The 53,807-nt window shown below is 69.7% G+C and carries 57 protein-coding genes (1 of these 57 running past the window's edge); 27 read left to right on the top strand and 30 right to left on the bottom strand.

Annotated features, from left to right (window positions below):
- Positions 1-232 carry the 3' end of a hypothetical protein gene (locus GTO19_RS04105; protein WP_291017374.1) on the top strand. The gene continues 281 nt to the left of window position 1, outside the view, so 232 of the gene's 513 nt are visible here — the last part of the coding sequence; the start codon falls outside the window, past its left edge; it ends in the stop codon at positions 230-232.
- 86 nt (positions 233-318) lie between these two features.
- Entirely contained in the window at positions 319-948 is a 630-nt protein-coding gene (locus GTO19_RS04100) for a LysE family transporter (RefSeq protein ID WP_291017372.1), read from the top strand.
- A 3-nt stretch (positions 949-951) separates the two neighbouring features.
- Here the strand turns inward: GTO19_RS04100 and GTO19_RS04095 are convergent, their stop codons facing one another.
- Positions 952-2,250 carry an NAD(P)/FAD-dependent oxidoreductase gene (locus tag GTO19_RS04095; protein ID WP_291017370.1) on the bottom strand — a complete coding sequence of 433 codons (1,299 nt, stop codon included), beginning with the start codon at positions 2,248-2,250 and terminating at the stop codon, positions 952-954.
- Positions 2,251-2,433: 183 nt separating this feature from the next.
- On the opposite strand from GTO19_RS04095, the gene GTO19_RS04090 reads away from it, so the two are divergent.
- The 3 genes from GTO19_RS04090 (at position 2,434) to GTO19_RS04080 (ending at position 5,950) form a co-directional block, all read left to right on the top strand.
- Positions 2,434-4,875 carry a hypothetical protein gene (locus tag GTO19_RS04090; RefSeq protein ID WP_291017368.1) on the top strand — a complete coding sequence of 814 codons (2,442 nt, stop codon included), beginning with the start codon at positions 2,434-2,436 and terminating at the stop codon, positions 4,873-4,875.
- A gap of 159 nt (positions 4,876-5,034) precedes the next feature.
- Positions 5,035-5,466, top strand: a complete 432-nt coding sequence (gene cadR, locus GTO19_RS04085; RefSeq protein WP_291017366.1) for a Cd(II)/Pb(II)-responsive transcriptional regulator — start codon at positions 5,035-5,037, stop codon at positions 5,464-5,466.
- 28 nt (positions 5,467-5,494) lie between these two features.
- On the top strand, positions 5,495-5,950 hold the full coding sequence (locus GTO19_RS04080; RefSeq protein WP_291017364.1) for an AAC(3)-I family aminoglycoside N-acetyltransferase: 456 nt from the start codon (positions 5,495-5,497) through the stop codon (positions 5,948-5,950).
- Positions 5,951-5,969: 19 nt separating this feature from the next.
- Here GTO19_RS04080 and GTO19_RS04075 read toward each other — a convergent pair whose 3' ends face one another.
- From GTO19_RS04075 to mbhE, 17 genes are all read right to left on the bottom strand, one after another.
- On the bottom strand, positions 5,970-6,614 hold the full coding sequence (locus GTO19_RS04075) for a hypothetical protein (RefSeq protein ID WP_291017362.1): 645 nt from the start codon (positions 6,612-6,614) through the stop codon (positions 5,970-5,972).
- A 323-nt stretch (positions 6,615-6,937) separates the two neighbouring features.
- Positions 6,938-7,498 (bottom strand): hypothetical protein, encoded by a 561-nt coding sequence (locus GTO19_RS04070; protein WP_291017360.1) that lies wholly within the window; start codon positions 7,496-7,498, stop codon positions 6,938-6,940.
- Between the two features lie 36 nt (positions 7,499-7,534).
- Positions 7,535-7,882, bottom strand: coding sequence for a Na+/H+ antiporter subunit G (locus GTO19_RS04065; protein ID WP_291017358.1), 348 nt, complete (start codon positions 7,880-7,882; stop codon positions 7,535-7,537).
- A complete protein-coding gene (locus tag GTO19_RS04060; RefSeq protein WP_291017356.1) occupies positions 7,879-8,157 on the bottom strand; it encodes a K+/H+ antiporter subunit F in 279 nt (92 codons plus the stop codon). Before GTO19_RS04060 ends, GTO19_RS04065 begins: the two co-directional genes overlap by 4 nt.
- A complete protein-coding gene (locus GTO19_RS04055) occupies positions 8,154-8,702 on the bottom strand; it encodes a Na+/H+ antiporter subunit E (RefSeq protein WP_291017355.1) in 549 nt (182 codons plus the stop codon). The genes GTO19_RS04060 and GTO19_RS04055 overlap by 4 nt, the downstream gene beginning before the upstream one ends.
- Positions 8,699-10,360, bottom strand: a complete 1,662-nt coding sequence (locus GTO19_RS04050; protein WP_291017353.1) for a monovalent cation/H+ antiporter subunit D — start codon at positions 10,358-10,360, stop codon at positions 8,699-8,701. Before GTO19_RS04050 ends, GTO19_RS04055 begins: the two co-directional genes overlap by 4 nt.
- Entirely contained in the window at positions 10,357-10,701 is a 345-nt protein-coding gene (locus GTO19_RS04045; RefSeq protein ID WP_288252372.1) for a Na+/H+ antiporter subunit C, read from the bottom strand. Before GTO19_RS04045 ends, GTO19_RS04050 begins: the two co-directional genes overlap by 4 nt.
- The gene (locus GTO19_RS04040; RefSeq protein ID WP_291017350.1) at positions 10,701-13,631 is read right to left on the bottom strand and encodes a monovalent cation/H+ antiporter subunit A; all 2,931 of its coding nucleotides are present in this window, start codon (positions 13,629-13,631) and stop codon (positions 10,701-10,703) included. Before GTO19_RS04040 ends, GTO19_RS04045 begins: the two co-directional genes overlap by 1 nt.
- A 59-nt stretch (positions 13,632-13,690) precedes the next feature.
- Positions 13,691-15,019: a sigma-54 dependent transcriptional regulator gene (locus GTO19_RS04035; RefSeq protein ID WP_291017348.1), complete on the bottom strand. Its 1,329-nt coding sequence runs from the start codon at positions 15,017-15,019 to the stop codon at positions 13,691-13,693.
- On the bottom strand, positions 15,016-16,479 hold the full coding sequence (locus tag GTO19_RS04030; RefSeq protein ID WP_291017346.1) for a HAMP domain-containing sensor histidine kinase: 1,464 nt from the start codon (positions 16,477-16,479) through the stop codon (positions 15,016-15,018). The genes GTO19_RS04035 and GTO19_RS04030 overlap by 4 nt, the downstream gene beginning before the upstream one ends.
- Positions 16,480-16,509: 30 nt before the next feature.
- On the bottom strand, positions 16,510-17,322 hold the full coding sequence (gene mnhG, locus GTO19_RS04025; protein ID WP_291017344.1) for a monovalent cation/H(+) antiporter subunit G: 813 nt from the start codon (positions 17,320-17,322) through the stop codon (positions 16,510-16,512).
- The gene (locus GTO19_RS04020; protein ID WP_291017342.1) at positions 17,319-17,615 is read right to left on the bottom strand and encodes a monovalent cation/H+ antiporter complex subunit F; all 297 of its coding nucleotides are present in this window, start codon (positions 17,613-17,615) and stop codon (positions 17,319-17,321) included. The genes mnhG and GTO19_RS04020 overlap by 4 nt, the downstream gene beginning before the upstream one ends.
- Entirely contained in the window at positions 17,612-17,944 is a 333-nt protein-coding gene (locus GTO19_RS04015) for a Na+/H+ antiporter subunit E (RefSeq protein WP_291017340.1), read from the bottom strand. Before GTO19_RS04015 ends, GTO19_RS04020 begins: the two co-directional genes overlap by 4 nt.
- On the bottom strand, positions 17,941-19,494 hold the full coding sequence (locus GTO19_RS04010; RefSeq protein WP_291017338.1) for a proton-conducting transporter membrane subunit: 1,554 nt from the start codon (positions 19,492-19,494) through the stop codon (positions 17,941-17,943). Before GTO19_RS04010 ends, GTO19_RS04015 begins: the two co-directional genes overlap by 4 nt.
- Positions 19,491-19,853: an NADH-quinone oxidoreductase subunit K gene (locus tag GTO19_RS04005; RefSeq protein ID WP_291017336.1), complete on the bottom strand. Its 363-nt coding sequence runs from the start codon at positions 19,851-19,853 to the stop codon at positions 19,491-19,493. Before GTO19_RS04005 ends, GTO19_RS04010 begins: the two co-directional genes overlap by 4 nt.
- Positions 19,853-20,266 carry an MnhB domain-containing protein gene (locus tag GTO19_RS04000; protein ID WP_291017334.1) on the bottom strand — a complete coding sequence of 138 codons (414 nt, stop codon included), beginning with the start codon at positions 20,264-20,266 and terminating at the stop codon, positions 19,853-19,855. Before GTO19_RS04000 ends, GTO19_RS04005 begins: the two co-directional genes overlap by 1 nt.
- On the bottom strand, positions 20,263-22,584 hold the full coding sequence (mbhE, locus tag GTO19_RS03995; RefSeq protein ID WP_291017332.1) for a hydrogen gas-evolving membrane-bound hydrogenase subunit E: 2,322 nt from the start codon (positions 22,582-22,584) through the stop codon (positions 20,263-20,265). Before mbhE ends, GTO19_RS04000 begins: the two co-directional genes overlap by 4 nt.
- 209 nt (positions 22,585-22,793) lie before the next feature.
- On the opposite strand from mbhE, the gene modA reads away from it, so the two are divergent.
- From modA to GTO19_RS03975, 4 genes are read left to right on the top strand one after another with little or no spacing between them, the layout of a single operon-like run.
- Positions 22,794-23,549 carry a molybdate ABC transporter substrate-binding protein gene (gene modA / locus GTO19_RS03990; protein ID WP_291017330.1) on the top strand — a complete coding sequence of 252 codons (756 nt, stop codon included), beginning with the start codon at positions 22,794-22,796 and terminating at the stop codon, positions 23,547-23,549.
- Positions 23,550-23,570: 21 nt separating this feature from the next.
- A complete protein-coding gene (gene modB, locus GTO19_RS03985) occupies positions 23,571-24,242 on the top strand; it encodes a molybdate ABC transporter permease subunit (protein ID WP_291017328.1) in 672 nt (223 codons plus the stop codon).
- A 13-nt stretch (positions 24,243-24,255) separates the two neighbouring features.
- Entirely contained in the window at positions 24,256-24,945 is a 690-nt protein-coding gene (locus tag GTO19_RS03980) for an ATP-binding cassette domain-containing protein (protein ID WP_291017325.1), read from the top strand.
- Positions 24,946-24,985: 40 nt separating this feature from the next.
- Positions 24,986-25,810: a TOBE domain-containing protein gene (locus tag GTO19_RS03975; RefSeq protein ID WP_291017323.1), complete on the top strand. Its 825-nt coding sequence runs from the start codon at positions 24,986-24,988 to the stop codon at positions 25,808-25,810.
- Between the two features lie 57 nt (positions 25,811-25,867).
- Here the strand turns inward: GTO19_RS03975 and GTO19_RS03970 are convergent, their stop codons facing one another.
- The 3 genes from GTO19_RS03970 to GTO19_RS03960 form a co-directional block, all read right to left on the bottom strand.
- The gene (locus GTO19_RS03970; RefSeq protein WP_291017321.1) at positions 25,868-27,214 is read right to left on the bottom strand and encodes a type II toxin-antitoxin system HipA family toxin; all 1,347 of its coding nucleotides are present in this window, start codon (positions 27,212-27,214) and stop codon (positions 25,868-25,870) included.
- Positions 27,211-27,522 carry a helix-turn-helix transcriptional regulator gene (locus tag GTO19_RS03965; protein ID WP_291017319.1) on the bottom strand — a complete coding sequence of 104 codons (312 nt, stop codon included), beginning with the start codon at positions 27,520-27,522 and terminating at the stop codon, positions 27,211-27,213. The genes GTO19_RS03970 and GTO19_RS03965 overlap by 4 nt, the downstream gene beginning before the upstream one ends.
- 91 nt (positions 27,523-27,613) lie before the next feature.
- Positions 27,614-29,056, bottom strand: a complete 1,443-nt coding sequence (locus tag GTO19_RS03960; protein WP_291017317.1) for an NAD-dependent succinate-semialdehyde dehydrogenase — start codon at positions 29,054-29,056, stop codon at positions 27,614-27,616.
- Between the two features lie 136 nt (positions 29,057-29,192).
- On the opposite strand from GTO19_RS03960, the gene GTO19_RS03955 reads away from it, so the two are divergent.
- On the top strand, positions 29,193-29,501 hold the full coding sequence (locus GTO19_RS03955; protein ID WP_291017315.1) for a helix-turn-helix transcriptional regulator: 309 nt from the start codon (positions 29,193-29,195) through the stop codon (positions 29,499-29,501).
- Positions 29,491-30,810 (top strand): type II toxin-antitoxin system HipA family toxin, encoded by a 1,320-nt coding sequence (locus GTO19_RS03950; protein WP_291017313.1) that lies wholly within the window; start codon positions 29,491-29,493, stop codon positions 30,808-30,810. Before GTO19_RS03955 ends, GTO19_RS03950 begins: the two co-directional genes overlap by 11 nt.
- Here the strand turns inward: GTO19_RS03950 and GTO19_RS03945 are convergent.
- A complete protein-coding gene (locus tag GTO19_RS03945) occupies positions 30,807-31,997 on the bottom strand; it encodes an HPP family protein (RefSeq protein WP_291017311.1) in 1,191 nt (396 codons plus the stop codon). The genes GTO19_RS03950 and GTO19_RS03945 overlap by 4 nt on opposite strands.
- 153 nt (positions 31,998-32,150) lie before the next feature.
- On the opposite strand from GTO19_RS03945, the gene GTO19_RS03940 reads away from it, so the two are divergent.
- From GTO19_RS03940 to GTO19_RS03915, 6 genes are all read left to right on the top strand, one after another.
- Entirely contained in the window at positions 32,151-32,573 is a 423-nt protein-coding gene (locus GTO19_RS03940) for a VOC family protein (protein ID WP_291017309.1), read from the top strand.
- A 28-nt stretch (positions 32,574-32,601) separates the two neighbouring features.
- Positions 32,602-33,801: a nicotinate phosphoribosyltransferase gene (gene pncB / locus GTO19_RS03935; RefSeq protein WP_291017307.1), complete on the top strand. Its 1,200-nt coding sequence runs from the start codon at positions 32,602-32,604 to the stop codon at positions 33,799-33,801.
- 65 nt (positions 33,802-33,866) lie between these two features.
- Entirely contained in the window at positions 33,867-34,457 is a 591-nt protein-coding gene (locus GTO19_RS03930) for a TetR/AcrR family transcriptional regulator (protein ID WP_291017305.1), read from the top strand.
- 18 nt (positions 34,458-34,475) lie between these two features.
- Positions 34,476-34,763, top strand: a complete 288-nt coding sequence (locus GTO19_RS03925) for a hypothetical protein (RefSeq protein WP_291017304.1) — start codon at positions 34,476-34,478, stop codon at positions 34,761-34,763.
- Positions 34,764-34,772: 9 nt separating this feature from the next.
- Positions 34,773-35,384 carry a DNA-3-methyladenine glycosylase I gene (locus tag GTO19_RS03920; protein WP_291017302.1) on the top strand — a complete coding sequence of 204 codons (612 nt, stop codon included), beginning with the start codon at positions 34,773-34,775 and terminating at the stop codon, positions 35,382-35,384.
- Between the two features lie 113 nt (positions 35,385-35,497).
- Positions 35,498-37,192, top strand: a complete 1,695-nt coding sequence (locus GTO19_RS03915) for an AMP-binding protein (RefSeq protein ID WP_291017300.1) — start codon at positions 35,498-35,500, stop codon at positions 37,190-37,192.
- Here the strand turns inward: GTO19_RS03915 and GTO19_RS03910 are convergent, their stop codons facing one another.
- Positions 37,193-38,065, bottom strand: coding sequence for a LysR family transcriptional regulator (locus GTO19_RS03910; protein WP_291017298.1), 873 nt, complete (start codon positions 38,063-38,065; stop codon positions 37,193-37,195).
- 133 nt (positions 38,066-38,198) lie between these two features.
- On the opposite strand from GTO19_RS03910, the gene GTO19_RS03905 reads away from it, so the two are divergent.
- The 7 genes from GTO19_RS03905 to GTO19_RS03875 all read left to right on the top strand — a co-directional run bounded on the left by GTO19_RS03905 (position 38,199) and on the right by GTO19_RS03875 (position 43,548).
- Positions 38,199-38,642: a VOC family protein gene (locus GTO19_RS03905; protein WP_291017483.1), complete on the top strand. Its 444-nt coding sequence runs from the start codon at positions 38,199-38,201 to the stop codon at positions 38,640-38,642.
- Positions 38,639-39,220, top strand: a complete 582-nt coding sequence (locus tag GTO19_RS03900; protein WP_291017296.1) for a flavin reductase family protein — start codon at positions 38,639-38,641, stop codon at positions 39,218-39,220. The genes GTO19_RS03905 and GTO19_RS03900 overlap by 4 nt, the downstream gene beginning before the upstream one ends.
- A gap of 196 nt (positions 39,221-39,416) precedes the next feature.
- Positions 39,417-40,145: a glutamine ABC transporter substrate-binding protein GlnH gene (gene glnH, locus GTO19_RS03895; RefSeq protein ID WP_291017480.1), complete on the top strand. Its 729-nt coding sequence runs from the start codon at positions 39,417-39,419 to the stop codon at positions 40,143-40,145.
- 25 nt (positions 40,146-40,170) lie between these two features.
- Entirely contained in the window at positions 40,171-40,827 is a 657-nt protein-coding gene (gene glnP / locus GTO19_RS03890) for a glutamine ABC transporter permease GlnP (protein WP_291017294.1), read from the top strand.
- Complete coding sequence (gene glnQ / locus GTO19_RS03885) at positions 40,824-41,552, top strand: glutamine ABC transporter ATP-binding protein GlnQ (RefSeq protein WP_291017292.1); 729 nt, start codon at positions 40,824-40,826, stop codon at positions 41,550-41,552. Before glnP ends, glnQ begins: the two co-directional genes overlap by 4 nt.
- 8 nt (positions 41,553-41,560) lie before the next feature.
- Positions 41,561-42,595 carry a C45 family autoproteolytic acyltransferase/hydolase gene (locus GTO19_RS03880; RefSeq protein ID WP_291017289.1) on the top strand — a complete coding sequence of 345 codons (1,035 nt, stop codon included), beginning with the start codon at positions 41,561-41,563 and terminating at the stop codon, positions 42,593-42,595.
- Between the two features lie 32 nt (positions 42,596-42,627).
- The gene (locus GTO19_RS03875; protein WP_291017287.1) at positions 42,628-43,548 is read left to right on the top strand and encodes a MurR/RpiR family transcriptional regulator; all 921 of its coding nucleotides are present in this window, start codon (positions 42,628-42,630) and stop codon (positions 43,546-43,548) included.
- Here GTO19_RS03875 and fic read toward each other — a convergent pair whose 3' ends face one another.
- Both fic and GTO19_RS03865 read right to left on the bottom strand, forming a co-directional pair.
- Positions 43,549-44,667: a protein adenylyltransferase Fic gene (gene fic / locus GTO19_RS03870; protein WP_291017286.1), complete on the bottom strand. Its 1,119-nt coding sequence runs from the start codon at positions 44,665-44,667 to the stop codon at positions 43,549-43,551.
- Between the two features lie 148 nt (positions 44,668-44,815).
- Complete coding sequence (locus GTO19_RS03865) at positions 44,816-45,319, bottom strand: N-acetyltransferase (RefSeq protein ID WP_291017284.1); 504 nt, start codon at positions 45,317-45,319, stop codon at positions 44,816-44,818.
- A 103-nt stretch (positions 45,320-45,422) separates the two neighbouring features.
- Between GTO19_RS03865 and GTO19_RS03860 the strand changes: the two genes are divergently transcribed.
- Positions 45,423-45,824 carry a VOC family protein gene (locus tag GTO19_RS03860; protein ID WP_291017282.1) on the top strand — a complete coding sequence of 134 codons (402 nt, stop codon included), beginning with the start codon at positions 45,423-45,425 and terminating at the stop codon, positions 45,822-45,824.
- A 35-nt stretch (positions 45,825-45,859) separates the two neighbouring features.
- Here GTO19_RS03860 and GTO19_RS03855 read toward each other — a convergent pair whose 3' ends face one another.
- From GTO19_RS03855 to GTO19_RS03840, 4 genes are read right to left on the bottom strand one after another with little or no spacing between them, the layout of a single operon-like run.
- Positions 45,860-48,988 (bottom strand): HsdR family type I site-specific deoxyribonuclease, encoded by a 3,129-nt coding sequence (locus GTO19_RS03855; protein ID WP_291017280.1) that lies wholly within the window; start codon positions 48,986-48,988, stop codon positions 45,860-45,862.
- On the bottom strand, positions 48,985-50,211 hold the full coding sequence (locus GTO19_RS03850) for a restriction endonuclease subunit S (protein ID WP_291017278.1): 1,227 nt from the start codon (positions 50,209-50,211) through the stop codon (positions 48,985-48,987). Before GTO19_RS03850 ends, GTO19_RS03855 begins: the two co-directional genes overlap by 4 nt.
- Positions 50,204-51,718 (bottom strand): type I restriction-modification system subunit M, encoded by a 1,515-nt coding sequence (locus GTO19_RS03845; RefSeq protein ID WP_291017276.1) that lies wholly within the window; start codon positions 51,716-51,718, stop codon positions 50,204-50,206. The genes GTO19_RS03850 and GTO19_RS03845 overlap by 8 nt, the downstream gene beginning before the upstream one ends.
- A 14-nt stretch (positions 51,719-51,732) precedes the next feature.
- On the bottom strand, positions 51,733-52,302 hold the full coding sequence (locus tag GTO19_RS03840) for a restriction endonuclease subunit S (RefSeq protein WP_291026397.1): 570 nt from the start codon (positions 52,300-52,302) through the stop codon (positions 51,733-51,735).
- A gap of 130 nt (positions 52,303-52,432) precedes the next feature.
- Here GTO19_RS03840 and GTO19_RS03835 point away from each other — a divergent pair, with 130 nt between their 5' ends.
- Positions 52,433-52,735: a DUF3892 domain-containing protein gene (locus GTO19_RS03835; RefSeq protein ID WP_291017273.1), complete on the top strand. Its 303-nt coding sequence runs from the start codon at positions 52,433-52,435 to the stop codon at positions 52,733-52,735.
- A gap of 11 nt (positions 52,736-52,746) precedes the next feature.
- On the opposite strand, the gene GTO19_RS03830 is transcribed toward GTO19_RS03835, so the two are convergent.
- On the bottom strand, positions 52,747-53,106 hold the full coding sequence (locus GTO19_RS03830) for an ATPase with chaperone activity (RefSeq protein WP_291017271.1): 360 nt from the start codon (positions 53,104-53,106) through the stop codon (positions 52,747-52,749).
- 129 nt (positions 53,107-53,235) lie between these two features.
- On the opposite strand from GTO19_RS03830, the gene GTO19_RS03825 reads away from it, so the two are divergent.
- The gene (locus GTO19_RS03825; RefSeq protein WP_291017269.1) at positions 53,236-53,733 is read left to right on the top strand and encodes a hemerythrin domain-containing protein; all 498 of its coding nucleotides are present in this window, start codon (positions 53,236-53,238) and stop codon (positions 53,731-53,733) included.
- Positions 53,734-53,807: the final 74 nt, after the last annotated feature.

The following is a 53,807-nucleotide window of genomic DNA, read 5'->3' as shown; positions in this document are numbered from 1 at the left end:
GCAGTACGCGGCGGTGAACTGGCAGCCCTGGAGCCTTGGCCCGGTCAAGCTCGGCGCGGCCATCGGCGTCATGAACGGCTACCCCGCGCTCAAGCGCGGTGGCACCTTCTTCGCCGCCCTGCCCATGGCCTCCATCGAAGGCCGGCGCTTCGGCATCAACCTGGGCCTCATCCCTTCCATGAAGAACGTGGACGGCGCGTTCATGCTGCAGTTCAAGCTGCGCGTGAACTGAACGCGCGCCGGGCGACCTGTGGTCGCGTGGGGTCGGGCGCGCAGCGCTAGCATCCACAGCCCTGTTTCCCACGCCGATCGACCACCATGGAATTCGCCACCTGGCTTGCTTTCTTCGCCGCCTCCTGGGCCATCAGCATCTCGCCCGGCGCGGGCGCCGTGGCTGCCATGAGCGCCGGCCTATCGCACGGTTTCCGCCGCGGCTACCTCACCACCCTCGGCCTCGTGCTGGGCATCTGGACGCAGATGCTGGTGGTGTCCGTGGGCCTGGGCGCGCTGGTCACCGCATCCAGCACGGCCTTCCTCATCGTCAAGTGGGCCGGCGTGGCCTACCTGGTGTGGCTGGGCATCCAGCAATGGCGCGCGCCCGCGCGGCCCCTGGCCAATGGTGATGAAGCGGCCACCAGCCGCCGCCCGCGCGACCTCATCACGCGCGGCTGGATCATCAACGCCCTCAACCCCAAGGGCACGGTTTTCCTGCTCGCCGTGGTGCCGCAGTTCCTCGACCTTACGCAGCCGCTGGCGCCGCAGTACCTGGTGATCGGCCTGACCCTGGGCTTCACCGACCTGGTGGTGATGGCGGGCTACACCGCGCTGGCCGCGCGCCTGCTGCGCACGCTCAAGTCCACCGCGCACATCCGCGCGCTCAACCGCGTGTTCGGCACGCTGTTCGTGGTCGCGGGCGGCCTGCTCGCGATGTTCAAGCGCAGCGCGTGAGGGTCAGTGCAACTTCACCAGGGGTGTTGCCCGCTTCACCAGAAACCGGGCCACCGCCAGCGTCGCCGTGCGCGCCGTCCCCAGCACCGCCTGGTGGTGCATCAGGTGCAGGCTGGTGTACATCACCCGCGCCAACAGCCCCTGCACGAACCACGTGGATCCGAACAGGTTGCCCATGAGGCTGCCCACCGAACTCTGCGTGCCCAGCGACACCAGCGACCCATGGTCGCGGTACCGGTACGGCTCCTTGTCGAGCGCGCGGCCTTCGCTCAGGTCGCGCAGCCGCCTGGCGAGGTAGCTCGCCTGCTGGTGCGCGGCCTGCGCGCGTGGCGGCACCAGGCCACCGCCCGGCAGCGCGCAGGCCGCGCAGTCGCCCAGTGCGTGAATCGCCTCGTGGCCCTTCACGCGCAGGTCCGCCTCCACCTCCACCTGACCTGAGCGGGTCACCGGCAGGCCGAGCTCGCCCAACAGCGCCGGCGCCTTGATGCCGGCCGCCCACACCACCAGGTCGGCGGGGAAGCTGCGGCCCTCGGTGTCGGTCACCGCGTCGGACGTCACGCCCGCTACGCGGCATCCTGTGACCACGTTCACCGCCCGCTCGCGCAGCAGCGCAGTGGCCGAGGCCGACACCCGCTCGGGCAGCGGCGCCAGGATGCGATCCGCGCCTTCGATGAGGGTGAGCTGCACGTCGCGCAGGCCATCGAGCCGGCGAAAACCGTAGCGCGTGTGCACCTGGCTGGCCTCGCGCAGCTCGGCCGCCAGTTCCACGCCGGTGGCGCCGCCGCCGATGAGGACCACGCGCACCGCGGCCTCCACGCCCGCGCTTTTGCGCAGCTCGGCCGCCGTCAGCAGCTTGAGCATGCGCTGGCGGAAGCGCTCCGCGTCGGCCGGCTGGTTGAGCGACATGGTGTGCTCGGCCGCGCCGGGCACGTTGAAGTGGTTGGCCGTGCTGCCCAGGGCCAGCACCAGCTGGCCATACACGAGCGTGCGCTCGGGGATGAGTTGCTCCCCATGCTCGTCGTGCACCGCGTCCACGGTGATCACGCGCTGATCGGCGTTCAGGCCCTTGAACGCGCCCAGGCAGAAGGTGAAGCGGTTGTCGTGCGCGAGCATCTCGTACGACAGGCCCTCCTGGTGGATGTCCAGCGTGCCCGCGGCGACCTCGTGCAGCGAGGGTTTCCAGATGTGGAAGAGCTGGCGGTCGACGAGGGTGACGCGCTCGGGCCCGAGTCGGCGGCCCAGCTTGCAGGCGAGCTCAAGGCCGCCGGCGCCGCCGCCGACGATCACGATGGGGTGGTTCATGCCAAGGTCCTTCGCGGCAAGGGCGCCGCACTGGGCCGGATCATGCCAAAGGCGAGGTGGCCGACGCGGGGCGGCGCGTCCGGGTGGAGCTCTCACGAAGCTTTGATGAGAGAAGGCCATGGGGAACACGGTGTCCGGCTTCATTACCCAGGCCCCACCTTTTCAACCGAGTCGAAGCAAGCCATGGAACGCAAGCAAATACAGGACAAGAAGCCGTTTCACTACATCGGGAAGCGATTCAGCGAACTCCACAACGCGGTGAGAGACAGGGTGCAAAGCCCCCGCGAGGACGGGGCCAGCGACCAGCAAGTGCTGAAGGCCGCGATGAAGGCCGCGCAGCGCCAGTACAAGAAGCAGCCCGAGCGTCTGGTGCAGCTCAGCGAGTTCCTGGCGGCGCTGAAACTGCCAGACGAGCAGATGAAAGCCTTCCTCAAGACCGGGTTCATCGACCACTTCATGGCCTGCGTGGAGCGGGCCGCCTTTGACAACGCAGAGGTCAGCGGAGACGCCGCGTTCTGGCGCGGGGTGCTGATCAGCCTGCAGCAGACCTGCGGCCCCGATGCGGCGCGCCAGCTGTTCGTGGTGTGCAGGCCGTCGCTGCAGGACCAACTGTCCCTGCCGCATTCGGCCTACGCGCACATCCACATGGAACCGCCGGCACCGCTCAAGCGCTCGCCGCTGATGTCGTTGATGGACGACGCCCTGGCGGCCGCCGATCAGGCGTGCATGCAGGCGGTGGGTGCCAGCGAGTCGATGGACAAACGGGAACGCAATCTGCGCTTGAACGACCCGTCTGAAAAGCAAAAGGCCAGGGTGTTGAACGACCCGTCGCTGCATGGCCACGTCGACCGCCTCGTCAACGCCATGGGAGATGACCCGGACGCTCTGAGCGAAACGGTCCTGGCGCTGCGCCCCCAGTTCGGAACCTGGGTCGGCACGTCCGTCGTCGGTGTGCTCATGACCAGCCTGATGCGGCGGGCCTGCGAACGACAGCAGGCGTTCGATCTGCCGGCCTTCGTGGCGGCGCTGGCCCGGGCGGGCTTCCCCAGCGCGGCCATGCGTTCGCTGGGTGTGTCGTTTGCCCTGGCCGCGCACTGGTCGGACGGGTTCCTGGACCAGGTGGTCGACAGCGTCCGGCAACGGATCTGCGGGTCCGACACACCACTTGACCCGAACGAAAAGCCCTTGTGGGACCGTTGGGTGAAAGAGCTGATGTTTCAGGGCTCCAAGCGCGCCATCGACTGGAGCCGGACCCAATGGATCGCCTTGCACGAGGTCGAAGACCGCTTGCAGCTCACCACGCCCACCGCCCGCTCCCTCAACGGTCCCGGTGTTCCCCCGCCAGAATCGATCGGTCACTTGAGCGCTGGCGCGCCCGACGCCGGGTCCGAACCCATGGAAGACCTTCTGAGGGCGGGACAGCAGGCCCTGACCCAGGCGCTGAGCGGGGCGGTTTTTTCCACCACCGGGGACATGACGGCCAGGATCTGTCTGACGACGGTGTCGGACCCGGAGGTGAGCCGCTGCTTCGGTGCGATCTGGGCACGGCGCGGCGAAGGCCCGCTTCCGCCGCAGGAACTGGTGGCCTGGCTGCAGCGCCTCCCAGCCCGCGACAAGGCCCTGGTGCTGCAGGCCCTGATGCACGCCGCGCTCCAATCGGACCCGCCGGCGCTGGACCTGAAGGCGTTCATGGCGCTGGCCCTGAAGGATGTGGGCCTGCGCAGCGAGCACATGATCGGCTTCGTGGCCGTGCTGTTGGCGGCGCATGCAGGAAGGGCCGCCCTCAGCCCATTGCTGCAGGCCCTGGGCGAGATGGCCTCCCTGCCAGGGCTGGAGTTGCAGCACCTCATCGTTCTACTGGACTTGCTCAAGCAGTTCGAGCCCCAGCTCGCGAAGGCCCATCGCCGGAACGAACTGGATCCGCAGGCGTTGGACAAGGCCCTCAACGAGGTGGACAAGGCGATTCAGCGCAAGGATGCCGAGCGATTGAAGCGCGCTCAGGCGGAGGCGGCCCTGGGCGCATCCCCCCGGCCTGTCGCTTCATCGGTGCAGCCGGTGTCTCCGTCTCTCAACGACAGCCTGAGCGGTCTGTTGAAGGCCGCCAGGCAGGCCTTGGGGCCGTTCGCGAACGACCGCAATGCGGTCATCTTCCCGAAGTCCTGTTTGAAGATGGTGTCGGACCCGGCAGTGGAAGAGGCATGTGGCGCCATATGGGAGGCCAGCGGCGAGGGGCGGTTCTCGCTGGACGGCGTGATGCAGGCCATGAAGGGCTTCGATGCCCACGACAAGACCCTGGTCTTGCTGGGTATGTTGTTTCCCAGGCTGGCATCGCGGGGCCTGGACAATGGTCTGGAGAGCTTCCTGATCACCCTCCTGCGGGACGTCCCCATGCCGGGCAACTACGCGCCGGCACTCGCCGCCATCCTGCTGAATGCGTATCCGCGCGACAAGCGCCTCACGCAGTTGATCGACTGCCTGCTGTCCTTGCTTCCTCTCTCCGAGCTCCGTGGCCCGGCATCGGATCGCTTGAAGTTGCTGTGCAAGGAGGTGCAATTCCAGGCCTCGAAAGCGCGCACCCTGTCGGCGGCCGACGCCAATAGGCTCATCCAGCGCCTCGATCAGTGAAGCTCAACACGGCTGGAAAGCGATCAAGGCCCTCGCAGCAGGGTCTTCATGGGCAGCACTTGAAGCAGAGCCTCGCCGTGCGTGGCCGAAGGGCTTGAAATTCCCTGGAAAAGCCTGAAGTGACTACAGTGTCGGCTTCGGTCTGAAAGGAGCAGCGCCATGCAGATCAAGGACCTCTCGCGCGCCACCGGCGTGGACATCGAAACCATTCGCTACTACGAGCGCCAGGGCCTGTTGCCCGAGCCCGCGCGGCGCGACAACGGCTACCGCGACTACGCCGGCGAGCACCTGGAGCGCCTGGCCTTCATCCGCCACTGCCGCGCGCTGGACATGCCTCTGGCCGACGTGCAGCGCCTGCTGGGCTTCCTGGACGACCCCGATTCGCACTGCCAGCACGTGGACGGCCTGGTGGACGAACAGCTCGCGCGCGTGCGCGCCCGCCTCAAGAGCCTGCGCGCGCTGGAGAAGCAGCTGCTGCGCCTGCGCGAGCGCTGCCAGGATGGCGAGGACGGCTCGAGCTGCGGCATCCTGGACGAACTGGTGTCGGCCGCGCACGGCGAGGCCTGCGCCTGCCATCCCGGCATCGCCTGAACCTCTCTCCTGCAACCCATCGCCGCCCATGCGCCCCATCACCCTGCACCGCCTCGGCCCCGACGACCACGCCCTGCTCCTGCGTCTGAACGCCATGTTTGCCGAGGCCTTCGGCGACGACGAGACCTACCGCGGCGCCCCGCCCGACGAGGCCTGGGCGCGCGAGGCCCTGGGCCGCCCGAACGTGATCGCCCTCGCGGCGCTCGATGGCGAGGCTGTGCTCGGCGGCCTGGTGGCCTACGAACTCGACAAGCTCGAACGCCGCCGCCGCGAGGTCTACCTCTACGACCTCGCCGTGGCCGAGTCGCAGCGCCGCCAGGGCATCGCCACGCGGCTCATCGACCACCTGCGCGCCATCGCGCGCGAGCGCGGCGCCTGGGTGGTGTACGTGCAGGCGGACTACGGCGACGAGCCGGCGATCGCGCTGTACACCAAGCTCGGTGTGCGGGAAGACGTGATGCACTTTGATCTGCGGATGGCCTGACACGAGGCCCCATCGTTTCTTATTGCGATCGACAGGAAGCCAAATAGGCCGTCTTGTCCGCGAAGTTGGAGCATTCCATCCCGTCGAATGGGTTGTAAATGGGTTGGTCGACCTGCTGATGTGCGGCCTTCAGCATGACGTAGGTCGTCCCTGCGCGTTCCACACTGTCGCCAATCTCCAGAATCTGGCCAGGCAACACGACCACGTGGTCTACCAAAAAGCCCGTGGCAATGTTTTTCTTTGGTACATCCTTGCCCAGAACAAAGATGAACTTCTTGCTGGCGTCGACAGGTCGCTCAAGCTGCCAATCTTCCGCATTCGGCAAATGTATGCTGGCAGACTGAATCCCCAGATCGGCAATGTGAGTGCCAGGCGTCGTGAGCCTGGTCACCGCCTCGGGGCGCACATACTGGACTCTGAACGCGTATTGATTGTCGCAATCGCACTGCGAACGAAGATCCTCAAGCAACTCGACGGTTGAACTCTGGAGTCGATGGTCGTCACACTTGGCGACCTTGCGCAAATCACCATTGGGAACGGCTGCGCCGTTCTCGACGAATTCCGGTATCGACTGAACGTGTTCTGCCTTGGACGACTTCAGCAAGTGAGCAATATCCGTATGCGGATAGCCTCGCTTGCCATGATCGTCCAGCAGCTCCGTCAAGGTCGGCGACGACGGCGGCAGCGTGTTGCCGACATCGTACGGAGCCTTGACTCCACTGCTCCGGGAACTCCGATGAATCATTTGCGCCTCCCCGAATGTCGGGGAACGCGGCGCTCCGCAGAATCAAACCGAAGGCGTCGTCGAACGCCGGTGCGAATGCAAATTTCGGATGTCATGGTGGATAGGGCGTTGCAGCGTTGTTGCTCCCGCTGTGACGCGTGGGGAACAGTTCAACTCGCCATCATTCCGAAATTGGCAATCAGCGCTAAGGCATCGAATCTAAAGCAAATGGGTTAGCGAAAACGGATCGCGCACATCCGCCCTCACACCCGCGACCCCGTCGCCAACTCGATCGCCCCCATCGCCGCCTTGAAGATGCGCTGGCGGTTCGCCAGCGGCACCTTGTGCTGCTCGTGCAGGTCGTTGAGCGCGATGGTCAGGTCCAGCATCAGGTTCTTCAAGGCCTTGCGGTCGAGCTCGTGGCCGATGCGGCCGTTGGGCAGGCGCACGCCCGGGCCCAGGGGCAGCAGGCACAGCAGCAGCACCGTCCACAGCTCGGGCACCGGCGCCAGGAAGTGCAGCCAGTACGGCCAGCGCTCGTGCAGGGCGCGCAGCATGTCGCGGCATTCGGGGATGGTGTGCACCTGGCGCGGGTCGCGGTCGAGGCCGTTGAAGGCGAAGTAGACCCCCGCGGTGAGCTGCTCCACGCGGATGGTGTTGTCCGACAGGTGCAGCAAGTCCTCCACGCAGCGGCCCAGGCCCTCGCCGCTGGCGTCGGCCAGGTTCAGCGTGAGCACCAGGCGGTGAAGCTCCGTGGGCAGGGCGTCCAGCCCCGAGCCCAGCGGCAGGCGCTGGGGGGTGTCGTCGGGGTGGTCGAGTGCCATGGGATCGGATTCTGCGCCGAAGCCGGGTGCGCCCGTTCAGCGCCGTCCCGCCAGTGGGGGAGGCAGCGGATCGCCCGCCTGGCGGCGGCGGAACAGCGCCGCGCGCGCCAGCACCATGGTGGTGACCGGCGCGGTGATGGACAGCACGATGATGATCAGCCACACGTGCAAGGCCAGCGCGCCCTCCTCGGTGTGCGAGCTGAAGTGCACGATGGACGCGAAGGTCACGATCCATGCGCCCAGCGTGGAGGCCAGCGCCGGCGAGTGCATGCGCGAGAAGAAGTCGGGCAGGCGCCACAGGCCCAGCGCAGCCAGCAGCACCACCACGCCGCTGGCCAGCAGCAGCACGGCGACGAGGATCTCTGTCCAGGGCGGCAGGTTCATTCGATGACCTCCCCGCGCAGCAGGAACTTGGCCAGCGCCACCGAGCCGACGAAGCCGAACAGCACCATCAGCAGCGCGCCCTCGAAGTACATGTCGCTGTCGTAGCGGATGGCCAGCACCAGCATCACCAGCATGCCCACGATGTAGAGGAAGTCCACCGCCAGCACGCGGTCCTGCGCGCTGGGGCCGCGCAGCAGGCGCATCAGGCCCAGGCCCATGGCCACCAGGTACATCACCATCGTGGCGGTGATCGACAGCATGAGGAAATTGCTCATCCGAATATCTCCTTCAGAGGGAGTTCGTAGTCGGCCTTGAAGTGGGCGATGAAGGCCGCCTCGTCGTCGAGGTCGAACACGTGCACCATCAGCGTGCTGCAGTCGGGCGCGAGCTCGCACCACACCGTGCCGGGCACGACCGCGGTGATCATGGACAGCGCGGCCAGGCCGTGCACGTTGCGCAGGTCCAGCGGCACCACCACGAAGCGGCCGCGCGGCGGCGTGCGCTGCGAGCGCGCCACGCCAGCGGCGACGTCGATCGCCGAGCGCACGACGTCGCGGCCCACGCGCAGGATCAGCCGCACCAGGGTGCCGGGGCGCCGCAGCGGACCGGGCCGGGGGCGCAGCGGCGCCATCAGCAGCGGCATCGCGACGGCCACCAGCAGGCCCAGCAGGACCTGGCCCGCGCCCATGCTGCGCGTGAGCAGCAGCCAGCCGCCGAAGATGCCCAGCGACAGCCAGGGCGATGGGATGAGCGAGGCGCGGCCGCCCGAAGGCGCTCGCTCCGGAGCCGCGGGCGAAGGTACATCGGTCGTGCGCTTCATGGCGTGCCTCCTCGCACAGCGGGATGCGGCACGGTCGTCGCGCCGCGCACCGCGTCGATGTAGCGCTGCGGCTCGTGCAGCGCGTCGGCCGTGGCGCGTGTGTAGCCCAGCACGGTCTCGGCCTGGCTCACCATGGTCAGCGAGGCCAGCAACAGGGCGGCGATGGGCAGGGTCTCGGCCACGCGCAGGCGCGGCGCGGGCCGGTCCTGCGTGGTCCAGAAGTGGCGCATGCCCACGCGCATGAGCGAGATGGCCGCAAACAGGCCGGAGACGATCAACAGGGCGAACAGCAGCCACGCCGGCGTGTTGCGCACCTCGATCAGCGCGCCCAGCATGGCCAGCTTGCTGACGAAGCCCGAGAACGGCGGCAGACCCGCGATGACCATGGCGCACAGGGTGAAGGCCACGCCCAGGAAGGCGAGCGCGGCGGGAATGGCGCGGCCGATCAGCGCTTCTTCGTTGTCATCGAGGTTGATGCCTTGCGGTGGCGCGGCGTCCAGAAAGGCCGGCAGGCCGTCGCGGCCATCGTCCAGGTCTTCGGGGCCTTCCTGCACCTCGCGCGCGCGCTCCAGCAACTCCACCAGCAGGTACAGGGCGCAGCCCGCCAAGGTGGAACTGGCCAGGTAGAACAGCGCGCCGGCGCTGAGCGCGGGGGCGTCGAAGCCGATGGCGGCGATCAGCGTGCCCGAGGACGCGATCACGCTGTAGCCGGCCAGGCGGTTGAGCTGCTGCGAGGCCAGCATGCCGATGGCGCCGAAGGTCAGGGTGGCCAGGCCGCCCCAGATCAGCGCCGTGCCGCCAAAGCCGGCCGAGCCACCGGCCTCCGCCGGGAAGCACAGCGTCCACAGACGCAGGATGGCGTAGACACCCACCTTGGTGAGGATGGCGAACACCGCGGCCGCCGGTGCGCTGGCCGCGCCGTAGGCGGGCGGCAACCAGAAGTTGAGCGGCCACAGCGCGGCCTTGGCCAGGAAGGCGATGGCCAGGATGGCCGCGCCCGCGTGCAGCAGGCCGCGGTCGCGTTCGGCCACCAGCGGCAGCTTGTCGGCGATGTCGGCCATGTTGAGCGTGCCTGTCACGCCATACAGCAGCGCCACGCCGATGAGAAACAGCAGCGAGGCAAACAGGTTGATGGCGATGTAGTGCAGGCCCGCGCGCACGCGTGCGATGCCGCCGCCGTGCAGCAGCAGGCCGTAGCTGGCGGCCAGCAGCACCTCGAAGAACACGAAGAGGTTGAACAGGTCGCCCGTGAGGAAGGCGCCGTACAAGCCCATGAGCTGCAACTGGAACAGCACGTGAAAGTACACGCCCGCGTGCTGCCAGCGCGCCAAGGCGTAGAGCAGCGCGGCCAGGCCCACTGCACCCGCCAGCACGGCCATGAAGGCGGCCAGCGGGTCGGCCACGAGCACGATGCCGTAAGGCACCGGCCAGTTGCCCGGCAGGTAGATGCCGAACGCGGCGGTGCCGCCGGCCTGCACGCGCATTAGCAACAGGATGGCCAGGGCCAGGCCCAGCGCGGTGGAGGCGGTGTTGATCACCGCCTTGCTGCGGCGGCGGCCCTCGCCCAGCATGAGCATGAGCGCGGCGGTGCCCAGCGGCAGCAGCACGGGCGCCACCAGCAGGTGTTCGGTGACGGGCAGTGAGGTGAAAGCCATCATGAGCGCTCTTCTTCCCCATCGACATGGTCGCCGCCGGACAGCCCGCGCAGCGCCAGCAGCACCACCAGGAACAGCGCCGTGGTGGCGAAGCCGATGACGATGGCGGTGAGCACCAGCGACTGCGGCAGCGGGTCGGTGTAGTGCTGAAGGTCGGCCGGCAGACCGGGGCGCACGATGGGTTCGGCGTCCACCGCCAGGCTGCCGACGCTGAAGATGAACAGGTTCACCGCGTACGACAGCATCGACAGGCCGATCAGTACCTGGAAAGTTCGAGGTCGCAGCAGCAGCCACACCCCCGCACCGGTCATCACGCCTATCGCGATCGAGATGATCAGTTCCATCAGCGCGTTCCTTCCCGTTGCAGTCGTTGTTCCTGTGCTTCCAGCTCCTCGTCCTGCGCGGCGAGCTGGCGGCGCGCGCGCAAGGACTGGTGGGCGATCGCCGTGAGCAGCAGCAGCGTGGAACCCACCACCACCGCGAACACGCCCAGGTCGAACAGCGCGGCGCTGGGGATGTGCACCTCACCCACCAGCGGCCAGCTCACGTGCGCCGTGTGCGTGGTGAGGAAGGGGTAGCCCAGCGCCAGCGAACCCAGGCCCGTGGCCAGGGCCAGGCCGAGGCCGACGGCGATCCAGCGCGGTGGCAGCAGGCGCATGCGGTCTTCCACCCAGCGCGTGCCGCTCACCATGTACTGCGCGATGAAGGCGATGGCCACCACCAGGCCGGCCACGAAACCGCCGCCCGGCTCGTTGTGGCCCCGCATGAACAGGTGGAATGCAAACACGCCGGCCACCGGCAGCAGCAGACGCACCAGCACGGCAGGGACCTCGAGGTAGCGCTGCGGCGTGTCGCCGTCCTCGCGCGTCATCAGGTCGCTCTCGATGTGCTGGGGCACCGCTCGCTGCTGGGCGGGGCGGTCGATCACCTCCACCGGCGGACGGAAGCGGCGCAGCAGCGCGAACACGGTGACGCCCACGATGCCCAGCACCGTGATCTCGCCCAGCGTGTCGAAGGCCCGGAAGTCCACCAGCATCACGTTGACGATGTTCGTGCCGCCACCCTGAGGCAGGGCGTTCTCGATGAAGAAGGGCGAGATGGACAGCGGCGCGGTGCGCGTGAGCAGGGCGTAGGACAGCACCGCCAGGCCGGTGCCGATGAGCACCGCGACGAGCAGGTCGCGCCGGCGGCGCCAGAAGGCGCGCAGCGCGAAGCGCGGGTCGTCCTCCACCACGCGTTTGGGCATCCAGCGCAGGCCCAGCAGGAACAGCACCGTGGTCACCACCTCCACCGACAACTGGGTGAGCGCGAGATCAGGAGCCGAGAACCAGGCGAAGGTGATGCACAGCGCCAGCCCGACCACGCTGAGCATGATCAGCGCCGCGAGCCGGTGGAACTTGGCCTGCCAGGCGGCACCGATCGCACAGGCGCCCGCGACCACCCACAAGAGCACGAAGCCCGGCGAGGCCGGGATGCGCGGGCGGTCGCCCCAGCTCAGCGGCACCACCAGGGCCGCGCCCACGCCGGCCAGGCCCGCGATCGTCACCATGGCGAACAGCTGCGGCTGCAGGCGGCGCGTGCCCAGGTGGCGCAGCAGCCAGCGCGACAGTGCGGTCAGCGCGACGAAAGCGCTGTCGAACACGGCGCGCCCGTCCAGCCCCAGCAGGCCCGGCGCGCGCGTGCTGGCGCGCCGCTTCAGCCACTGGCCGAACAGCAGGTAGGCCACCAGGCCGCCCCCGGTGGCGATCAGGCTCATCACCAGCGGCGTGTTGAAGCCGTGCCAGACGGCCAGGCTGTACTCGGGCAGGTCGCCGCCCACCACCGGCGTGGCGGCCATGGCCAGCAGCGGTCCCACGGACCAGGCCGGCAGCGTGCCCACCACGATGCAGGCCAGCACCAGCAGCTCCACCGGCACGCGCATCCAGTGCACGGGCTCGTGCGGCTGGCGCGGGCAGTCGGGTGGCGCGCCGAAGAACACGTCGTGCCCGAAGCGCAGCGAATACACCACCGCGAACACGCCGGCCAGCGTGGCCAGCGCCGGCAGGCCCACGCCGATGGCCGGGTTGGCGCTGATGTAGACCGTCTCGGCGAAGAACATCTCCTTGGAGAGGAAACCGTTGAGCAAGGGCACGCCCGCCATGGCCGCACAGGCCACGATGGCCAGCGTGCCGGTGATGGGCATGGAGCGGAACAGGCCGTCCAGGCGGCGCATGTCGCGCGTGCCGGTCTCGTGGTCGATGATGCCCACCGACATGAACAGCGAAGCCTTGAAGGTCGCGTGGTTCATCATGTGGAAGACCGCGGCCACCGCCGCGAAGGGGCTGTTGAGGCCCAGCAGCAGGGTGATCAGGCCCAGGTGGCTGATGGTGGAGTACGCCAGCAGCCCCTTCAGGTCGTTCTGGAACATGGCCGCGTAGGCGCCCAGCAGCAGCGTGGCCAGGCCGGCTCCGCCGACGATCCAGAACCATTCCGGCGTGCCCGCCAGCGCCGGCCACAGCCGCGCCAGCAGGAACACGCCGGCCTTCACCATGGTGGCCGAGTGCAGGTAGGCCGACACCGGCGTCGGCGCGGCCATGGCGTGCGGCAGCCAGAAGTGGAAGGGGAACTGCGCGCTCTTGGTGAGCGCGCCCAGCAGGATCAGCACCAGCGCGGGCGTGTACAGCGCGTGCTCGCGGATGCGGTCACCGGCCGCCAGCACCACCTCCAGTTCCAGGCTGCCCACGATGTGCCCCAGCAGCAGCACGCCCGCCAGCAGCGCCAGCCCGCCCGTGGCGGTGACGGTGAAGGCCATGCGCGCGCCGCGCCGCGCGTCCTTGCGGTGGGTCCAGTAGCCGATCAGCAGGAAGGAGAAGACGCTGGTGAGTTCCCAGAACACCACCAGCTGCACCAGGTTGCCAGACAGCACCACGCCCAGCATGGCGCCCATGAAGCCCAGCAGCAGCGAGTAGAAACGCGCCGCCGGGTCGTCGGCCGAGAGGTAGTAGCGGGCGTAGACGATGACCAGCAGGCCCATCGCACTGACCAGCATGGCGAACATCCAGGCGAAGCCGTCGATGCGCACGATGAGGTCGATGCCCAGCGCGGGCAGCCACGACCAGCGTTCGATCAGCACGGCGCCGTCGCGCACCTCGGGGTAGAGGAGGCCGAGGGGCACCGCCACCGCCAGGGCCACCAGCGCGGCCCACAGCGACTCGAGGTTGCGCGCATTCGTCGGCAGCAGCGCCGCGACCACGCAGCCCACGAAGGGCAATAACAGCAACAAAAACAAGGACATGGCCCGAGTCTAGGGCCAGAAAGGCGCACGAAGTTCCGCCGCGCGCGAGCTTGGCGCGGCTAGTCGGGCGCGCCGCCCTCCTCGCCCAGCAGCTTCTTGCGCCGCTTCCACAGCGTGGTGCGCGAGATGCCCAGGCGCTGCGCGGCCTCGGCCAGGCGCCCACCCGACTGCTCCAGCGCGCGCTCGATCTGCGCGAGTTCGGCGCGCTCGCGAGCGTCGGCCAGCGTGTCGGCCGGGCCGGGCTCGTCGAGCGCGCGCTCGGGGAAGAGATCGGCCGCGCCCAGGGCCTGCCCGTCGGACAGGGCCATGGCGCGTTCGATGCGGTTGCGCAACTCGCGCACGTTGCCGGGCCAGTCGTGCGCGCGCAGCGCCGCCTCGGCGTCCTCGGCCAGCGTGGGGGCGGCCAGGCCCTGGCGTGCGGCCGCCTGTTGGACGAAGCCGCGCGCCAGCGTCAGCACCTCGCCCGGGCGCTCGCGCAGCGGCGGCACGCGCAGCTCGACCACGGCGAGGCGGTAGTACAGGTCCTCGCGGAAGCTGCCCTCGGCGATGCGCGCGCCCAGGTCGGCGTTGGTGGCGGCCACCACGCGGCCACGGAAGCGCTGGTCCTGCCGGGCGCCGAGGCGGCGGAAGTGGCCGTCCTGCAGCACGCGCAGCAAGGCCGTCTGCAGGCGCGGGTCCAGCTCGCCGATCTCGTCCAGGAACAGCGTGCCGCCGTCGGCCTCCTCGAACCAGCCGGCGTGCGCGCCGCTGGCGCCGGTGAAGGCGCCGCGCTCGTGGCCGAAGAACTCGCTCTCCATCAGCTCGCGCGGCACGGCGCCGCAGTTCACCGCCACGAAGGGCTCGTTCGCGCGCGCCGAGCGCTCGTGCAGCAGGCGCGCCGCCACCTCCTTGCCCACGCCGGTCTCGCCCAGCAGCAGCACGGGCGCGTCGCGCGAGGCCAGGCGTTCCAGGTCGGCGGCCAGGCGCCCGGTGGCGGGCGACAGACCGAAGCCCAAGGCCGGTCCCTCGCCCGTTTCCCCGGGCACCAGCGCGCGGATGCGCTCGACCAGGGCATCGACGTCGAAAGGCTTCGTGAGGTAGTCGTCCGCGCCCGCGCGCACCAGGCGCACGGCTTGGCCCACGTCGGCGAAGGCGGTGGCGAAGACAATGGGCGTGCGGCCGAGGTAAGGCAGTGCGCGGCGGTACAGGTCCTCGCCCGAGCCGTCGGGCAGGCGGATGTCACTGAGCACGAAGTCGGGCCGCTCGCGGCGCAGCGCGGCCAGGGCCTGCGCGCCGTCGGCCGCGTGCGTCACCGCGAAGCCCTCCAGCCGCAGCCGCTGCACGAGCGCGCCGCCGAGCACGGCGTCGTCCTCGATCAGCAGCACGTGGATGGTGGTGGTGGTGGTCATGACGTGGCAGGGCCTTCAGCGGGGCCGTTGTCGAACGGCAGTTCGAGCGCGATGCGCGTGCCCTGGCCCGAGTGTGCCCGCACCGCCACGCGCCCACGCAGGCGCTGCACCAGACGCACCACCACCGCCACGCCCAGGCCCGCGCCGGTCGCGGGGGCCACGCCCCGCTCCAGGCTCGCGGCCAGCGGTCCGGGCAGGCCCGCGCCTTCGTCGATCACCTCCAGCCACAGGTGGTCGGCGCGCGCCTCGCAGCGCAGCGTGACGCGCGCGCCGGCCGCCGAGGCCTGGATGGCGTTGAGCAGCAGGTTCAGCAGCACCTGGCGCACCTCGCCGCCGGCCAGTGGCACGGTGTGCGCCAGCGTGGAGTCGAGCACCAGCGCCACGCCCGCCTGGCGCGCCTGCGGTGCCAGCAGCCGCCGCACGTCTTCCAGGTCCTGCGGACCAAAGGCCAGCGCGCCATCGACCGGGCGGTGCGTGGCCAGGGTCGCGTCCACCACGCCACCCAGCACGCGCAGGCCGCGCTCCATGAAATCCAGTGCCTCCGCGCGTGTCTCTGGTCGCTCGCCGAAGCGGCGTAGCGTGTCGACGGCGGTGAGCACGCCGGCCAGCGGGTTGCGCACCTCGTGCGCCAGCGTGGCGGACAAGCGGCCCAGCACGGCCTCGCGCTCCTGCTCGGCCATGCGCGTGATCAGCGCCTCGCGTTCGCGCGCCGCGCCGGCCATGCGGTTGTAGGCGCGCAGCAGGCGCGCGTTCTCGCCGTCGTTGGGCGGGATGAGCGCCTCCGCCACCGGCTCCGGCCCGGCCTCGCCCGTGCGCTGCAGGTGCCGCGTCAGCAGGTCCAGCGGGCGCTGCAACCGGCGCATGATCAGCACGCCCAGCACCGCGCACACCAGGCCCAGGCCCAGGTTGAAGGCCACCACGCGCCACCACAGGCGTTGGCGCTCGGCCACGTAGTCGCTCAGGTCGAGATTGGCCACCACCGTGAACGCGCCCGCTTCGCCGCCAACGCCCAGGCGCGCGTCGCTCAGCGGGCGCCACACCCAGTAGCTGCTGTCGTCGATGTCGATCTGATCGCCGCTCGCCAGCTCGGTCACGGCCTCGGGCAGGGGGACGTCGTGCAGGCCCGCGCGGTCGGCCCGGGCCAGCGGGCGCCCGTCCCGGTCCAGCAGAAACAGGTGCCGGTCCACCAGGCCCTGGTGCATGCGCAGGGCCTCGTCCAGTGCGCGGTCGATCCCCGCGCTGTCGTTCGTCATCACGGGCGGCAGCAGGGCCGCGGCCAGGCCATCGAGGTAGATCTGGCCCGTGCGCTCGATCTGGCGCTCCACCTGGCGCAGCAGGCCCTGCATCGCGATCTGCGTGGTGCCCAGCGCCGTCACCAGGATGACGGCCACCACCGCGAGGGACAGGCGCGCGGTCATGGGCAATCGGTGGATCCAGCGGGTCAGGAGCGATCGGGGCATGGGCCCGATCGTAGGCCCGCCGCCACGTGTTCAGCGCAGCACGCGCAAAGGCCGCAGGCCCGGCAGGTCCAGGCGGCTGGCCACATCCACGCGCAGGTCCAGCACGCCCTGGTCGAACCAGCCCTCGGCGGCCGCCGTGAGCAGCGTGGCCTCGTCGCTACAGGCGCGCAGCACCGCGCGTGGGCGGCCCTCTTCCAGTTGCGTGCTCCAGCGCAGGCCGCTGGCGCGCGCGGCCGACTCGAAGCGCTCGATCACGTCGGCCGCCGCGCGGCGCGCCTGGGCGATGCGGTGCTCGCGCATGCGCTGCGCGTGCCAGCCCGCGCCGATCGGCACCGGCCCCACGTTCTGCAGGCGCGGCACGTCGATCACCGCCACGCCGTGCAGCTCGGCGCCGTGGCGGCGCGCCAGCGCCACCGACTGCGCGATCGCCGCGTCGATGTGCGGCCCCGCCGCCAGCGCCAGCAGCACGCGGCGCACCGGGGCCTCCTCGGGCGTGTCCGCGCCATCGATGCCGCCGCGCGGCAGCACGCCGGCCAGCGCGTCCTCTCGCGTGCCGCGCCACATCGGCACGCCGCTGAGGTAGCCCGCGCGGCCGATGAGGTGCCCCGCCACCGGCGTGGTGAGCAGCAGGAACAGCACCGCCAGCGCGGCCTTGATCCAAGTCGCGGTGTCGCCGTGCAGCGCGGCCACGCCCAGCAGCACCAGCCCGCTGCCGGCCACGCCGGCCTTGGTGGCGGCGTGCATGCGCATGAAGAAGTCGGGCAGGCGCAGTACGCCCAGCGCCGCCAGCAGGCACAGCAGCGCGCCGCCCAGCAGCAGCACCGATCCGATCCACTCGTTCATGACCGCTCCTTGTCCTGGTGTTGCGCACCACGCGCGATGAAGCCCGCGAAGGCCACGGTGGCCAGGAAGCCCACCAGCGCCACGCCCAGGGCGATGTCCACGAAAGCCGGCGCGCCCGCCACCAGCGCGGCCAGCCCGGCGGCGGCCACGCCGATCAGCCCCAGCATGTCCAGCGCGATCACGCGGTCGGCGGCGGCCGGCCCGCGCACGACGCGCAAACCCGCGGCCAGCACGGCGCCGGCCAGCAGCAGCGCGCTGAGCGCCAGCACGGTGTCAAACAGGGTCTCGTTCATTCCAGGCACTCCTTCACGCGGCGTTCGAAGCCGCTCTGGATCTGCGCGACCGTGTCGTCGCCCAGGTTCATGGCGTGCACGTAGAGCACGCCCTTGTCGTCCGACACGTGCAGGCTGGTGGTGCCCGGGGTCAGCGTCACCAGGTTGGCCAGCAGCGCGATGGAGGTCTCGCCCCGCAGGCTGAGCGGCACGGCCACGATGCCGCTGCGCTGCACGCGCGAGGGATCGAGGACGGCCTTGATCACGTCGTTCACCGACAGCGCGAGTTCGCGCGCGAACAGGCCGGCCAGCACCAGCCAGGCGCGGGCGCGGTTCAACAGCAGGGTCATGGGGCGGCTCCTTCGGGCAGGGACGGAATGGCCGGCGCGGGCGCGGCGCCCAGCACGGCCTGCACATAGGCCTCTCGGCCCAGCATCTGTTCGGCCGCGCGGATCGAGAAGTCCACGAAGGGCTCCGTCCACAGGCCGATGGTGAGCGTGATGGCGGCCAGCGCGGCGATGGGCAGCAGCAGCGCCGCGCGCGTGGCGCCCCGCGCGCGCCAGTCGCTCGCGGCGCGCATCGACAGCTCGCTTGGCGCCTTCCAGAAGGCCTCGTTCCAGATCTTCAGCATGGAGTACAGCGTGAGCGCGCCCACGGCCAGCGCCACCACCGCCAGCGCCACGTGGCCGGCCTCCAGGCTGGAGCTGATCACCAGGAACTTGGCCCAGAAGCCCGACAGCGGCGGCAGCCCGGCGAGTGACAGTGCCGGCACCACGAACAGCAGCGCCAGCAGCGGCGCGCTGCGGTGCAGGCCGCCGATGCGCTTGAGTTCGTACGAGCCACCGGCCAGGCGGATCGCGCCCGCGATCAGGAACAGGTTGGCCTTCACCACGATGTGGTGCAGCACGTAGAGCACGGCGCCCGCGATGGCCAGCGGCGTGGCCACCGCCAGGCCCACCAGCATGTAGCCGATCTGGCTGATGATGTGGAAGGACAGGATGCGCCGCACGTCGTAGTGCGCCGCCGCGCCCAGCACGCCCGTGACCATGGTGAGCGCGGCCAGCACGCCCACGATGGGGCCGATGAAGTCCAGCGTGCCGCCAAACACCAGCGTGAAGCAGCGCAGGATGGCGTACACGCCCACCTTGGTGAGCAGCGCCGCGAAGATGGCCACCACCGGCGCGCTGGCCGTGTGGTACGCGGCCGGCAGCCAGAAGAACAGCGGGAACACCGCGGCCTTGGCGCCGAAAGCCAGCAGGAACAGCAGCGCCAGCGTGCCCACCAGGCCCTGGTTCTGCACCTGGGGCAGCGCGAGCGACAGGTCCGCCATGTTCAGCGTGCCCGTGAGGCCGTAAAGCAGGCCCACGCCCAGCAGGAACAGCGTGGTGACCAGCAGGTTGAGCACCACGTACTTCACGCCGGCGTCGAGCTGCGCGCGCGTGCCGCCCTGCACCAGCAGGCCGAAGGACGCGATGAGCATGATCTCGAACCACACGTAGAGGTTGAAGATGTCGCCCGTGAGGAAGGCGCCGGTGACGCCCAGCAGCAGGCCGTGGTACAGCGGGTGGAACCAGGCACGTTCGCGCTCTTTCGCGCCGCTGGCCAGGGCGTAGACGGACACGGCCACGGCCATCAGGCCGGTGATCACGACCATGGCGGCGGCGAAGCGGTCGGCCACGAAGCTGATGCCGAAGGGCGCGGCCCACTGGCCGAACTGCGTGGCGAGCACGGTGCCGTCGAGCACCGCATTCAGCAGCAGCCCGCTGGCGATGAGCAGGCCGGCGCTGCCCAGCAGGCTGACGGCGCGCTGCAACGCGGGCCTGGACTGCAGCAGCGCGCACAGGGCCAGCGTGGCCAGGGGAATGGCCACGGGCAGGGTGAGCAGCAGGTGCGGCGTCACGGCGCGGCCTCCGCGCGCGGCTCGGCCTCGCGCATGGCGTCGGGGTCCAGCGTGCCCAGGGCGCGGTGGGCGCGCTCGAACAGCACCACGGTGTAGGCCACCAGCGAGAAGGAGATGACGATGGCCGTGAGGATCAGCGCCTGCGGCAGTGGGTTGGCGCTGGTGGCGATGGCCAGCGCGCCTTCGGGCACCAGGGGCGGCGTGTTCGACGACAGGCGCCCGGCGACGAAGATGGCCAGGTTCACCGCGTTGCCGAGCAGCAGCAGGCCCAGCACCATGCGCAGCAGCTGCCGCGACATGAGCAGGTACAGGGCGGCGGCCAACAGCGCGCCGAAGCTCAGGGCGTAGAGGGTTTCCATCAGTGATCGGCCTCCTCGCCGAGGTAGTAGCCCACGAAGGCGCACACGGCGCCCAGCACCGAGAGGTAGACCCCCACGTCGAACACCAGCGCCGTGCCCAGCGCGAGGCCGTTGTCCCAGAACTGCCACTGGTGGGTGAGGAAGGGCGTCTGAAGGAACAGCGCGGGCGCGCCCGACACCAGGGCCAGCAGCAGGCCGACGGCGGCGATCGAGGCGGGCGGCCAGCGCAGCGCCTTCAACAGGGCCGCGCGCCCACGCGGCAGCGCGTGCACGGTGAAGCCGGCTGCGGCCACCAACCCGCCGACGAAACCGCCGCCGGGTGCGTTGTGGCCGCGCCAGAGCAGGTACAGCGAGAACAACAAGGCCAGGGGCAACAGCATCCGTCCGGCCACGTTCAGGATGGGGGAGTTCATGCGGTGCCCTCCCCGTCTTTGTCGACGGTGCCGCGCGATCGCCGCGTGCCCGCGAGCGCGGCGGCCGCGGCCAGCGCCGCCAGCGCCAGCACCGTGATCTCGCCCAGCGTGTCCAGTGCGCGGAAGTCCACGATGATCACGTTCACCAGGTTGCGGCCGTGCGCCTCGGGCACGCTGGTGGCGCGGAAGAAGTCGGGCAGGCGCTCGTCGAAGGGTGTGGCCAGCACCGACAGCAGCAGCAGCGAGGCCACCGCGCCGAAACCGATGGCGATGACCGCGTCCATCCGACGCTGTGGCGCCGTGCGCGCATCCTCGCGCGCGAAGGGCATGCGTCCGGCGATCGCCAGCAGCACCACGATCGCCACCGCCTCCACCGAGAACTGCGTGAACGCCAGGTCCGGCGCGCCGTGGAACAGGAACACCAGCGCCAGCCCGAAGCCCACCATGCCCGCCGCCACGATGCCGCGCAGAAAGCCCCGCGCGCGCACCACGGCCCAGGCCGCCAGCAACAGCAGGGCCGGCAACAAGGCGTACAGCGACAGCGCGCCCGTCAACGACGGCCAGGCCAGCGCGTCGCGCGCGACCAGCGCCAGGCCCACCGACCCGCCCACCACCGCCAACGTGGCGCCCAGGTAGCGACGCAGGCTGCCCGACTGGATGCGCTGCGTCTGCCACACCGCCACGCGTTGCAGCGCGGCCATGGCGCGGTCGTAGGCCGCGTCGGGGCCGTGCGTGGTGATGGCCTCGCGAGCCGCCAGTGCGCGGTGAAGGCGGTTCCAGCCGCGGTAGATGGCCACGCCCAGCGCCAAGGTGAACACGCTCAGCGCCAGCATGGGCGTGAGGCCGTGCCACAGCGACAGCGTCGTCTCGGTGGGGTGGCCGGCCACGGCGCTCGCCGCCGCCTGCACCAGATCGCCGGCCAGCCCGGGCGCCAGGCCCAGCAGCAGGCCCAGCGCGGCCAGCAGCGCGGGGCCGATCCACATGGCCAGCGGCGGGTCGTGCGGCGTCAGGGGCGTGGGGCGCAGCGGGCCCCAGAAGGCGCGCACCGTCACCACGCCGGCCACCGCCACCATCACCGCATTGGCCAGGATGGCGATGGCCACCGGCAACCACGAGGCGGTGGCGCTGAGCTGCGCCTCGTACACCAGCTCCTTCGCCACGAAGCCCACGAAGGGCGGCAGGCCGGCCATGGACAGGCCCGCCAGCAGCGCGGTGGCCGCCGTCAGCGGCATGCGCCGCGCCAGGCCGCCGAGCTGCGTGCTGTCGCGCGTGCCGGCCTCGTGGTCCACGATGCCCGCCACCATGAACAGGCAGGCCTTGTACAGCGCGTGCACGATGAGGAAGGCCACCATGGCCGTGGCCGCCAGCGGGTGCGGCAGCGCGATCAGCGTGACGAGTGTGCCGAGCGACACCACGGTGGAGTAGGCCAGCACGCGCTTGAGGTCGGTCTCGCGCAGCGACAACAGCGCGCCAGTGAGCATGGTGGCCAGGCCCGCCGTCAGCAGCAGGCCGGTCCACAGCGCGTGCTCGCCAACCACCTGGTTCAGGCGCGCCAGCAGGTACACGCCCAGCTTGACCATGGTGGCCGAATGCAGAAAGGCCGACACCGGCGTGGGCGCCACCATGGCGTTGGGCAGCCAGGCGTGCAACGGCACCTGGGCCGACTTGGCGAAGGCGCCCAGGGCGACCAGCGCGATCACCCAGGCGGCATGCGGATGCGCGGCCAGGCCCTGCGTCGCCAGGATCTCCGAGATCCGGAACGTGCCCGCGGCCTGCCCCAGCACGATGGCGCCGGCCAGCAGCGCCAGGCCACCGCCCACGGTGATCAGCAGGCCCTGCTGCGCCGAGCGGCGCGAGGCCGCCTGTTCGGGCGTGAAGCCGATCAGCAGGAAGGACGCCAGGCTGGTGAGCTCCCAGAACACCAGCAGCACGATCAGGTCGTCGGCCAGCACAGCCCCCAGCATGGCGCCCATGAAGAGCGTAAGCCGCGCGAAGAAGCGCGCGATGTCCGCGTGCCCCGCGAGGTAGCGCGCCGCGTACAGGAAGATGAACGTGCCGATGCCCGTGATCAGCAGCGCGAACAGCAGCGACAGGCCGTCGGCCCGCAGCGCCAGCGCGATGCCCAGGCTGGGGATCCAGGGCGTGACTTCCACGCGCGCGCCGCTGGCCAGCACCTCGGGCAGCAGGCTGGCGAAGCCCGCGCACAGCGCGGCGGGCAGCAGCCAGGCCAGCGCGGCCAGCGGCGCGCGCCAGCGCAGCAGCGCCCACAAGAGCGGCGCGGACAACAGGGCGGTGAAGACGAACAGGGTGAGCGACATGGGCAGGCGGGGTGAGGTCCCTGCCTGTTCCAGCGCAAGCGCCGTGCCGGCGCGTTCAGGGCCGCGTTGCCCTTGGGAATCAAGCACTTGCGCGGGGCCTTGCCGCGCGCGTGTTCAGGAAACTGAACGTCGATGACGCGCAGTGTCGTGCGATGTGAACGATGCGCTATATTCAGTTGGATATAGCGAAGCCCTCACGGAGCACGCCCATGCAGAACCGCCTGACCCACACCCTGGCCCTCGCGCTCGCCGCCGGCCTCTCCTTCGCCGCCCAGGCGGCCGACCTCACCGTCTCCGCCGCCGCCAGCCTCACCAACGCCTTCAAGGACATCGCACCCCTGTTCGAGGCGGCACACCCAGGCACCAAGGTGCAGCTCAACTTCGCGGCCTCGGGCGTGTTGCTGCAGCAGATCGCCAAGGGCGCGCCGGCCGACGTGTTCGCCAGCGCCGACCAGGACACCATGGACCAGGCCCAGGCGCAGAACCTCGTCAAACCCGCGCAGCGGCGCGACTTCGCCTCCAACCGCCTAGTCGTCATCGTGCCCGGCGCCAGCACCAAGGTGCCGTCGGCGGTGGCCGACCTGACCCAGCCCGCCTACGGCAAGATCGCCATCGGCCTGCCCGCCAGCGTGCCCGTGGGCCGCTACACCAAGGGCGTGCTCGAAGGCGCCAGGCTGTGGGGCGCCATCGAGCCGAAGGTGGTGGGCGCCACCAACGTGCGCCAGGCACTGGACTACGTGCAGCGCGCCGAGGTCGACGCCGGCTTCGTCTACTCCACCGACGCCGCGCTGATGGCCGACAGGATCAAGGTCGCCCTCACCGTGCCCACGCCCAAGCCCATCCTTTACCCTGTGGCGCCGCTGCCGGCCGGACCCAACGCCGCCATGGGCGAAAAGTTCGTCGACTTCCTGTTCACGCCGCCCGCGCAGGCGGTGCTGGCGAAGTACGGCTTCGGCAAGCCCTGAACGCTCGCCGCAGGTTCTGTCGTGGCCGACGCCTGGATCCCGCTGGTCCTCACCCTGAAGGTGGCGGGCTGGGCCACCGCGCTCAACCTCTTGCTGGGCACGGCGGTGGGCTACGCGCTGGCGCGCGGGCGTTTCCCCGGCCGCGACCTGGTGGACGCCGCGCTCACCCTGCCCATGGTGATGCCGCCCACCGTGCTGGGCTACTACCTGCTGGTGGTCATCGGCAGCCAGGGCGTGCTGGGCGCCTGGCTGCTGCAGCACTTCGGCATCCGCCTCATCTTCACGGTGGAGGCGGCCATCATCGCGGCCACCCTCGTGGCCTTCCCGCTGGTGTTCAAGGCGGCGCGCGCGGCCTTCGAGACGGTGGACCCGCAGTTCGAAGACGCGGCGCGCACGCTGGGGCTCGGCGAATGGGGCATCTTCTTTCGCGTGACGCTGCCGCTGGCCTGGCGCGGCATCCTCGCCGGGCTGCTGCTGGCCTTCGCGCGCGCGCTGGGCGAGTTCGGCGCCACGCTCATGGTGGCGGGCAGCATCGTCGGCAAGACGCAGACGCTCTCCATCGCCGTCTACGAGGCGGTGCAGGCGGGGCAGGACGGCACGGCCAACTTCCTGGTGGTGATCACCTCGATCGTCTGCCTGGCGGTGCTGCTGGGCGCCGGCCGACTGGTGCCCGGCCGGGTGGCGGCGCGCTGAGGGAGACACGGCCGTGATCTGGGACCTGTTCTTGCAGAAGACCTTGCGGCAAGGCGACTCGCGCTTCGACCTGGACGTGAGCGTCCGGTCGCCCGCGCAGCGCGTGGTGCTGTTCGGTCCCTCGGGCGCGGGCAAGACGCTGACGCTCAAGATGGTCGCCGGCATCCTGGTGCCCGATCGGGGCCGCGTCGCCGTGGACGGCCGTGTGCTGTTCGACAGCGAACGCGGCGTGCGCAGCACCGCGCAGCAGCGCCACCTGGCCTACATGTTCCAGGACTACGCGCTGTTCCCGCACCTCACGGTGCGGCAGAACGTGGCTTTCGCGTTGCGCCAGGGCCTGCGCAACCCGGCCAGGGACGAAGCGAACGCCGAGGTGGACCGCTGGCTCGCCAGCTTCGGCCTGAACGCCGTGGCCGGCCACCACCCGCACCAGATCTCGGGCGGCCAGCGACAGCGCACGGCGCTGGCGCGCGCCCTGGTGTCCCGGCCCACGGCGCTGCTGCTGGACGAACCCTTCGCCGCCCTGGACAAGGGCCTGCGCCAGCGCCTGCGCGATGAACTGAAGGACCTGCAGGCCGAGCTGCAACTGCCGCTGCTGCTGATCACGCACGACGACGACGATGTGCGCCACCTCGCCCAGGAGGTGGTCTGCGTGGACGCCGGCCGCACCGTGACCTGCGGCGGGGCCCTGGAGGACCGCTGATATCCTCGCCGCGGCCCCGAAAGCCGCAGGAGCAGCCACGATGGCGACGAAGAAGCACAGGAGCAAGAACCCGCTGGAGGTGCACGGCGCGCTCTGGCTGTCGGCCGGTGGCGCCAGCCTCGCGGGCCACGGTCGCATCGAATTGCTGCGCGCCGTGGCCGAGCACGGCTCCATCACCCAGGCCGCCAAGGCCTTCGGGATGAGCTACAAGGCCGCGTGGGACGCCATCGACACCATGAACCAGCGCGCCAGCCAGCCCGTGGTGGAGCGTGCGGTCGGTGGCAAGGGCGGCGGCGCCACCCGGCTCACCGCCTTCGGTCAGCGCCTCATCGCGCGTTACGGGCAGGTGCACGCGGTGCACCAGCGTTTTCTCGGGCTCATCGAACAGGGCGCGATGGACCTGGACCAGGAGTTCTCCCTGCTGAAGGTGCTCAACATGAAGACCAGCGCACGCAACCAGTGGTTGGGCACCGTCACGGCGGTGCGCGCCGGTGCGGTGAACGACGACATCGAAGTCGCCCTGCCCGGCGGTCAGCGCCTGGCCGCTACCGTCACGCGCGCCAGCACCGAAGCGCTGGCGCTGCGCACGCAGATGGCGGTGATCGTGCTGATCAAGTCATCGGCCGTGATGCTGGCGGTGGACCTGGCCGGCGCGCGTGTCTCGGCGCGCAACCGCATCGCCGGTGAGGTGGTGTCGGTCACGCCCGGCGCGGTGAACGCCGAGGTGGTGCTGCGCGCCGACGGCGACCTCGAGGTGGTGGCCGTGGTGCCGCAGGGCGCGGTGGCCGAGCTGGGCCTGGCGCCCGGCGCCGAGGCCACGGCGCTGATCAAGGCTTCGGACGTGATCCTGGCGGTGGTGAGCTGAGGGCGTTGCGGGCATGCCCAGCAATGCTCGGGCCTTGTGTGGGAAGCGGAAGTTATGTCACGAGGCCGGGCGCGCGCGCCGCTTGCGGGGCCGCGGCGCCATCAGCGGTGATTCGCCGAGTCGGGGCGTGGCGTACTTTTCCGCCGGTGCCGGTCGGGGCAGATCCTCTGATGCCGCGGTCTCGACCCAGTCCGCCAAGCCGAACGTGCGTCGCTCGCTCAGGCGCTTCATGCCCTCGTTCCACTCCCACAGCATGCGCAGGCCCACGGGCGCGAAACCCGGCGTGTGACGGATGTGGTGCTTGAGATCTGGCACCACCGCATCGACGGCGGTGCACACGCGGTCGACCAGCGCGCGCTGGGCGGCGGGCTCGAAGCCCAGTTGCTGCTGCAGGTAGCGCCACAGGGCCTTGGTCGCATCCCAGCGTTTGCGACCATCCAGGTACATGCCCGGCGGGTTGTCTGCGTAGCGGTCGTAGGCCAGGATGGTGAGCATGTCGTAGACGGGCGCCACCTCCACGTCCTGCAGGCCGGTGTAGAGAAATCCCAGGTTCTTGGTGTGGCAGTCCGCGTTGCCCAGCGCATAGGTCAGCAGCAGCGTGACGGCCAGGCGCTCGTTGGAGGCGCGTTGACGGTCCGCGGGCACATAGTCGCGGACCAGCCGGGCCACGCGCTCCCAGGTCGATTCGTACTTCTGTTCGGGCGGCAGGCCCAGCAAGCTGCAGAAATCCTCGAAACCCTTGCGCTGGCCGGTCGCCGGATCCACGTCGAATCGTTCGACCACCAGCACCTGAGCATCATCGGACACCATCGTCGCGGCGGCGGGCACGCCCGAGCGTCGGGCCGCTTCCATGCACAGGTGTTCGTTGAGCGCTATGAAGGGCTGGTGATCGGAGCCAGCCTTCACGATGTGCCGTTCGGTCGCGACGGTCCCCTTGCGGAACAAGGCCTCGGTATCGGGGCTGAGGAACTTGGGCACCACGCCGGACACGCCCGAGGCCGCGAAGCGGCTCATCAGCGTGAGAAAGACCTTGTGCGAGGCTTCACCATGCAGGAGTTGCTTCAGGTCGGCCACGGCCAGTTCGGGCTGCGGCCGCTGTCCCGCGCTCACCTGCACACGGCCAATGAGGTTGTGGCCGACCACCGACAGCAGATCAAGTGGCGTGGCGCCCAGGTGCGGCCCCAACTGCTCCTTCAGCACCGACAACAGGAAGCCCTCGGGCAGGCTCACCTGGAAGAACGGGTGCAAGGCCGGCCAGCGGAAGGCCTGGCCTTCAACGGGCATGGTCAGGGAGACGAAGCGCTCTGCAGCAACCCCGGGGAGGTAGCGCATGACGTGTTCGAAGCCGTCCGGGCTGTCGAGCGTGGCGACGGCGGCGCCGTGCACGAAGACGTTCAGGCTCATTGCGCATCAGGCCCGGTGTTGCGGCCTTCGCGCACCTCGTGCAGCACCTCATCGAGCGTGGGCCGGCGCACGACCGGCTTGAATTCCAGCTGGAGCTCGAGCGCCTGCAGCAGGCGCAGCAGCTTGGCCAGGGAAAAGTCGGCGGCGCTGCCCGACTCGAAACGAGAGAGCGCTTCCTGACGCATGCCGACGGCGTTGGCGAGTTCGGTCTGTGTCTTGCCGGCTGCCTTGCGCATGACCTGGAAACGCCGGCCGACATCGGGCAGCGTCTGAAGTGGATCGGGAGTGGAGTATGCGTATGGCGTCATAAATTCTCCATGATGAGGAGAATTATGACCCCAAACGCATTTTCAGAAGCCCGACTGGCTGTAATATGCGGTTGAACGCATAAACAGATCGTCAGACCCCCACCACCGACACCGCCTTGGTGTTGAGGTACGCCTCCATCGCCTCCGGCCCGCCCTCGGTACCGTAGCCCGAGTCCTTGATGCCGCCGAAGGGCAGCTCGGCCGAGGGCGTGGCCGGCTGGTTGATCCACACCATGCCCGCTTCCACGCGGCTGGCCAGCAGCTGCACGTTCTTGTACGAGCGCGTGAAGGCGTACGCCGCCAGGCCATAGGGCAGGCGGTTGGCCTCGGCGATCGCGTCTTCCAGCCGGTCGAAGGCGCGGATGCCCGCGATGGGGCCGAAGGGCTCGTTGTTGAAGAGGTCGGCCTCCAGCGGCACCTCGCGAATGATGGTGGGCGCGAAGAAGTTGCCGGCCTCGCCCACGCGCTCGCCACCGGTGAGGACCTCGGCGCCATGCTCGACCGCATCCTTCACCACATGGGCCATGGCTGCCACGCGGCGCGCATTGGCCAGCGGGCCCAGCGTGGTGCCCTCGGCCAGGCCGTCGCCCAGCTTCAGGCCCTGCGCGTGCTGCGTCAGCGCGCGCGAAAACGCTTCCACCAGGCTGCTGTGCACCAGGAAGCGCGTGGGCGAGATGCAGACCTGGCCCGCGTTGCGGAACTTGGCCGCGCCCGCGGCCTTCACGGCCAGGGCCACGTCGGCGTCCTCGGCCACGATCACCGGTGCGTGGCCGCCCAATTCCATGGTCACGCGCTTCATGTGGCGCCCGGCCAGGGCCGCGAGCTGCTTGCCCACGGCGGTCGAGCCGGTGAAGGTGACCTTGCGGATCACCGGGTGCGGGATCAGGTGGCCGGAGATTTCGGCCGGGTCGCCGAACACCAGACCCACCACGCCAGGGGGCAGGCCGGCGTCCACGAAGCAGCGCAACAGCGCGGCCGGCGCGGCGGGAGTTTCCTCCGGCGCCTTGCACAGGAAAGAGCAGCCGGTGGCCAGGGCCGCGCCCATCTTTCGCACGATCTGGTTGACCGGGAAGTTCCAGGGCGTGAAGGCGGCGACCGGGCCCACGGGCTCCTTGATGACCATCTGCTGCGCGGCCAGGTTGCGGCCCGGCACCAGGCGGCCGTAGACGCGGCGGCCCTCTTCGGCGAACCAGTCGAGGATGTCCGCGCCCGCGAGGACCTCGCCCTTGGCCTCGGCCAGCGGCTTGCCCTGCTCCTGCGTCAGCAGGCGCGCGATGTCGCCAGCGCGCTCGCGCAGCAGCGCGGTGGCGCGGCGCATCAGGGCCGCGCGCTCGTAGACCGAGGTGTCGCGCCAGACCTCGAAGCCCTTCTGCGCCGCCGCCAGCGCGCGCTCCAGGTCCTCGATGCCGGCGTGCGCCACCGTGCCGATGACCTGGCCCGTGGCCGGGTTGCGCACGTCGAGGGTCTTGCCGCTGGTGGCGTCGACCCACTGGTTGGCGATGAGGAGCTGGGTGCTGGGGTAGGTGGTGGTCATGGCTTGTGGACTTGGCAGGTAGAGGGGGCCGGCCGGCGCCGGCCGAGGCTCCGGACCATACCCCAGTTGGATACGGTCATCAAATAGTTGCTTTTGGAACAAACAGGATCAAAAATATGTTCCAGAAAGAACAATCATGAGATCCACGGTTCCCTTGCTCGTGCAATCCGCGCTGGCCGATCTGGGCCAGCGCATCGCCATCGCGCGCAAGGCGCGCGGGCATTCCCAGGCCGAGTTCGCGGCCCTGAGCGACCTGGGGCTGTCCACGGTGGTCGGCATCGAGGCCGGGCACCCCGGCGTGGCCGTGGGCAACCTCGCCAAGGCGCTGGACGCACTTGGCCTGCTGGCCCAGATCGACGGCGTGGCCGAGGTGTCGCAGGACCCCTTCGTCGTGGACGCCGGCCTGCGACGCTTGTCGCCCCGAAAGCCGCGCCATGGCCGCTGAGCACACGGTGCCGGTGTGGGCGTGGCTGCCTGGGCGCGACGAGCCCGTGCTCGCGGCCGAGCTGAGCACCGATGGCCAACTGGGCGGCCGACTGAGCTATGCGCCCGCCTACGTGGCCGATGCAGGGGCGTATGCCTTCGATCCCGTGGCCCTGCCCTTGCGACACAAGGCGCGCGGCATCCGCTTCACTGGCGTCGGCGGGCTACCGGGCGCCTTGCAAGATGCCTGCCCCTCGGGCTACGGCGCGGACCTGCTTCAGGCGGACCATGGGCGGCCGCTGTCGGCGCTGGAAATGCTGGAGCTCGGCGCGGGTGACACCATCGGCGCGCTGGAGGTCTGTCTCGACATCGAACGCAAACGCGCCTTTCGTTCGCCCGAGCTGTCCGAACTGGCCGCGCTCGTGCACGAACTCGACGAGGGCCAATCGCCCAGCCGCGCCATTCGCCGCCTGCTGGGCGATGGCGCCACCAGTGCGGGCGGCGACCGGCCCAAGGCCACGATCACCAGCGAGGGGCGGCTCTGGCTTGCCAAGATGCAGGACCGCAGCGACACGCCCTTCCTGCCCGCGAAGGAGTTCGTGGTGATGCGGCTGGCCGCCGATTCGGGCATCACCGTGCCCGAGGTCCGGCTCGAGACGCTCGCCAGCCACCATGTGTACCTGATCGAACGCTTCGATCGCCTGGGCGATCCGCGCGCGCCTCAGCGCCGGCCCTTCGTCTCGGCGCACACGGCGCTGCGCCTGAGCCCCGCGTCCACGACGGGGGATCCAGCCCGTTCCTATCTCGTGCTGGCCGACATGCTGCGCCGCTGGGGAGCGGCGAACCCCGCGCTGGACGCCGACCTGGCCGAGCTGTGGCGGCGCATGGCCTTCAACGCCTTGGTGGGCAACGCCGACGACCACCCGCGCAACCACGGCTTCTATCGCCTCGACGGCACGTGGCGCCTGTCACCCGCCTTCGATGTCACGCCGCTGTCCACCTACCGCGGCGTGTTGCGCCTCGCGGTGGGCGCCGACGGTTCCGCCGAAGCCACCGCCGGGCGCCTGCTGCAATCGGCCCCGCACTTCGGCGTGGCGCCGGCCGATGCGGCGGGCTGGCTGCACGGCACCGCCGCGCGCGTGCACGACCGCTGGGCCGACGAACTCGCGCGCCTCGGTGCGCCGGCCGAGGTGGTGGCCGGGCTGCGGCCGGCGTTCGCGCTCAGCGCGGACCTCGCCGAGGGCCGCGTCGATGCGGGCGCGCTGGCCGATGCGCTGCAGGCCGCACAGAAATCCCGTGTGCGCCGTGGCCTGCCCGTGGGCCGGCCTTAGGCGGTGGGCGCCGGGCCGCGCACCGCCGCGTCCATCGCGCGGATCAGGTCCGACTGCGTGACGATGCCCACCAACCGGCGCTCGGCGTCGATGATGGGCAGGTGGCGGTGCCCGCCCTCGGAGAACACCGGCACCAGCTCGGTGAGCGGGCGGTCCGCGCTGGCCACGCGCACCTGGCGCGTCATGATCTCGCCCACCGTGTGGCGCACCGGCCGGTGCATCTGGCGCAGCAGCGCGCGCAGGCGAAAGTTCACGCCCTCGTGCACGTCCATGTCCACCTGGCGCATGAAGTCGGCCACGGTGACGATGCCCACCAGGTGGTGCTGCCGGTCCACCACCGGCAGTGCCTTCACGCGGTGCTGGCGGATCAGCGCCCAGGCCTGGCGCAGCGGCATCTCGGCGCGCGCGGTCACGGGCTCGCGCGACATCACGTCGGCGGCGCGCAACTCGCCCATGGTGCGCTGGTATGCCGCGGCCTCGGCGTACTGCATCAGGTCCTGCAGGTCCTCGCGGCTGATGTCGAGCACCTGGTTGTAGTGGGCCAGCGCGGCGTCCAGGTCCCGGCTCGTGAGGCGCGCGCCGCCGGGCTCGGCCGGCACCGCGTGGTGCACGTGCGGCCAGCGCCGCCGTGTGAGGTTGTTGTAGAGCAGGCCCGCCGCCACCATCAGCACCGAATCCACCAGCACCGGCTGCAGCGCCACGCTGAAATCGTGGCTGCCCATCAGCACCATCAACAGCGCCGACGCGCCGCCCGGCGGGTGCAGGCAGCGCAACGCCAGCATCAGCGCAATGGACAGCCCCACCGCCAGCGCCGCGCCCAGGGCGGCGTGCGGCACCCAGATCGCGCAGGCCACGCCCACCAGGGCGGACAGCGTGTTGCCGCCGATCACCGACCAGGGCTGCGCGAGCTGGCTGGAGGGCACCACGAACACCAGCACCGCGCTGGCACCCAGCGGCGCCACCAGCGCAGCGGCCAGCGCGTGCTGGCCATCGCCCGGGGACAGCCACGTGGCGCCCACACCGGCGATCAGGATGCCCAGCGCGGCACCGATGCAGGCGCGCCATTTCTCGCGCGCGTCGATGGACTGGGCAGCGGGCCACAGGGCGCGCAGGGAGAGCAGGAGTTCGGGCCGGAAGCCGTGCAGCGCGCGGCGCCACGCGGGCCGGCGCGGGGACGCGATGGGCATGGGAGAAGAAGGGGATGGGGGAAGCCGCCGCCGCGGGCCTCGTTGCCGCGCGGGGCCGTAGTGTGCCAGCCTCCACAGGCCGGCCTCCCGAACAGGACCGCCGCTTGCCCCGCGAGCCGGCACACTCGACCTGAGCAAGGACGCGCAGCCACCATGAAGCCCTACCTCTCCCTCATCACCCTCGCCGTCGCCGACCTCGAGCGCGCCCTGCGCTTCTACCGCGACGGCCTGGGCCTGCCCACCGAGGGCATCGTCGGCCAGGACGTCGAGCACGGCGCCGTCGTGTTCATCGACCTGCAGCCCGGCCTCAAGCTCGCGCTGTTCCCGCGCGAGAACCTGTGCCACGACGCGGGCATCCCGCCCGGCCCGCCCAGCCCGTCGAGCATGAGCCTGGCGCACAACGTGGGTTCGGCCGAGGCCGTGGACGCGGTGATGCGCGAGGCCGAGGTGGCCGGCGCGCGCATCGTCAAGCCCGCGCAGCCCACCTTCTGGGGCGGCCACGCGGGCTACTTCACGGACCCGGACGGGCACCTCTGGGAGGTGGCCTGGAACCCGGCCTGGCCGCTGCCGGAGTGAAGCGGCGCGGGGGCACACAATGCGCCGCATGACCCCCATCATCCACAGCCTGCTCGACACCGACCTCTACAAGTTCTCGATGTGGCAGGCCCTGCTGCACCGCCACCCCACCACGCAGGCACGCTACAGCTTCGTCTGCCGCAACGCCAGCGCCTACCCCTTGGCCGAGCTGGTGCCCGAGGTGAACCGCGAGCTGGACCACCTCTGCTCGCTGAGCTTCACGCCCGACGAACTCGCCTACCTCAAGGGCCTGCGCTACATCTCGTCCGACTTCGTCGACTTCCTGCGCATCTTCCGCTTCCAGCGCGATTTCATCGAGGTGCGCGCCGCCGGCGAGTCGATCGACATCGTCGCCAGCGGCCCGCAGGTGCACGTGATGGCCTTCGAGATCTTCGTGCTGGCCATCGTGAACGAGCTGTACTTCCGCCGCTTCGACGCCAGCGCCGCGCTGGCCGAAGGGCGCCGTCGACTGGTCGCCAAGATCGATCTGCTGCGCGATTTCGAGCGCGAGCCACCGCGCCGTCACCCCTTCGAACTCTCCGACTTCGGCGTGCGCCGCCGCTACAGCGGTGCCTGGCAGCGCGAGGTGGTGGCCACGCTGCGCGACGCCGTACCGCAGTTCTTCAAGGGCACCTCCAACGTGCTGCTCGCCAAGGAACTCGGCCTGCCCCCCATCGGCACCATGGCGCACGAGTACCTGCAGACCTACCAGACCCTGGGCGTGCGCCTGCGCGACTTCCAGAAGGCCGCACTGGAGGACTGGGTGCAGGAGTACCGCGGCGACCTGGGCATCGCGCTCACCGACGTCATCACCATGGACGCCTTCCTGGCGGACTTCGACCTCTACTTCGCCAAGCTCTTCGACGGCCTGCGCCACGACTCGGGCGACCCCATCGCATGGGGTGAGAAGGCACTGGCGCACTACGAACGCCTGCGCATCGACCCGCACACCAAGCGCCTAGTGTTCTCCGACGGCCTGGACCTGCACCGTGCGCTCGCCATCTACCGCCACTTTGCCGACCGCACGCAGATGGGCTTCGGCATCGGCACGCACCTCACCAATGACGTGGGCCTGGAGCCGGTCTCCATCGTGATGAAGCTGCGCCAGGCCAACGGCCAGCCGGTGGCCAAGATCTCCGACACGCCGGGCAAGGCCCTGTGCGACGACGCCACCTTCCTGGCCTACCTGCGCCAGGTGTTCGGCGTTGGCGATGGCTTGACGCAATAGGACAAGCGTCCTATGCTGCGCCCTCCCGGCTGGGACAAGTGTCCTAATCCCACCGGGAAGCGCCCATGTCCATCCGCGACCAGATCATCGAGACCGCCGACCGGCTCTTCTATGAGCAGGGCTATGCGCCGACGTCCTTCAGCCACATCGCCGATGCGGTGGGCATCTCTCGCGGCAACTTCTACTACCACTTCAAGACCAAGGACGACATTCTCGATGCCGTGATCGACCTGCGCCTGGCGCGCACGCGGCAGATGCTGGACGAATGGGCCGCGACGGTCGACGACCCCGCCGAGCGCATCCTCCTGTTCGTCGAGATCCTGTTGCGCAATCAGGACAAGATCATGCGCCACGGCTGCCCGGTCGGCAGTCTCTGCCAGGAGCTGACCAAGCTCGATCACGCAGCGCAGGGGCGTGCCAGTGGTGTGATGGCGCTGTTTGCCGAGTGGCTGCGCGAGCAGTTCGAGCGCATGGGCTGCGGCGGCGACTCGGCCGGCTTCGCCTTGCACCTGCTGGGCCGTACCCAGGGCGTCGCCGCGCTGGCCAATGCCTTTGGCGACCCGGCCTACATCCGGCAAGAAGTCCACCTGATGGGCGACTGGGTGCGCGCACGCAGACCCCCGGTCTCCACCCCTGCGCGCGCTGCGCGCGCCTGAACCTCAAGGAACTCCCTCATGCATCTTGTCCTGTTGCGCTTCGGCCCCCACCGCGATCGCGCTGCGCAGCACCTGGCTGGCCACAAGGCCTGGTTGCAACGCGGATTCGACGATGGCGTGTTCGTCCTCGCGGGCAGTCTCGGCGACGCACAAGGCGGCGCCGTGCTGGCGCACCGCGAGTCCATAGGCGATCTGCGCGAACGGCTCGCCCAGGATCCTTTCGTGGCCGAAGCCGTGGTGCAGGCCGAGATCGTGGCGATCGAAGCTTCGCGCGTGGACGAGCGCCTGTCCTTTCTCCAGCACTGATCCGCCCACATGAGCCAGACCCTCCCCGGCCCCGACGGCCAACCCCGCTGCCGCTGGTGCGCCACCACGCCAGAGTTCCTTCCCTATCACGACAGGGAATGGGGCTTTCCCGTCAGCGACGACCAGCGACTGTTCGAGAAGCTGAGCCTGGAGGGGTTCCAGTCGGGCCTGAGCTGGCGCACCATCCTCGCCAAGCGCGAGAACTTCCGCGCCGCCTTCCGCGGCTTCGACTTCGACCGCGTGGCGCGCTTCAACGAGCGCGACGTCGAGCGCCTGTTGGCCGACGAGGGCATCGTGCGGCACCGGGGCAAGATCGAGGCCGTCATCCACAACGCGCGCTGCGCGCAGGAAATGGTGAAGACCGAAGGCTCGCTGGCCGCCTATTTCTGGCGCCACGAGCCCGGGGCCAGTGAACTGGCGCCTCCCCAGAGCGCCTCGACCTCGCCCACCTCCATCGCGCTTTCCAGGGACCTGAAGCAGCGCGGCTGGAAGTTCGTAGGCCCCACCACCGTCTACGCCTTCCTGCAGGCCATGGGCCTCATCAACGACCACGCCGAGGGCTGCGTGGTGCGCGCCGAGGTGGACCGGGCGCGCCGCGCCTTCCGCCGCCCCGGCCGCTGAGTTCCATCGCGCGACAGCGGGTGTTCCGCCACGGAACACCCGGGCATGGGGATTGCCCGAGGGTGCGGTGCCGACGCGTCGGCGCGAACATGCCGCTTCGCCAGGAGAAGCCCATGAACACCCCCACCGAATCGATGGCGCGAGGCGCCACGCAGCCGCCCCTGCGCGAGGACACCATCGGCGCCGCGCTGGACGCCACCGCGCGCGAACACGCCAACCGCGAGGCGCTGGTGATCCCCCACGAAGGCGTGCGCTGGACCTGGGCCGAACTGCGCGAGCGCGCCGACGAACTGGCGGCCGGCCTGCTGGCCATGGGCCTGCGGCCGGGCGACCGCGTCGGCATCTGGGCGCCCAACTGCAGCGCCTGGACGCTGACGCAGTTCGCCACCGCGCGCGCCGGGCTCATCCTGGTCAACATCAACCCCGCCTACCGCGCGAGCGAGCTGGCCTATGCCCTGCACAAGGTGGCCTGCTGCGCCCTGGTGCTGGCGCCCGCCCTCAAGACCAGCGACTACATCGCCATCCTGCGCGGCGTCGCGCCCGAGATCGACCGCTGCGAGCCCGGCCAGTTGCAGGCCCTGGCGCTGCCCGAGTTGCGCTGGGTGGTGCGCCTGGGCGAGGAGCGCACGCCGGGCATGCTCAACTTCGCCGACGTGAGCGCGCGCGCCACGCCGGCCTCGCGCGAGCGGCTCGCCGCCATCGGACCGCGGCTGAAGGCGCGCGACCCGATCAACATCCAGTTCACCAGCGGCACCACCGGCCACCCCAAGGGCGCCACGCTCACGCACCGCAACATCCTCAACAACGGCTTCTTCGTGGGTGAAGCCATGCGCCTCACGCCGGCCGACCGGCTGTGCATCCCCGTGCCGCTGTACCACTGCTTCGGCATGGTCATGGGCAATCTGGCCTGCGTCACGCACGGCAGCACCATGGTCTACCCCAGCGAAGCCTTCGACCCGGCGGCCGTGCTGCGCACCGTGCAGGCCGAGCGCTGCACCGCGCTCTACGGCGTGCCCACCATGTTCATCGCCGAGCTCGACCACCCCGACTTCGCCGGCACCGACCTGCGCACGCTGCGCACCGGCATCATGGCCGGCTCGCCCTGCCCCATCGAGGTGATGAAGCGCGTGCAGAGCCGGATGAACATGGGCGAGGTCACCATCGCCTACGGCATGACCGAGACCTCGCCCGTCTCCACCCAGAGCGCGGTGGACGACCCGCTGGAGCGGCGGGTGTCCACCGTGGGCCGTGTGCAGCCGCACCTGGAGATCAGGATCGTCGACGCCGACGGCCGCACCGTGCCGTGCGGCACCGTGGGTGAGTTCTGCACGCGCGGCTATTCGGTGATGCAGGGCTACTGGGACGACGCCGAGAAGACCGCCGAGGCCATCGACGCCGACGGCTGGATGCACACCGGCGACCTGGCCACCATGGACGACGACGGCTACGTCAACATCGTCGGCCGCATCAAGGACATGGTGATCCGCGGCGGCGAGAACGTGTACCCGCGCGAGGTCGAGGAGTTCTACTACCGCCACCCCAAGGTGCAGGACGTGCAGGTGGTGGGCGTGCCCGATGCGAAGTACGGCGAGGTGCTGTGTGCCTGCGTCGTGCTCAAACCCGGCCTGGGCTGCACGGCCGACGAACTGCGCGCCTTCGCGCAGGGCCAGATCGCGCACTACAAGGTGCCGGCCTACTTCGAGTTCGTCGACGCCCTGCCCATGACCATCACCGGCAAGATCCAGAAGTTCGTGCTGCGCGAGCAGATGGCGAAGAAGCTGGGGCTGAAGGCGGCGGCCACCGCCTGATCAGCTCAACCGCGTGCCGTAAGCCTCGGCGATGAGGTTCGCCAGCCCTTGCATGGCCTCGGGCAGGTCGGCGCGGTGCACCAGGCCGATGTCGCGGTGGAAGGTGTTCGCGCCCAGGTCCAGCGCGCGCACACCCGCCGGCCAGCGGCGCCGGTCGGTGGTCTGCGGCACCAGGGCCGCGCCCAGGCCCGCCGCCACCAGGCGCACGATGGCCTCCTGCTCGTCGAGCTCGCACACCTCCCGCACCGACAGGCCGTTGGCGCGCAGGAAGCGGTCCACCTGCCGGCCGCCGAAGGAACTGCGGTCGTAGCGGATGAAGGGCAGGCCCGTGATCAGCGCGCGCCAGTCGCCCGCGGGCGCGCTGCGCGGCACCAGCAGACGAAAGGGCTCGCGCGCCAGCGGCGTCCAGCGCAGGTCGCTGTGCAGCGCGAACGGCGGGCGGATGATCAGCGCCGCGTCCAGGTCGCCCGCGTCCACCGCGTTGAGCAGGGTGGTGGACACGCCGGGCACCACCCGCGTGCGGCTGCCCGGCCACTGGCGGTGGAACTTCACCAGGGCCTGCGGCAGCAGGGCCTGCTGCACCGAGGCGATGGCGCCCAGGCTCACGAACACCGCCTGCCCCTTGGCGCGCTGGCGCGAACCGAGCTGGCTGTAAAGCTGGATGAGCTCCTGCGCCTGCGCCAGCGTCTGCCGCCCGCGCGGGTTCAGCCGCGCCGAGCGGCCGGTGCGGTCGAACAGGGTGAAGCCCAGCTCCTCTTCCAGCCGCTTCATCTGCGCGCTCACGGCCGCCTGCGTCAGGCCGATGCGCTGGCCGGCGGCGGCGAAGGTGCCCTCGCGGGCCACGGTGACGAAGGTCTTCAGCTCGGGAATCATGCACAAAGGATACTTGTGCCCGGCCCAAAAAATGATTGATTTTCTTTTGGCTTGGCAGGGCCTAGCATCGGCGTTCTGATTCCACCCACGAGCACCTCCCATGAGCAACGCCACCATCGCTCCCGCCCCCACCATGCGCGCGCCCAGCACCAACCCCGCGCCCCTGTCGCCCTTCCACCTGGCCTTCCCCGTGCACGACCTGGACGCGGCGCGCCGCTTTTACGGCGAGACCCTCGGCTGCCCCGAAGGCCGCAGCTCGCCCGAGTGGATCGACTTCAATTTCTACGGCCACCAGATCGTGGCCCACCTCGCGCCCGAGGCCTGCGGCGGCGCGGCCGTGAACGCGGTGGACGGCCACGGCGTGCCGGTGCGCCACTTCGGCATCGTGCTGCCCCTGGCCGACTGGGAGGCCATGGCCGAGCGGCTCAAGGCGCTTGGCACGACATTCGTCATCGAGCCCTACATCCGCTTCAAGGGCCAGCCCGGCGAGCAGGCCACCATGTTCTTCCTCGATCCCTCCGGCAACGCCATCGAGGTGAAGGCCTTCGGCGACATCAACAAGCTCTTCGCCAAATGAGCGCCAGCCGCTTCGAGCCCGTGCGGCTCGAGCACGCCAGCCGCCTCATCAACCACGGCCCCACCGTGCTCGTGACCAGCGCGCACGGCGGGCGGCGCAACGTCATGGCGGCGGCCTGGTCCATGCCGGTGGAGTTCACGCCGCCCCGCGTCGCGGTGGTGATCGACAAGACCACCTTCACGCGCGAACTGGCCCGGGCCAGCGGCGGCTTCGGCCTGTGCCTGCCGGGCCTGGCGCTGGCCGACCTCACCTACAGCGTGGGTCAGCACAGCGGGCGCGGTGGCGACAAGTTCGAGCGCTACGGTATCCAGGCCGTGCAGGGCCCGGTGCTCGGCATGCCCCTGATCGAACAGGGCTGCGCGGCCTGGCTCGAATGCCGCCTGATCCCCGAGCGCCACACCGAAGACGCCTACGACACCTGTTTCGCCGAGGTGGTGGCCGCCGCGGCCGATCCGCGCATCTTCGCCAACGGGCACTGGCTGTTCGACGAAGACAACACCGAGCTGCAGACCATCCACCACCTGGGTGCGGGCCTCTTCGTGCGCTCGGCTGGCGCGGTGCAGGCGCGCGCGCTCTAGCCCCTCCGAACCCGTCTCGCGCCGCGTGCCCTTGCACGCGGCGCTTGCATTCATCCGGCAATGCAATTAGATTTGCGACATCGATGATCTTGCAAATTTCAAGTGCATCGACTTGGTGCATCGAGAACCCCACTTTGATGCGCGTTCCACCTTTCACGAGGATCACCGCATGAACACCCTTCGCCGAGTCCTGTTGATGGCCGCCGCCCTGTGCGCGGCCCTGGGCGGCAGCGCCGCCATCGCGCAGTCCCAGCCGCTCGTGGTGGCCACCGACACCGCCTTCGTGCCCTTCGAGTTCAAGGAAGGCGACAAGTACGTGGGTTTCGACATCGACCTGTGGGACGCCATCGCCAAGGAACTGGGCCTGAGCTACCGCCTGCAGCCCATGGACTTCAACGGCATCCTTCCGGCGCTGCAGACGAAGAACGTGGACGTGGCGCTCGCCGGCATCACCATCAAGGACGAACGCAAGAAGGTCATCGACTTCTCAGACGGCTATTACGACAGCGGCTTCATGCTGCTGGTGCCGGCCAGCAGCAAGATCAATGGCGCGGCCGACCTCAAGGGCAAACAGCTCGCCATCAAGACCGGCACCTCGGCTGCCGACTACGCCAAGGCCAACTTCCAGGGCACCGAGCTGCGCCAGTTCCCCAACGTCGACAACGCCTACCTCGAGCTCATGACGGGCCGCGTGGACGCGGCCATGCACGACACGCCCAACGTCCTGTACTTCGCCAACACGGCGGGCAAGGGCAAGGTGAAGGTGGTGGGCACGCAGATGATGGCGCACCAGTACGGCATCGGGTTCCCCAAGGGCAGCGCGCTGGTGCCCAAGGTGAACACCGCACTGGCGAAGATCAAGGCCGACGGCCGCTACAACGCCATCTACAAGAAGTGGTTCGGCACCGAACCGCCCAAGCCCTGAACGCCGGACGCGCGCGCCCCCCGCCATGGATTTCGACGTCTCGGTCATCGTCAAGGCCATCCCCGCCCTGCTGCAGGGCGCCAAGCTCACGGTGCTCATCACCGTGGTGGGCCTGCTGGGCGGCACCGTGGTGGGGCTGGTCTTCGGCCTCATGCGGGCCTACGGCAACCGCCTGCTCGACACGCTGGGCTTTCTCTACATCGAACTGGTCCGCGGCACACCCATCGTGGTCCAGGTCATGTTCATCTACTTCGCCCTGCCCGTCATCGCCGACATCCGCGTGGACCCGCTCACGGCGGCCATCGTCTCCATCGTCGTCAACTCGGGCGCCTACATCGCCGAGATCGTGCGCGGCGCCTTCCTCTCGGTGCCCAAGGGCCTGCGCGAGGCGGGCCTGGCGCTGGGCATGCCGCTGTGGCGCGTGCTGGCCTTCGTCATCGGCCCGGTGGCCTTCCGGCGCATGACGCCGCCGCTGGGCAACCAGTTCATCGTCAGCCTGAAGGACACCTCGCTGTTCATCGTCATCGGCGTGGGTGAGCTCACGCGCCAGGGCCAGGAAATCATGGCCGCCAACTTCCGCGCAGTGGAGATCTGGAGCGCCGTGGCGCTGATCTACCTCTGCCTGATCGGCGCGCTCACCTTTGCCCTGCGCACGGTGGAAAAACGGATGCGCATCCTATGAACATGGTCGAGTTCCAGAAGGTCAGCAAGCGCTTCGGTCAGACGGTGGTGCTCGATGGTGTCGACCTGCGCATCGGCCAGGGTGAGGTCGTGGTGCTCATCGGCCCCTCGGGCTCGGGCAAGTCCACCCTGCTGCGTTGCATCAACGCGCTGGAAACCATCGACGGCGGCGACCTCGTCGTCGACGGCCGCAGCGTGCGCGGCGGCGCGTCCACCGTGCGCGAGATCCGGCAGGAGGCCGGCATGGTCTTCCAGCAGTTCAACCTGTTCCCGCAGATGACCGCGCTGCAGAACGTGGCCTTTGGCCCGCGCCAGGTGCGCGGCACGCCGCGCGCGCAGGCCGAGCAGGAAGCGCGGGCGCTGCTGAAGAAGGTGGGTCTGGCCGAGCGCGAGCACCACTTTCCGAGCGAACTCTCCGGCGGCCAGCAGCAGCGTGTGGCCATCGCGCGCGCCCTGGCCGTCAAGCCCAAGCTCATGCTGTTCGACGAGCCCACGTCCGCGCTGGACCCCGAGCTGCGCCAGGAGGTGCTGCGCGTGATGCAGGCCCTGGCTGAAGAGGGCATGACCATGATCGTGGTGACGCACGAGATCGCCTTCGCGCGCAAGGTCGGCACGCGGCTCATCTTCATGGAGCACGGCCACATCGCCGTGGACGGCCCGCCCGGCGAACTCATCGACCGCCCCACCAATCCCCGGCTGCGCGAGTTCCTGCAGCACGTCGAATAGCGCACCGCATGCTCGCCTATCTGCAACTCGAAGGCTCCCCGTTCGAGGTGGGCCAGGCCCTGGGCCGCTTCGGCGCGGCCGCCCTGCAACGTTACGCGGCCAGCTCGCCCGCCTGGGCCAAGGTGATGCGCTGGCGGGGCCACGCCTCAGTGGCCGCGATGGCCGAGCTGGTGCGCGCGCGCCAGCCGGCCATCTGGCAGGAACTGCAGGGTCTGGCCGCCGGCCTGGACCTGCCCGCCGAAGACGTGTTCCTCTGGAACTGCCGCGGCGACCTGTGGGCCATGGCGCCCGATGGCTGCACCACCGTGCAGTTGCCCGCCGCCACACCCGACGCTACGCCCGTGGTGGCCCACAACGAAGACGGCGACCCGGCCTTCCTCGGCCACTGCGCCATGGCCAGCGTCTCGGTCCGGGGTGGTGGCCGCTTCGCCTCCTTCGTCTACCCCGGCTCGCTGCCCGGCCACACCTTCGCCGCCACGGCCACGGGCCTGGTGATGACCGTGAACAACCTGCGCACCCTGGAAGTGGGCCTGGGCCTGCCGCGCATGGTGGTCACGCGCGCCCTGCTCGACGCCCCCGGCGTGGACGCTGCGCTGGACCGGTTGGGCGCCATGCCGCGCGCGGGTGGCTTTCACCTCACGCTCGCGCAGGCCGGCCTGCCCTGCATCACCAGCGTGGAGTTCAGCGACGCCGTGCTCTCGGTGCAGACGGTGGAGCGGCCCGCCGTGCACGCCAACCACATGGTGCACGCGGCCATGTCGAACCGGCCGCAGATCGTCACCGGCTCGTCGGGCCACCGGCAATTGCGCGGCGACGAGCTGCTGCGCCAGCGCGAGGGCGAGGCCATCGACCCGCTGGACGTCCTGTTCGATCAGGGCAATGCGCGCTACCCCATCTACCGCGACCGCGCCGACGACAGCGACCACGAGAACACCATGGCGACGGCCTGCTTCGAACCCGGCACCGCGCATGTGGACTGGGTGGTGCACACGGGCGGGCGCCGCGAAAGCTCGTTTAGGATGCGCGACGCCCTCCGCCTGTAGCCCCCCCGTCCACCGCTTTTCGCCTCGCTCCCATGCCCAGACCCGCACCGCCCGTGGCCCGCACCGTGGACGAACTGCGGGCCCTGGTGGTCGCCATCAACCGAGGCGACGCCAGCGTCTCGCTCGGCGGCAAGGCGCTCGCCGTGCTCGCGCGCCTCGTCGAGCAACCCAAGGACGTGGCGCTCAGCACCATCACCGAGCTGGGTGACCGCATGGGCGTCAACCCCTCCACGCTCACGCGCCTGGCCACGCGCCTGGGCTTCGCCGGCTTCGCCGACTTCCAGGCCGTGTTCCGCGAGCACGCCATGCAGGGCGGGGCGCACTTCTACACCCAGCAGGCCCACCGCCTGCTCGAAGACGCCTCGGCCGAGAGCCCGCGCACCGCGCGCGGCGTGGTCGCCAAGCTCGCGCAGGAGTCCATCCGCAACGTGGACGCCTTCCTCGGCCAGCTCGACGAGGCCGAACTCGCCAAGGCCGCGCGGCTGCTGGCGCGCGCGCCCCACGTGCGCGTGCTGGGCCTGCGGCAGATGCACTCCATCGCCAGCTTCCTCACCTATGGCCTGGGCATGCTGCGCGCCGAGGTTTCGCTGGCCGATGGCCCCGGCCTGGGCGTGGCCGAAAGCCTGGCCCAGATGTCGCGCGGCGACGCGCTCATCGTCAGCAGCGTGGCGCCCTACACGCGCATGGTGGCCGACGTGGCGCGCGCCGCCGCCGATGCCGGCGTGCACGTCATCGCCATCACCGACACCCGCGCCTCGCCCCTGGCGCCGCCCGCGCGGCACGCCTTCTTCATCCCGCACGACAGCAGCTTCATCAGCAACAGCATCGGCGCTTACGTGGTGTTCTGCGAGGGCCTGATCAACCTGGTGGCGCGCGAGCTGGGCGACAAGGCCCTGCAGGCGCTGGCGCGGCGCGAGGGGTTCATCGCGGAGCTGGGGATCGAGACGGGGTGATCAGGCGTACGGCTCGACGCGGTTGCTGTCGCGCGTCAGCAGTTGCATGAGCTTGGGGTGGATGAAGAGCTTCTCGCGGCCGACCGGCATCTCACGCAACACGCCGACGTCCACCAGGTCCTTCAGGTAGCGCGAGGCGGCCTGGCGCTGACCGATGCCCTTGTCCACGAGGTTGCCGATGCGGCAGTACGGTTGCTCGAAGACCACGTCCACCAGTTCACGGCTATAGATGCGCGGCAATGCATCGCGCACGTACTCGGTGGTGTGCTCGGCCAGCGCCCGGATCGCGGCGATCTTGTCGGTGGTCCATCGGGCGGTTTCCTCCACGGCGCGCAGCATGAACAGCAGCCAGTCCTCCCATGCCTGGTCGCGCGTCACATCCAGCAGCAGGCGGTAGTAGTCGGCCTTGTGCGCAATGATGTGCCGGCTCAGGTACAGGATGGGCAGGGTCAACAACCGCTCCTGTATGAGGTACAGGATGTTGATGACACGCCCCGTGCGACCATTGCCATCGACGAAGGGGTGTATCGCCTCGAACTGGTAGTGGCCTACGGCCATGCGGATCAGAGGATCGAGCGTGCTCTCGTTGTGCAGGAAACGTTCCCAGTTGGCCAGCAGCTCGCGCAACAGTGCCTCGCCTTGCGGCGGCGTGTAAATCACCTCTCCGCTGCGGTCGTTGACCAGTTGCGTGCCCGGGGTGCGGCGGATATCCATGTCCGCCCCCTTCAGCGTGCGGCAGATCGTCACCGCGGTGGCCGTGCACAGCGGTTTGTCCTTGAGCGACTGGAAGCCTTGGTGCAAGGCGGTGCGGTAGCGCAGTGCCTCCTTCGTGGCGTGGTCGGTCGGCCCGTCCCCCTGCACGTGCTGGAACAGCTGGTCGGTGGTGGTGACGATGTTCTCGATTTCCGAACTGTCTTTCGCCTCCAGCAGCGGGATCGTGTTGATGAGCATGCGCTGGTTCGGGATCAGCTCGGCGGCCTGCTTCAACTCGGCCAAGGCGGCGCGGGCGGTGATGCAGGCGCGCAGCACCGGCTTGCTTTCCAGGTCGGATCCCGGGGGCAGCAAGGGGAGTTGGTTGTAGGGCTGATCGGCCCGCCAGGCGGCTGAAGGGCCTGACATGTTCTCAAATCGAGGTTTTGACGACATGTTCCCAGAATAGGTCGTCGGCGAGAACAGGTCAAGAAAATGTGTCGCTGTTTCGTTGATTTGACGACATGTTCCTGGGATATGTCGTCGAACGCCGCCCAGGCATGCGTGCGCCGGCCGTTCAAGCCTGTGCCGCGAACGCCGCGTGGTACGCCACCTCGCCGCGCGGCACCCCGCCCGCGAAGGCCAGGGCCATGAAGTACTCGGGCGGCACGCCGGGGTAGACCAGGCCTTCGTGCACCGCGAAGCCCCAACGCCCGTAGTAGGCGGGCTCGCCCAGCACCACGCAGCCCTCGGCGCCCAGGGCCTTCAGGCGGGCCAGGCCGTCGGTCATCAGGCGGCTGCCGATGCCCGCGCGCTGCAGCGCCGGCAGCACCGAGATCGGGCCCAGGCCGTACCAGCGCCCTGCGCGCCCGGCAATGGTTACGGGCGAGAACGCGATGTGGCCGACGATGTTGCCAGTCTCATCCACCGCCACCAGCGAGATGGTGAGCGCGCCCGCCGCGCGCAGCTCGCGCACGATGGCGGGCTCGGTGCCGCCGCTGTGGGGGTGGCCGTCGAAGGCCTGGGCGATGAGCGAGGCGATGGCGGGGGCGTCGGCGGGGCGTTCGGGGCGCAGTTGCATGGGCTGGATTGTCCGCGTCGACAGGCCTATGCTGGCGTGCTGGCTCCACGAGCCCGGCGGCTCCTGCGGCGCAGCGCCCCTGAACCCGGCGAAAGGAGTGCGTATGTTGGCCAATGCGGCGGTTACCACCATGCTCCCGGTCATCGACATGGCGCGGGCGCGTGAGTTCTACGAGAAGCGCCTGGGCCTGGTGCCCGGCGGCTTGCGACCGGACGGCAAGTTCGTCTACCGCGTGGGCGGCAGCACGCTGGCGCTGTTTCCGAAGCCCGAGGGCACGAAGGCCGAGCACACGGCCATCAGCTTCCAGGTGGCGGACATCGCGGCGGCCATCGACAGCCTGAAGCGCACCGGCGTGGTGTTCGAGGACTACGACTTCCCCGACTTCAAGACGGTCGACCACGTGTGCGTGCTGGGCGCGGAGAAGGCGGCGTGGTTCAAGGACCCGGAGGGGAATTTCCTGTGCCTGCATGAGGATCTGGCGGCGGGGGGCGAGATCGCGATGTGAGGCCGCGACGAGCGTTCGGCGAACGCCCTTGCCGCTCACCGCGCGCCGCGGTCCCGGCCGACGCGCGTGACTTGCACCACGCGCTCCACCGCCTCGCGCGCCTTCTCCAGGCCCATCAAGGCAAACAAGCCCGGCAGCAGCGCCTGCCGGATCGCCGCGTCGCAGTTTTGCGGGTTGAGCGAGTGTTCGACCAGGGCCTGATTCACCGCGGCGTCGATGGCCAGGGCCTGTTGCACCCAGGTGTCGGGCGGTGTGCGGGCGAAGGCATCGTCGCCCATCACCAGGCGGCAGATGCCGTGGTACGCGCGGGCGTGCGGCCGCTGCGCCAGGGCCTCGGGTATGCCGTCCACCACACGTCCGGCCACGCGCTCCTCGAATCTCCGCAGCATCAGGTACTGCTCGATCGGGCGGTCGAAGCGGGCCTGGGCGTCGGCGATGGTCTGCTTCAGCAGGTCGGAGAACATGCGTTGCGCGTAGGGGTCTTCGCCCAGGTCGACTTCGATGGCCTTCTTCAGCCGCGTGCGGACCAGGTCGGCTTCGTTGCGTGCCTTGTCGTCGTTCCAGCGCTCGGGCGGTTCCATCGGCACCACCTCGTACACCGCCTCGGGCTCGCGCACGGCCAGGCCCGCCACGTGCTCGTCCAGCAGCGGGCGGTACCGCCGCTCCTGCGGGGCGGGCGCCAGACCCTGTTGCGCGTCGCGTCGCGCGGCCTGTCGCACAGCGATGAAGAAGCGCAACTCGTCCTGCCACAAGGCGATGTCCTGGCGCGACGCACTGTCGAGCGCTGCGCACGATGACGACACGATCTGCAGGCACTGCTCGAATTGGGCGAGTGCCGCCTGGAAGTCATCGCGCAGACGCTGGCGCGTGTCGAAGGGCCGACCGCATTCGTCGTCGATGAAGCGCGGCATCAGGATCTGGCGGCAGGACTCGATGTCGCCACGCTCACGCGCGTCGCCGAGCAGCGAACACAAGGCCGCGTGCAGACCGGGCAGGCGCTGGTATTCGGTGTCGACCGCCCGGTACAGACCGTCGATGTCCGCGATGTCGTAGCCACCCTGCGTGCGCGCTTCCAGGTTCTGGTAGTCGCGCACGGCGGTGTCCAGCGCCTTCAGGATGCCGCGGTAGTCCACCAGCAAGCCGTGGCGCTTGCCCTCGTGCAGGCGGTTCACCCGCGCGACGGCCTGGATCAGGGTGTGCTCCTTCAGTGGCTTGTCGATGTAGAGCACGGCGTTGCGCGGTTCGTCGAAGCCGGTGAGCAGCCGATCCACCACGATGAGCAGGTCCGGCGCGCCATCGCTCGCGAATTCGCGCAGCACACGCGCCTCATAGGCGTCGGCATGGCGGCCCACGTTCTCGTCCCACCACGCCCGCAACTCGGGCAACTGGCCCGCTTCCACGTCGGCATCGCCTTCGCGGTGACCGGGCGCGGACATGATCACCGCGCTGCTCACCAGGCCCGTGGCGTTCAGGCAGCGGTGGTAGCGGATGGCGTCGAGCTGGCTGGCCGTGGCCACCTGGCCCTTGAAGCCCAGGCCGAGCGGGCGGATGGTGCGGTGAAAGTGCTGCGCGATGTCCCAGGCGATGAGTTCGATGCGCTGGGTCGCGCCCAGCACAGACCGCGTGCTCGCGAGCTGGCGCCTGAGCGCGGTGCTTCGCTCGGGGGTGAGATCGGCCGCGAGGCGGTCGAACCATCGGTTTACCTTGTCCTCGTTGTCGATGGCCAGTTCGGGCACGCGCTCCTCGTACAGCAGCGGCGCCACGGTGCCATCGCTCACCGCGCGTTGCAGGGGGTAGGCGTGCACGATGGTGCCGAAGCGGTGGGTGGTCTTTTCGTCCCTGAGCAGTGGTGTGCCGGTGAACGCCAGGCAGGCCGCGCGCGGCAGCGCCTTGCGCAGGCGCTCGTGCATCAGGCCGCCGTGGCTGCGGTGGCCTTCGTCCACCAGCACCACGACGTCTGCCGACGGGTTGTAGCACTCGCTCATGCGCGCGGCAGTGGCGAACTTGTGGATCAGCGTAAAGACGATGCGCTCGCTGCCGTGGCCGATGCGACGCGCCAGATCGCGCCCGCTGCCCGCGCGCGCCTTCTCGCCCTCTTTCCTGGCCGCCACGGCCGAGCCGAAGGCGCCGCCGTGGAGGAAGTTGCGCGCGAGCTGGTCTTCCAGGTCGATGCGGTCGGTGACCACCAGCACGCGGCAGGCCCGGGTGGCCGGGTTGAGCACCAGCGCCTTGGTGAGGAACACCATGGTGAGGCTCTTGCCGGAGCCGGTGGTGTGCCACAGCACGCCGCCCTGGCGCGCGCCGTCGGAGCGGCGCTGCTGGATGCGCTGGAGCATCGCGCGCACGCCGAAAAACTGGTGCGGGCGCGCCACCACCTTGCCGAGCCGACGGTCAAACAGCACGAAGTGGCGCACCAGCTCGAGCAGGCGCTCGGGCCGCAGCAGCGCACGCACGGTGTCCTCAGGGGTGTCGTCGCGTCCGGCGCCGGGCTCCTCGCGCCAACGGGCCCAGAACTTCGGTGGCGTGCCCGTGGTGCCGTAGCGCGCCTCGCTGGCGCCCAGGGCCAGCAGCAACTGGGCATAGACGAACAGTTGGGGAATTTCATCGTGCCGCTGATGGCGCAGATGCCGATGGATGGCCTCGTCCGCCGTGGGCTCTGCGGTGAAATCGCCTGCTCGCCGCGCTTCGATGACCACCAGAGGCAGGCCATTCACGTACCCCAGCACATCGGGCTGGCGCAGGTGCGTGCCCTGGGTCGACAGCAGCTCGGGCGATTCGGCGGCGTCCCAGAGGTTGGCGGCGGGATGCTGCCAGTCGATGAGAGGAATCGTGGGCTGGTGCTTCTTGCCATCGGGCATGAACTCGGTGACCGTCACCCCCAGTGTGAGCAGCCGGTACAGGCGCTCGTTCGCGGCCAGCAGGCCTTCGCCCAGGTGCAGCGACTGCACCTCGCGCACCACTTGGTCGATGCCGCCCGGCGACAGCGGGTGGCGTTCGCCCTTGTAGTCGAAATGGCGCGTGCGCAGCACCTCGATCAGGCGCGGTTTGAGAATCACCTCCCGCACGCCGCCGCGCAGCGCGAGGGCATCGGCGCGGGGCAGGAAGCACCACCCCAGTTCGGTGAGCCATCGCAGGGTGGGCACGGAGGCACCAGGGGCGTTCATGCGGGTTCAGCGGCGGTCGCGCGCACGCGGCGCCGCCCGCTGAGCAGGTCGCGCATCAGGGCGCGCTTTTCTTCGCGCAGTGTCTCGCGCTGGGCCACGATGACGCGCTCTTCGGCCTCGGCCACGCGCAGGATCGCGGCGATGCGCCGTTGCACATCCAGCGGCGGCAGGCACAGCGGCAGTTTGAAGAAGTCTTTGAGGCTGACGTTGAGCAGGCCGTGGTTGCGCGCGCCTTCCTGCGCGATGCTGGTGATGGCTTCGTTGAGCATGCCGGCTTCGAAGTACAGGCGGTAGAAATCGTTGTCCACCTCCACGCCGGGCTTCTGGCGAAAACAGATGTACAGACCGGAGACCACGCCCGAGTCGTAGGCCACCAGCGGCTTGATGGCGCCAACCGGGTAGCCTGACGAGGAGCTGCGGTTGTAGGCGAAATCGCCCGTGGTCAGGCGGGTGTAGCCACTGAGGTCGTCGCTCGCCACGTGACGGCTGAAGTAGTCGCGCTGGCTCACCAGGCCGTGCTGGGCCGAGATGGTGAGCACGTTGCGGTCGCCATCGGTGTTCTTGTTGGTGATGCGCTCGAACACCGTGTCGAAGTCCACCTGCGCCCAATGCGCCCGCGCGTTGACGACGGAGCGCCGTCTGGAGAGCAGCAGGTGCATCAGGTGCCGCTTCTGGTGGCGGCTGTTGTCGAGCAGTCGCCCGGTGGTGTCGATGGCCCGGTCCCAGACGCCTGCGATGCGCGCGATGCGGGTCTGCTCGTGCAAGGGCGGCAGCGGGACGCTGATGTTGCGGATGATCCCCGCGTTCAGGTTCTGTTGCGAACCGGCGTTGCCCAGCTCGCGCAGTGCGGTGTAGCTGTTCGCCAGGAACTGATAGACGTAGTCCGGGTCAGTGCCGCTGCGCAACTGGATGGCGGCGCAGGCCTGGTTGGTGGTCGCCTCGATGCCCAGCCTGGCGACCTGGCCGCGCGTCTTTCCCTGGCCGTACATCGCCATCAGCAGGGTGCCCGCGGGAAACAGCTTGGCCGCCGATTGCCGCAAGCCCTCAGGGGTCAGCTTCTCGGCGGTGTCGGTGATGGTGTTGAACCGGATCTCGCCCGTGGTGACCCAGGGAATGTCGCCACCCCAATAGCTCGCTCGCGTCCGGTTCGGCGTGCCACCCGAGCTGATGTGGGCGATCTCGCCCAGCGGGGCGCGTATCCAGCCCGCGGGTAGCTCACTCATACCCGAGTTCCTTCATGTAGACGGCCATCTGCTGTTCCAGATCGGCCAACTCGGCCTTGAGCTGCAGGCGCGTCGCGCGCACGGTCGCGAGGTCGGCGGTCTCGGTTTCCTCGAAGGTATTCACGTAGCGCGGTATGTTGAGGTTGAAGCCGTTCTCGGCGATCTCCTCGCGTGCGGCGAGGTGGGCGTACTTGTCGATGGGGCCGCGCGCCTGCACCGCGTCGACGATGGCCTGCAGGTCCTGCGCACGCAGCAGGTTCTGGTTCTTGCCGTCCTGGTAGGCGCGGCTGGCGTCGATGAAGAGCACCTTGTCGTCGGCCTTGGTCTGGCGCAGCACCAGGATGGCCGCCGGGATGCCGGTGCCGTAGAACAGCTTCTCGGGCAAGCCGATGACGGCGTCGAGCAGGTTCTCCTCGATCAGCGTCTGGCGGATGCGTCCCTCGGCCGCGCCGCGGAACAGCACGCCGTGCGGCACCACCACGGCCATGCGCCCGGTGCCTGGCTTCATGGTCTCGACCATGTGCAGGATGAAGGCGTAGTCGGCCTTGGTGCGCGGCGGCACGCCGCGGCGAAAGCGATGGTAGGGATCCTTCGCGGCGTTCTCGAAGCCCCATTTCTCCAGCGAAAACGGCGGGTTGGCCACGACGACATCGAACCGACGCAGCCGTCCCTCGGGGTCGAGCAGCTTGGGGTTGCGCAGCGTGTCGCCCCACTCGATGCGGTGGTTGTCCTCGGCGTGCAGGAACATGTTCATCTTGGCCAGCGCCCAGGTGCTGCCGATCGCCTCCTGCCCATAGAGGGCGTAGCGGCGCCCGCCGGTGTTGGCGCGGATGAGCTGCGCGCACTTCATGAGCAGGGAGCCCGAACCGCAGGTGGGGTCGCAGATGTCGTCGCCGGCTTGTGGGTCCATCAGCCGCGCCATCAGTTGCGACACCTCTGGCGGGGTGTAGAACTCGCCCGCCTTCTTGCCGGCGGTGGTGGCGAAGTTCTTGATGAGGAACTCGTAGGCATTGCCGATGACGTCGAGCTGGCCCACGCGGCTTTCACGCAGGTTCAGCTCGGGCCGCGCGAAGTCCTCGAGCAGGTGGCGCAGGATGTCGTTCTTCTGGGCTTCGTCGCCGAGCTTGTTGGAATTGAAACTGATGTCCTGGAAGACATCGCGCAGCTTGCCGAGGTTGGCTTCCTCGATGGCGTGCAGCGCCCGGTCGATGCGCTCACCGTTGCCGGGCTGGTGGCGCGCCTCGTGCAGTGCCTGGAAGCTGGCGCTGGGCGGCAGCACGAAGCGCTCGTTCCTGAGCAGTTCCTCGATGAGTTCGGGATGGGCCCCGTGCTCGGCCTCGTAGCGCTCGTAGTGGTCTTGCCAGATGTCGGAGATGTATTTGAGGAAGAGCATCGTCAGGACGTAGTCCTTGTAGATGCTCGGGTCCACGGTGCCCCGGAAGGTGTCGCAGGCGTTCCAGACGGCGGCATTGATGGCGTTCTGGCTGATGGCGGTGTCGTGGTTCATGTCGGTGGGAAGGGTCAGCGCGGGCGGGGGGATGGCGAGAGCAGGCGTTGCGCAAGCGCGTCGAGTTGTAGCTCGCGGTTGTGGATCAAGGCTTCGAAACGCCGCCGTTCCTGCACCGCCGCGGCGCCCAGGTTCACCAGCAGGCGTTGCCGCGCCAGCTCGGGCACGGCCACGGGCAGCTCCTCCAGCACCGCGCGGCGGATGCTGAGCTGGTCGGAGCCTTCGGCGTTGTTGCGCAGGTAGCGCTGGCTGGGCGCGCGGTTGATGTGCCAGGCCAGGTACTCGGGCAGCACGCCCTCGGTCTTGCTGCGCAGCACGAAGAAGTGCTGCGCGCACACCGTGCCGGAAGGCACCTGGCTCAGGCACACGGCGTAGTAGCGCGCGCCGCGCGCGACGAACAGGAGGTCACCGTCCCGCAGCCAGTCGGGCGACCGGTTGCCAGCGAGGTCGGTGCGCGCCAGGTGGTCCCAGGCCACGGTGCCGTCGGGTGAGACGTCGCGCATCTGGATGACCCGCGTGTTGCCGCCTTCCACGAGCGGCACGCTGCCCCGGAAGGGATGGCCCGCCCGCACCTCGGCGAGCACTTTCAATGATGAAATCATTTGCATCAAGGGGAATGACGTGAAATTCTGATTGCGCCTCTGCGGCAGAGCAAGTAAGCTTAAAGTGCTCACACTTCAAGCCAGATGATGCATATTTCCAGGGAGGAAACGCATGCGCGAGTTCGAAGTCAACTGTGTCACCCGCCTCAGCCGCTCGGCCGGGCACGAGCAGCTCACCCATGTGGGCCACATCGCCAACCACTGGCGCCTCACGCGCGATTCGGTGATCCGGCGCGTCGAGTCCGGGGCGGAGGCGTACTACACCATCGACAAGGCCAGCGGCGAGCGCTGCTACATCGGTGTGGTGCGCGAGCCGGGCCACGCGCCCTACCTGCGCACGCAACGCGCTGGCGGCTGGACGGACCACCTCCTGTCCTTGCCCGAATGCGGGCGCACCTGCGAACTGGTGGGGTAGCGCGCCGGCGCCTACTGCAGCAGGCCGCCCGCCATGGCCCGCAACTCGGGGCTCAGGTGCTCCGCCCAGCCCAGCTGCTCGGCCATGTGACACACCACCCAGCGTGCCTCGGGGGGTGAGAGCACGCTGTCGGCGTCCTCGCCCGCCAGCTCCAGCAGGCCTTCCAGCACCTTGTCGATGACGTCGGCCTCGGTGATGCCGAGCTTGAACTGCACCTCCTGGGCGCGGGTGACCAGCGCGGCGGCCATGTCGTCGCACACCTCGAAGCGGCGGGCGATGTGCGCGGCCAGGTGGGCGGGCCGGGGCTGGTTCGGCCGGGCGTGGAGCCGGATGAAACTCTCGGGGATGTGGATCTGGGAAGCGTCGTCCATGCCGAATCATGTCGGAATCGGCGCGCGGCGTCACGGCGCGTGAGCCGACGGCCGCGTCGGACGTGTCCGACGCGGGCGGGCGCGAGGGCGCGCACATGATCGAAGGCCGATGAACTTTCGTCCCCACGCATGAACATCTTCGAAGCCCTGCGAGAGAGCCACGAGTTGCAACGAAGCCTGAGCCGGCGCCTGCTGCGCGTGAAACCCGCCGACCGCGACGCCATCTTCCTGATGCTGAAGGTCGAGCTCGAGGCCCACGCCGCCGCCGAGGAGCGCTTCCTGTACGTGCCCATGCTCATGACCAACCCCGGCCTGAGCTCCTCGCGCCACGCACTGGCCGAACACCACACCATCGAGGAGCTGTGCGAAGACCTGAGCGTGCCGGACAAGCGCACCGCGGACTGGCTGGAGACGGCCAAGCGCCTGAGCCACAAAGTGCATCACCACCTGCGCGAAGAGGAGCGCAAGTTCTTCCAGGTGGCGGGCAAGCTCATCAGCGACGCGGACAAGCGGACCCTGGGCCGCAGCTACCTCAAGGACCTGGTGCACATGCGCCAGCACTATGCCCAGGCTTACAAGAGCCTGGCGGTGAACCGCGATGGCGCGGTGGTGATGGCTCACGCCTGAACGGCAACCCACGCGCGCGGCCGCGCTTGAAAAAGAAGAGCGGGAAGCCAGCCGGGGGAGCCTGTGGGCCGTGG

Source organism: Hydrogenophaga sp. (genome assembly GCF_011772445.1).
In the GTDB taxonomy this organism is placed as follows: domain Bacteria; phylum Pseudomonadota; class Gammaproteobacteria; order Burkholderiales; family Burkholderiaceae_C; genus Hydrogenophaga.
The sequence above is the reverse complement of the archived record's forward strand: the minus strand, read 5'-3'. Positions and strand labels throughout refer to the sequence as shown.

Bases quoted from the DNA above. Each gene is read 5' to 3' on its own strand.
- GTO19_RS03965 (WP_291017319.1), bottom strand. From the start codon at position 27,522: ATGACGCCATACGCATACTCCACTCCCGATCCACTTCAGACGCTGCCC.
- GTO19_RS03875 (WP_291017287.1), top strand. From the start codon at position 42,628: ATGCCCAGACCCGCACCGCCCGTGGCCCGCACCGTGGACGAACTGCGG.
- glnH (WP_291017480.1), top strand. From the start codon at position 39,417: ATGGCCGCCGCCCTGTGCGCGGCCCTGGGCGGCAGCGCCGCCATCGCG.
- cadR (WP_291017366.1), top strand. From the start codon at position 5,035: ATGCAGATCAAGGACCTCTCGCGCGCCACCGGCGTGGACATCGAAACC.
- GTO19_RS04005 (WP_291017336.1), bottom strand. From the start codon at position 19,853: ATGGAAACCCTCTACGCCCTGAGCTTCGGCGCGCTGTTGGCCGCCGCC.
- GTO19_RS03900 (WP_291017296.1), top strand. From the start codon at position 38,639: ATGAGCGCCAGCCGCTTCGAGCCCGTGCGGCTCGAGCACGCCAGCCGC.
- GTO19_RS03845 (WP_291017276.1), bottom strand. From the start codon at position 51,718: ATGAACCACGACACCGCCATCAGCCAGAACGCCATCAATGCCGCCGTC.
- GTO19_RS04095 (WP_291017370.1), bottom strand. From the start codon at position 2,250: ATGAACCACCCCATCGTGATCGTCGGCGGCGGCGCCGGCGGCCTTGAG.
- GTO19_RS04020 (WP_291017342.1), bottom strand. From the start codon at position 17,615: ATGAACGAGACCCTGTTTGACACCGTGCTGGCGCTCAGCGCGCTGCTG.
- GTO19_RS03970 (WP_291017321.1), bottom strand. From the start codon at position 27,214: ATGAGCCTGAACGTCTTCGTGCACGGCGCCGCCGTCGCCACGCTCGAC.
- GTO19_RS03860 (WP_291017282.1), top strand. From the start codon at position 45,423: ATGTTGGCCAATGCGGCGGTTACCACCATGCTCCCGGTCATCGACATG.
- GTO19_RS04035 (WP_291017348.1), bottom strand. From the start codon at position 15,019: ATGACCACCACCACCACCATCCACGTGCTGCTGATCGAGGACGACGCC.
- GTO19_RS04040 (WP_291017350.1), bottom strand. From the start codon at position 13,631: ATGTCCTTGTTTTTGTTGCTGTTATTGCCCTTCGTGGGCTGCGTGGTC.
- GTO19_RS03825 (WP_291017269.1), top strand. From the start codon at position 53,236: ATGAACATCTTCGAAGCCCTGCGAGAGAGCCACGAGTTGCAACGAAGC.
- mbhE (WP_291017332.1), bottom strand. From the start codon at position 22,584: ATGTCGCTCACCCTGTTCGTCTTCACCGCCCTGTTGTCCGCGCCGCTC.
- GTO19_RS03975 (WP_291017323.1), top strand. From the start codon at position 24,986: ATGGCGACGAAGAAGCACAGGAGCAAGAACCCGCTGGAGGTGCACGGC.
- GTO19_RS03865 (WP_291017284.1), bottom strand. From the start codon at position 45,319: ATGCAACTGCGCCCCGAACGCCCCGCCGACGCCCCCGCCATCGCCTCG.
- GTO19_RS03910 (WP_291017298.1), bottom strand. From the start codon at position 38,065: ATGATTCCCGAGCTGAAGACCTTCGTCACCGTGGCCCGCGAGGGCACC.
- fic (WP_291017286.1), bottom strand. From the start codon at position 44,667: ATGTCAGGCCCTTCAGCCGCCTGGCGGGCCGATCAGCCCTACAACCAA.
- GTO19_RS04070 (WP_291017360.1), bottom strand. From the start codon at position 7,498: ATGGCACTCGACCACCCCGACGACACCCCCCAGCGCCTGCCGCTGGGC.
- GTO19_RS03930 (WP_291017305.1), top strand. From the start codon at position 33,867: ATGTCCATCCGCGACCAGATCATCGAGACCGCCGACCGGCTCTTCTAT.
- GTO19_RS04015 (WP_291017340.1), bottom strand. From the start codon at position 17,944: ATGACCCTGCTGTTGAACCGCGCCCGCGCCTGGCTGGTGCTGGCCGGC.
- GTO19_RS04080 (WP_291017364.1), top strand. From the start codon at position 5,495: ATGCGCCCCATCACCCTGCACCGCCTCGGCCCCGACGACCACGCCCTG.
- GTO19_RS04090 (WP_291017368.1), top strand. From the start codon at position 2,434: ATGGAACGCAAGCAAATACAGGACAAGAAGCCGTTTCACTACATCGGG.
- GTO19_RS03960 (WP_291017317.1), bottom strand. From the start codon at position 29,056: ATGACCACCACCTACCCCAGCACCCAGCTCCTCATCGCCAACCAGTGG.
- GTO19_RS03830 (WP_291017271.1), bottom strand. From the start codon at position 53,106: ATGGACGACGCTTCCCAGATCCACATCCCCGAGAGTTTCATCCGGCTC.
- glnQ (WP_291017292.1), top strand. From the start codon at position 40,824: ATGAACATGGTCGAGTTCCAGAAGGTCAGCAAGCGCTTCGGTCAGACG.
- pncB (WP_291017307.1), top strand. From the start codon at position 32,602: ATGACCCCCATCATCCACAGCCTGCTCGACACCGACCTCTACAAGTTC.
- modA (WP_291017330.1), top strand. From the start codon at position 22,794: ATGCAGAACCGCCTGACCCACACCCTGGCCCTCGCGCTCGCCGCCGGC.
- GTO19_RS04000 (WP_291017334.1), bottom strand. From the start codon at position 20,266: ATGAACTCCCCCATCCTGAACGTGGCCGGACGGATGCTGTTGCCCCTG.
- GTO19_RS04045 (WP_288252372.1), bottom strand. From the start codon at position 10,701: ATGGAACTGATCATCTCGATCGCGATAGGCGTGATGACCGGTGCGGGG.
- GTO19_RS03950 (WP_291017313.1), top strand. From the start codon at position 29,491: ATGGCCGCTGAGCACACGGTGCCGGTGTGGGCGTGGCTGCCTGGGCGC.
- mnhG (WP_291017344.1), bottom strand. From the start codon at position 17,322: ATGAACGAGTGGATCGGATCGGTGCTGCTGCTGGGCGGCGCGCTGCTG.
- GTO19_RS04100 (WP_291017372.1), top strand. From the start codon at position 319: ATGGAATTCGCCACCTGGCTTGCTTTCTTCGCCGCCTCCTGGGCCATC.
- GTO19_RS03855 (WP_291017280.1), bottom strand. From the start codon at position 48,988: ATGAACGCCCCTGGTGCCTCCGTGCCCACCCTGCGATGGCTCACCGAA.
- GTO19_RS03915 (WP_291017300.1), top strand. From the start codon at position 35,498: ATGAACACCCCCACCGAATCGATGGCGCGAGGCGCCACGCAGCCGCCC.
- GTO19_RS03905 (WP_291017483.1), top strand. From the start codon at position 38,199: ATGCGCGCGCCCAGCACCAACCCCGCGCCCCTGTCGCCCTTCCACCTG.
- GTO19_RS04065 (WP_291017358.1), bottom strand. From the start codon at position 7,882: ATGAACCTGCCGCCCTGGACAGAGATCCTCGTCGCCGTGCTGCTGCTG.
- GTO19_RS03955 (WP_291017315.1), top strand. From the start codon at position 29,193: ATGAGATCCACGGTTCCCTTGCTCGTGCAATCCGCGCTGGCCGATCTG.
- GTO19_RS04050 (WP_291017353.1), bottom strand. From the start codon at position 10,360: ATGATGGCTTTCACCTCACTGCCCGTCACCGAACACCTGCTGGTGGCG.
- GTO19_RS03835 (WP_291017273.1), top strand. From the start codon at position 52,433: ATGCGCGAGTTCGAAGTCAACTGTGTCACCCGCCTCAGCCGCTCGGCC.
- GTO19_RS03925 (WP_291017304.1), top strand. From the start codon at position 34,476: ATGCATCTTGTCCTGTTGCGCTTCGGCCCCCACCGCGATCGCGCTGCG.
- GTO19_RS03880 (WP_291017289.1), top strand. From the start codon at position 41,561: ATGCTCGCCTATCTGCAACTCGAAGGCTCCCCGTTCGAGGTGGGCCAG.
- GTO19_RS03850 (WP_291017278.1), bottom strand. From the start codon at position 50,211: ATGAGTGAGCTACCCGCGGGCTGGATACGCGCCCCGCTGGGCGAGATC.
- GTO19_RS04060 (WP_291017356.1), bottom strand. From the start codon at position 8,157: ATGAGCAATTTCCTCATGCTGTCGATCACCGCCACGATGGTGATGTAC.
- GTO19_RS03920 (WP_291017302.1), top strand. From the start codon at position 34,773: ATGAGCCAGACCCTCCCCGGCCCCGACGGCCAACCCCGCTGCCGCTGG.
- GTO19_RS04030 (WP_291017346.1), bottom strand. From the start codon at position 16,479: ATGCCCCGATCGCTCCTGACCCGCTGGATCCACCGATTGCCCATGACC.
- GTO19_RS03940 (WP_291017309.1), top strand. From the start codon at position 32,151: ATGAAGCCCTACCTCTCCCTCATCACCCTCGCCGTCGCCGACCTCGAG.
- glnP (WP_291017294.1), top strand. From the start codon at position 40,171: ATGGATTTCGACGTCTCGGTCATCGTCAAGGCCATCCCCGCCCTGCTG.
- GTO19_RS04055 (WP_291017355.1), bottom strand. From the start codon at position 8,702: ATGAAGCGCACGACCGATGTACCTTCGCCCGCGGCTCCGGAGCGAGCG.
- GTO19_RS03945 (WP_291017311.1), bottom strand. From the start codon at position 31,997: ATGCCCATCGCGTCCCCGCGCCGGCCCGCGTGGCGCCGCGCGCTGCAC.